The 57,425-nt window shown below is 65.9% G+C and carries 49 protein-coding genes and 1 pseudogene (2 of these 50 running past the window's edge); 18 read left to right on the top strand and 32 right to left on the bottom strand.

Annotation, left to right across the window (positions count from 1 at the left end):
* Positions 1-787: the 5' portion of a carbohydrate porin gene (locus HALO32_RS06160; protein WP_151442890.1), read on the bottom strand. It extends 719 nt beyond the left edge of the window; only the first 787 of its 1,506 coding nucleotides appear in the window; its start codon is at positions 785-787; its stop codon lies beyond the left edge, outside the window.
* A 260-nt stretch (positions 788-1,047) separates the two neighbouring features.
* Here HALO32_RS06160 and HALO32_RS06155 point away from each other — a divergent pair, with 260 nt between their 5' ends.
* From HALO32_RS06155 to HALO32_RS06110, 10 genes are all read left to right on the top strand, one after another.
* On the top strand, positions 1,048-1,908 hold the full coding sequence (locus HALO32_RS06155) for an aldo/keto reductase (RefSeq protein ID WP_225809785.1): 861 nt from the start codon (positions 1,048-1,050) through the stop codon (positions 1,906-1,908).
* 183 nt (positions 1,909-2,091) lie between these two features.
* Positions 2,092-3,360 carry an ABC transporter substrate-binding protein gene (locus tag HALO32_RS06150; RefSeq protein WP_151442889.1) on the top strand — a complete coding sequence of 423 codons (1,269 nt, stop codon included), beginning with the start codon at positions 2,092-2,094 and terminating at the stop codon, positions 3,358-3,360.
* 14 nt (positions 3,361-3,374) lie between these two features.
* Positions 3,375-4,361 carry a carbohydrate ABC transporter permease gene (locus HALO32_RS06145; RefSeq protein WP_151442888.1) on the top strand — a complete coding sequence of 329 codons (987 nt, stop codon included), beginning with the start codon at positions 3,375-3,377 and terminating at the stop codon, positions 4,359-4,361.
* The gene (locus HALO32_RS06140; RefSeq protein ID WP_151442887.1) at positions 4,358-5,200 is read left to right on the top strand and encodes a carbohydrate ABC transporter permease; all 843 of its coding nucleotides are present in this window, start codon (positions 4,358-4,360) and stop codon (positions 5,198-5,200) included. The genes HALO32_RS06145 and HALO32_RS06140 overlap by 4 nt, the downstream gene beginning before the upstream one ends.
* A 20-nt stretch (positions 5,201-5,220) precedes the next feature.
* On the top strand, positions 5,221-6,837 hold the full coding sequence (locus HALO32_RS06135; protein ID WP_151443133.1) for an alpha-glucosidase: 1,617 nt from the start codon (positions 5,221-5,223) through the stop codon (positions 6,835-6,837).
* A 49-nt stretch (positions 6,838-6,886) separates the two neighbouring features.
* On the top strand, positions 6,887-7,993 hold the full coding sequence (locus tag HALO32_RS06130) for an ABC transporter ATP-binding protein (protein ID WP_151442886.1): 1,107 nt from the start codon (positions 6,887-6,889) through the stop codon (positions 7,991-7,993).
* Between the two features lie 35 nt (positions 7,994-8,028).
* Positions 8,029-9,699 (top strand): alpha-glucosidase, encoded by a 1,671-nt coding sequence (locus HALO32_RS06125; RefSeq protein ID WP_151442885.1) that lies wholly within the window; start codon positions 8,029-8,031, stop codon positions 9,697-9,699.
* A 76-nt stretch (positions 9,700-9,775) separates the two neighbouring features.
* The gene (locus HALO32_RS06120) at positions 9,776-11,089 is read left to right on the top strand and encodes an ABC transporter substrate-binding protein (protein WP_151442884.1); all 1,314 of its coding nucleotides are present in this window, start codon (positions 9,776-9,778) and stop codon (positions 11,087-11,089) included.
* Between the two features lie 75 nt (positions 11,090-11,164).
* Entirely contained in the window at positions 11,165-12,814 is a 1,650-nt protein-coding gene (locus HALO32_RS06115) for an alpha-amylase family glycosyl hydrolase (RefSeq protein WP_151442883.1), read from the top strand.
* A 107-nt stretch (positions 12,815-12,921) separates the two neighbouring features.
* Positions 12,922-13,971, top strand: coding sequence for a LacI family DNA-binding transcriptional regulator (locus HALO32_RS06110; RefSeq protein ID WP_192576449.1), 1,050 nt, complete (start codon positions 12,922-12,924; stop codon positions 13,969-13,971).
* A 32-nt stretch (positions 13,972-14,003) separates the two neighbouring features.
* Here HALO32_RS06110 and HALO32_RS06105 read toward each other — a convergent pair whose 3' ends face one another.
* Complete coding sequence (locus HALO32_RS06105; RefSeq protein WP_151442882.1) at positions 14,004-14,423, bottom strand: secondary thiamine-phosphate synthase enzyme YjbQ; 420 nt, start codon at positions 14,421-14,423, stop codon at positions 14,004-14,006.
* 268 nt (positions 14,424-14,691) lie between these two features.
* On the opposite strand from HALO32_RS06105, the gene HALO32_RS06100 reads away from it, so the two are divergent.
* The gene (locus tag HALO32_RS06100) at positions 14,692-15,141 is read left to right on the top strand and encodes an antitoxin Xre/MbcA/ParS toxin-binding domain-containing protein (RefSeq protein WP_225809783.1); all 450 of its coding nucleotides are present in this window, start codon (positions 14,692-14,694) and stop codon (positions 15,139-15,141) included.
* Entirely contained in the window at positions 15,142-15,615 is a 474-nt protein-coding gene (locus HALO32_RS06095; RefSeq protein ID WP_151442881.1) for an RES family NAD+ phosphorylase, read from the top strand.
* Between the two features lie 11 nt (positions 15,616-15,626).
* Here HALO32_RS06095 and HALO32_RS06090 read toward each other — a convergent pair whose 3' ends face one another.
* Complete coding sequence (locus tag HALO32_RS06090) at positions 15,627-16,271, bottom strand: methyltransferase domain-containing protein (protein WP_225809781.1); 645 nt, start codon at positions 16,269-16,271, stop codon at positions 15,627-15,629.
* A 138-nt stretch (positions 16,272-16,409) separates the two neighbouring features.
* Positions 16,410-17,930: an acetaldehyde dehydrogenase ExaC gene (exaC, locus tag HALO32_RS06085; RefSeq protein ID WP_151442880.1), complete on the bottom strand. Its 1,521-nt coding sequence runs from the start codon at positions 17,928-17,930 to the stop codon at positions 16,410-16,412.
* A 137-nt stretch (positions 17,931-18,067) separates the two neighbouring features.
* On the opposite strand from exaC, the gene HALO32_RS06080 reads away from it, so the two are divergent.
* Positions 18,068-18,751: a response regulator gene (locus HALO32_RS06080; protein WP_151442879.1), complete on the top strand. Its 684-nt coding sequence runs from the start codon at positions 18,068-18,070 to the stop codon at positions 18,749-18,751.
* Here HALO32_RS06080 and HALO32_RS06075 read toward each other — a convergent pair.
* The 5 genes from HALO32_RS06075 to ptsP form a co-directional block, all read right to left on the bottom strand.
* On the bottom strand, positions 18,743-20,143 hold the full coding sequence (locus tag HALO32_RS06075) for a hybrid sensor histidine kinase/response regulator (protein ID WP_151442878.1): 1,401 nt from the start codon (positions 20,141-20,143) through the stop codon (positions 18,743-18,745). The two genes, HALO32_RS06080 and HALO32_RS06075, sit on opposite strands and share 9 nt — an antisense overlap.
* Positions 20,073-21,272, bottom strand: a complete 1,200-nt coding sequence (gene nosP, locus HALO32_RS06070; protein WP_151442877.1) for a nitric oxide-sensing protein NosP — start codon at positions 21,270-21,272, stop codon at positions 20,073-20,075. Before nosP ends, HALO32_RS06075 begins: the two co-directional genes overlap by 71 nt.
* Before the next feature lie 189 nt (positions 21,273-21,461).
* Entirely contained in the window at positions 21,462-23,219 is a 1,758-nt protein-coding gene (locus tag HALO32_RS06065) for a PTS fructose-like transporter subunit IIB (RefSeq protein ID WP_151442876.1), read from the bottom strand.
* A complete protein-coding gene (gene pfkB / locus HALO32_RS06060; RefSeq protein WP_151442875.1) occupies positions 23,216-24,196 on the bottom strand; it encodes a 1-phosphofructokinase in 981 nt (326 codons plus the stop codon). Before pfkB ends, HALO32_RS06065 begins: the two co-directional genes overlap by 4 nt.
* Positions 24,196-27,111 (bottom strand): phosphoenolpyruvate--protein phosphotransferase, encoded by a 2,916-nt coding sequence (gene ptsP / locus HALO32_RS06055; protein WP_151442874.1) that lies wholly within the window; start codon positions 27,109-27,111, stop codon positions 24,196-24,198. The genes pfkB and ptsP overlap by 1 nt, the downstream gene beginning before the upstream one ends.
* 215 nt (positions 27,112-27,326) lie before the next feature.
* Between ptsP and cra the strand changes: the two genes are divergently transcribed.
* Positions 27,327-28,337 (top strand): catabolite repressor/activator, encoded by a 1,011-nt coding sequence (gene cra, locus HALO32_RS06050; RefSeq protein WP_151442873.1) that lies wholly within the window; start codon positions 27,327-27,329, stop codon positions 28,335-28,337.
* Positions 28,338-28,341: 4 nt separating this feature from the next.
* On the opposite strand, the gene HALO32_RS06045 is transcribed toward cra, so the two are convergent.
* From HALO32_RS06045 to HALO32_RS06020, 6 genes are all read right to left on the bottom strand, one after another.
* Positions 28,342-30,510: an ATP-binding protein gene (locus HALO32_RS06045; protein WP_151442872.1), complete on the bottom strand. Its 2,169-nt coding sequence runs from the start codon at positions 30,508-30,510 to the stop codon at positions 28,342-28,344.
* A 25-nt stretch (positions 30,511-30,535) separates the two neighbouring features.
* Entirely contained in the window at positions 30,536-31,048 is a 513-nt protein-coding gene (locus HALO32_RS06040) for a molybdopterin-dependent oxidoreductase (RefSeq protein WP_151442871.1), read from the bottom strand.
* Between the two features lie 138 nt (positions 31,049-31,186).
* The gene (locus tag HALO32_RS06035; RefSeq protein WP_151442870.1) at positions 31,187-32,014 is read right to left on the bottom strand and encodes a DUF2189 domain-containing protein; all 828 of its coding nucleotides are present in this window, start codon (positions 32,012-32,014) and stop codon (positions 31,187-31,189) included.
* 319 nt (positions 32,015-32,333) lie between these two features.
* Entirely contained in the window at positions 32,334-32,762 is a 429-nt protein-coding gene (locus tag HALO32_RS06030; RefSeq protein WP_151442869.1) for a universal stress protein, read from the bottom strand.
* 13 nt (positions 32,763-32,775) lie between these two features.
* On the bottom strand, positions 32,776-35,370 hold the full coding sequence (locus tag HALO32_RS06025; protein ID WP_151442868.1) for a TRAP transporter permease: 2,595 nt from the start codon (positions 35,368-35,370) through the stop codon (positions 32,776-32,778).
* Between the two features lie 137 nt (positions 35,371-35,507).
* Complete coding sequence (locus tag HALO32_RS06020; protein ID WP_151442867.1) at positions 35,508-36,488, bottom strand: TAXI family TRAP transporter solute-binding subunit; 981 nt, start codon at positions 36,486-36,488, stop codon at positions 35,508-35,510.
* Positions 36,489-36,775: 287 nt separating this feature from the next.
* On the opposite strand from HALO32_RS06020, the gene HALO32_RS06015 reads away from it, so the two are divergent.
* Both HALO32_RS06015 and HALO32_RS06010 read left to right on the top strand, forming a co-directional pair.
* Entirely contained in the window at positions 36,776-37,600 is an 825-nt protein-coding gene (locus HALO32_RS06015) for a carbon-nitrogen hydrolase family protein (protein WP_151442866.1), read from the top strand.
* Between the two features lie 29 nt (positions 37,601-37,629).
* Entirely contained in the window at positions 37,630-38,154 is a 525-nt protein-coding gene (locus HALO32_RS06010) for a macro domain-containing protein (RefSeq protein ID WP_151442865.1), read from the top strand.
* Positions 38,155-38,160: 6 nt separating this feature from the next.
* Here HALO32_RS06010 and HALO32_RS06005 read toward each other — a convergent pair whose 3' ends face one another.
* The 3 genes from HALO32_RS06005 to HALO32_RS05995 all read right to left on the bottom strand — a co-directional run bounded on the left by HALO32_RS06005 (position 38,161) and on the right by HALO32_RS05995 (position 41,020).
* A complete protein-coding gene (locus HALO32_RS06005) occupies positions 38,161-39,468 on the bottom strand; it encodes a TRAP transporter large permease (protein ID WP_151442864.1) in 1,308 nt (435 codons plus the stop codon).
* Positions 39,458-39,934 carry a TRAP transporter small permease gene (locus HALO32_RS06000; protein WP_151442863.1) on the bottom strand — a complete coding sequence of 159 codons (477 nt, stop codon included), beginning with the start codon at positions 39,932-39,934 and terminating at the stop codon, positions 39,458-39,460. Before HALO32_RS06000 ends, HALO32_RS06005 begins: the two co-directional genes overlap by 11 nt.
* A gap of 75 nt (positions 39,935-40,009) precedes the next feature.
* Positions 40,010-41,020 carry a DctP family TRAP transporter solute-binding subunit gene (locus HALO32_RS05995; protein WP_151442862.1) on the bottom strand — a complete coding sequence of 337 codons (1,011 nt, stop codon included), beginning with the start codon at positions 41,018-41,020 and terminating at the stop codon, positions 40,010-40,012.
* Between the two features lie 225 nt (positions 41,021-41,245).
* Here HALO32_RS05995 and HALO32_RS18095 point away from each other — a divergent pair.
* Positions 41,246-41,350 (top strand): annotated as a pseudogene (locus tag HALO32_RS18095) (DMT family transporter); the annotation flags it as partial.
* Here the strand turns inward: HALO32_RS18095 and HALO32_RS05985 are convergent.
* From HALO32_RS05985 to HALO32_RS05920, 14 genes are all read right to left on the bottom strand, one after another.
* Positions 41,349-41,894: a DUF192 domain-containing protein gene (locus HALO32_RS05985; RefSeq protein ID WP_151442861.1), complete on the bottom strand. Its 546-nt coding sequence runs from the start codon at positions 41,892-41,894 to the stop codon at positions 41,349-41,351. The pseudogene HALO32_RS18095 and the gene HALO32_RS05985 overlap by 2 nt on opposite strands.
* Positions 41,895-41,940: 46 nt before the next feature.
* Positions 41,941-43,044 carry an ABC transporter ATP-binding protein gene (locus HALO32_RS05980; protein ID WP_151443129.1) on the bottom strand — a complete coding sequence of 368 codons (1,104 nt, stop codon included), beginning with the start codon at positions 43,042-43,044 and terminating at the stop codon, positions 41,941-41,943.
* Between the two features lies 1 nt (position 43,045).
* Positions 43,046-43,714 (bottom strand): molybdate ABC transporter permease subunit, encoded by a 669-nt coding sequence (modB, locus tag HALO32_RS05975; RefSeq protein WP_151442860.1) that lies wholly within the window; start codon positions 43,712-43,714, stop codon positions 43,046-43,048.
* Positions 43,714-44,514: a molybdate ABC transporter substrate-binding protein gene (modA, locus tag HALO32_RS05970; RefSeq protein WP_151442859.1), complete on the bottom strand. Its 801-nt coding sequence runs from the start codon at positions 44,512-44,514 to the stop codon at positions 43,714-43,716. The genes modB and modA overlap by 1 nt, the downstream gene beginning before the upstream one ends.
* A 99-nt stretch (positions 44,515-44,613) precedes the next feature.
* Complete coding sequence (locus HALO32_RS05965) at positions 44,614-45,342, bottom strand: GntR family transcriptional regulator (RefSeq protein WP_151442858.1); 729 nt, start codon at positions 45,340-45,342, stop codon at positions 44,614-44,616.
* A 196-nt stretch (positions 45,343-45,538) separates the two neighbouring features.
* A complete protein-coding gene (locus HALO32_RS05960; RefSeq protein ID WP_151442857.1) occupies positions 45,539-46,864 on the bottom strand; it encodes a glycerate kinase type-2 family protein in 1,326 nt (441 codons plus the stop codon).
* A 170-nt stretch (positions 46,865-47,034) separates the two neighbouring features.
* On the bottom strand, positions 47,035-47,922 hold the full coding sequence (locus tag HALO32_RS05955) for a 2-hydroxy-3-oxopropionate reductase (RefSeq protein WP_151442856.1): 888 nt from the start codon (positions 47,920-47,922) through the stop codon (positions 47,035-47,037).
* 38 nt (positions 47,923-47,960) lie between these two features.
* The gene (gene hyi / locus HALO32_RS05950) at positions 47,961-48,737 is read right to left on the bottom strand and encodes a hydroxypyruvate isomerase (RefSeq protein ID WP_151442855.1); all 777 of its coding nucleotides are present in this window, start codon (positions 48,735-48,737) and stop codon (positions 47,961-47,963) included.
* A gap of 91 nt (positions 48,738-48,828) precedes the next feature.
* Positions 48,829-50,604, bottom strand: a complete 1,776-nt coding sequence (gene gcl / locus HALO32_RS05945) for a glyoxylate carboligase (protein ID WP_151442854.1) — start codon at positions 50,602-50,604, stop codon at positions 48,829-48,831.
* Between the two features lie 585 nt (positions 50,605-51,189).
* Entirely contained in the window at positions 51,190-52,674 is a 1,485-nt protein-coding gene (gene hydA, locus HALO32_RS05940; protein WP_225809778.1) for a dihydropyrimidinase, read from the bottom strand.
* On the bottom strand, positions 52,650-53,951 hold the full coding sequence (locus HALO32_RS05935) for a TRAP transporter large permease (protein WP_151442852.1): 1,302 nt from the start codon (positions 53,949-53,951) through the stop codon (positions 52,650-52,652). The genes hydA and HALO32_RS05935 overlap by 25 nt, the downstream gene beginning before the upstream one ends.
* Positions 53,948-54,559 (bottom strand): TRAP transporter small permease subunit, encoded by a 612-nt coding sequence (locus HALO32_RS05930; RefSeq protein WP_151442851.1) that lies wholly within the window; start codon positions 54,557-54,559, stop codon positions 53,948-53,950. The genes HALO32_RS05935 and HALO32_RS05930 overlap by 4 nt, the downstream gene beginning before the upstream one ends.
* Positions 54,560-54,616: 57 nt before the next feature.
* Complete coding sequence (locus HALO32_RS05925) at positions 54,617-55,675, bottom strand: TRAP transporter substrate-binding protein (RefSeq protein ID WP_192576448.1); 1,059 nt, start codon at positions 55,673-55,675, stop codon at positions 54,617-54,619.
* Positions 55,676-55,736: 61 nt separating this feature from the next.
* A complete protein-coding gene (locus HALO32_RS05920) occupies positions 55,737-56,474 on the bottom strand; it encodes a maleate cis-trans isomerase family protein (RefSeq protein WP_151442850.1) in 738 nt (245 codons plus the stop codon).
* 269 nt (positions 56,475-56,743) lie between these two features.
* On the opposite strand from HALO32_RS05920, the gene HALO32_RS05915 reads away from it, so the two are divergent.
* On the top strand, positions 56,744-57,425 hold the 5' portion of the coding sequence (locus tag HALO32_RS05915; RefSeq protein WP_151442849.1) for a TRAP transporter substrate-binding protein. Its footprint extends 317 nt past the window's final position; the window shows 682 of its 999 coding nt (coding positions 1-682); it begins with the start codon at positions 56,744-56,746; its stop codon lies off the right edge, out of view.

The following is a 57,425-nucleotide window of genomic DNA, read 5'->3' as shown; positions in this document are numbered from 1 at the left end:
TCTCATCCCCTGGCGACTCGCGTGTCACGGGGAAGTCGCTGAAGCTACGGCCGTAGAGCGAGAGGTTGGAGGTCCAGCTATCGGCCAATTGCATATCGTAGATCCCCGCCCCGGTGCCGGAGAGGAAAATGAAGTCGGTATCCATCCAGTGGATATCGAAGTTGTCGCGATCGAAGCGCTTGCCGGCCCAGATGGAGGCGTTCTCGAAGGCGCCGGTGAAGCTCGGCAGGTCGCTGAATTCGGCGTAGACCTGGCGCACGTTGAGGTTGGACTCGTCGGCGGTCCAGTCGTTGCTGGTGGTCGTGCCGTCAGCGATCATGGTCCGATAGTGGGCCTTGGCGCCGTTGTCGAAGCGCATCTTGTAGTTGAAGATCGCCTCGGCGTAGGTGTCCGGCTCATTGCCCAGGCGCCCCACGGCCCCGCCCAGCGAACCGGCCGGCGTCACGTAGGGGCCGCCCTCGGCGCTCTTGCCATCCTCGCCGATCAGCAGGCCCGAGCGGGCATAGACGTTGAAGGAGAAGCCTTCCTCTCCGCTCGCCTGGCGCTCGACCCTGGCCAGGCGCTCCTCGACCTCGTCCTGTGACAGGCGACCCTCGGCCTGCTGCTCGGCCAGGTCCGCGCGCTGTTCGGCAGCATCGGCCCGCTGCTCGGCGGCGGCGATGCGCGCCTCCAACTCGGCGAGGCGTTGCTCCAGGGAGTGATTGTCGGCACCCGCCATCCCGGCGAGACCCAGGCTAGCGGACGCGATGGCAATGGCGAGCGGCTTCTTGAACGTGGCAGTCTGCATGGTCGTTCTCGTCCTTTGTTGTTGTCGCGGCTGATGGTGATCACTGAAAAGGGGTGCCCCGAGGCCGGGGAGTCGCACCCTGGCGGAAGACACTCGAGGAACTTAATCGATTCAGACATCGACTACAAAAACAATTTGTTAATATTACTACCAATGTCTAAGGAACAGGCGGGAAGGAAAGATATTTACGGTAATAAAACTACAGAAAGCCCCTTGCCATGGCATATCCTGACCCTCCGACACCATGACGAGGACACACGATGACGCCCGAACAGCCTCCCCACACCCTGATACTGGGCATGATGCGCCTGCACGAGGACCCCGAACTCCAGGCACCCGAGCGGCTGGCCGACTGGATCGAGGCCCGCCTCGACCAGGGACTCGACTGGTTCGACCACGCCGACATCTATGGCGGCAACGGCCACAACGAGCACCTGTTCGGCGAGGCCCTGCGCCGGCGGCCGGGCCTCGCCGCCCGGGTGAAGGTGGTCACCAAGGCCGGCATCCTGATGGCTCCCGGCGACACCAAGCACTACGACAGCTCGCCGGTGTGGCTGGCCGGCGCCATCGACCGGGCCCTGGCGCGACTCGGGGTCGAGCGGCTGGACCTCTTCCTGATCCACCGCCCCGACCCGCTGATGGAGGCCGAGGCCACCGCCCGGGTGCTGGATGATGCCGTCCGAGCCGGCAAGGTGGGCGCCCTGGGGGTCTCCAACTTCCTGCCCGAGCAGTGGCGCCGTCTCAAGGCCGCACTGTCCCACCCGTTGACGCACCACCAGCTACAGCTCTCACTCACCCACTCGGCCCCCCTGCTCAACGGCCACTTCGATGCCCTGCGCCGAGACGGCCTCTCGCCCATGGCCTGGTCGCCCCTGGATGGCGGCGCGCTGTTCGAGGGCGTCGCCGGTCAGGCCCTGAACCGCCTGGCCGTCCACCATGGCGTCAGCCCCGCCGGCCTCGCCCTGGCCTGGCTGCGTTGCCTGCCAGGCTCGCCGGTGCCGGTGATCGGCACCCTCAACCCGGCGCGGATCATGACCCTGCAGGACGAGGCACGGCTGTCCCTGCCGCGTCAGGACTGGTATGCCCTGCTGGAGACGGCCCGCGGCCACGAGGTCGCCTGACCGCCGGAAAGCCTGCGACCAAAGTCGCGGTTGAAATCCAGACTGAGCAACGGCTAACTGTGCGGGCCATGATCTTAATCGTTTAAGTCAGGGGAAATGAACACTCCCGAGACCCGCGGACGATGCATCGCAACCGGTCTTTCCCCTACCACAGCGACAACAACAAACGACGAGGAAGCCAGTATGTACAAGAAAACGCTAATCTCCGCCATCGCCCTGGCCGGCGCTGCTGCCGGCAGCAGCCAGGCCCAGGCCGCGGAATTGACCATCTCCTGTGGCGCCGTCGGCGCCGAGCTCGCGCTGTGCGAGCAGGGCGTCAAGCAGTGGGAAGAGAAGACCGGCCACGAGGTCGATATCGTCTCCACCCCCAACTCCTCCACCGAACGGCTGTCGCTGTATCAGCAGATCCTCTCGGCCCAGTCCAGCGATATCGACGTCATGCAGATCGACGTGGTGTGGCCGGGCCTGCTGGCCAACCACCTCCTCGACCTCGGCGACACCCTGGGCGAGGACGCCGCTGCCGGCCACTTCGACACCATCGTCGCCAACAACACCATCGACGACCGCCTGGTGGCGATGCCCTGGTTCACCGATGCCGGGGTGCTCTACTACCGCAAGGACCTGCTCGAGCAACACGGCTTCGAAGCCCCCGAGACCTGGGAAGAGCTCACCGAGATTGCCACCGAGATCCAGGCCGCCGAGCGCAAGGCCGGCAACGACAGGATGTGGGGCTACGTCTTTCAGGGCCGCGCTTACGAGGGCCTGACCTGCAACGCCCTGGAGTGGATCGCCAGCTACGGTGGCGGCACCATCGTCGATGCCGAGGGCGAGATCACCATCGACAACGCGCAGGCCGCCGAGGCACTGGACCTCGCCGCCAGCTGGATCGGCGAGATCTCCCCCGAGGGCGCCCTCAACTACACCGAGGAGGAGGCTCGCGGCATCTTCCAGAGCGGCAATGCGGTGTTCATGCGCAACTGGCCCTATGCCTGGTCGCTGGCCCAGAGCGAGGAGAGCGACGTGCGCGACAAGGTCGGCGTGGTCAAGCTGCCCAGCGCCGAAGGCCATGAAAGCGCCGCCACCCTGGGTGGATGGAACCTGGCCGTGTCCCGCTATACCGAGAACCCCGAGCTTGCCGCCGACCTGGTGGCCTTCCTGACCGGCGAGGCCGAGCAGAAGCGCCGTGCCATCGAGGGCGCCTACAACCCCACCCTGGCAGCCCTCTACGAGGACGAGCAGGTGCTGGCAGCCGTGCCCTTCTTCGGCACCCTCTACGACACCTTCACCAATGCGGTAGCACGGCCTTCCGCTCCCACCGGCGACAACTATGGCCGGGTCAGCAACAGCTTCTTCAACGCCGTGCACCAGGTGCTCTCCGGTGACCAGAGCGGCGCCGAGGCCATCGCCCAGGTGGATAGCGAACTCTCGCGCATCAAGCGCCGCCGCTGGTAACCCAGGAGGTCTCCATGTCGACTCCCGCAACCGATCCCACGCCGCAGGCGGTCCAATCTACCGTGCGCCCCCCCAAGGGGGGCTATCGCGGCACTAAGGTGCGCCGCCAGCGGGTTCGCGCCGCCTGGCTGTTTCTCCTCCCCATGCTGGTGGCGCTGGCGCTGGTCGCCGGCTGGCCCCTGCTGCGCACCTTCTACTTCAGCTTCACCGATGCCTCGCTGTCGGATACCGCCGGGGCCGCCTTCATCGGCATCGAGAACTACCTGGTCTATGACGACGGCGCTTGGTACGGCCTGCTCACCGACCCCGTGTGGTGGAACTCGGTGTGGAACACGCTCTATTTCAGCGCCGTCTCGGTGTCGCTGGAGGTGGTTTTCGGCATCATCGTCGCCCTGCTGCTCAACGCCGAGTTCAAGGGCCGCATGCTGGTGCGCGCCGCGGTGCTGATCCCCTGGGCGATCCCCACCATCGTCTCGGCCAAAATGTGGGCCTGGATGCTCAATGACCAGTTCGGGATCATCAACCACATGCTGATGGCGATCGGCATCATCGACTCGCCCATCGCCTGGACCGCCAGCGCCAGCTACTCCATGTGGGCGGTGATCATGGTCGATGTCTGGAAGACCATCCCCTTCGTCGCCCTGCTGGTGCTGGCTGCCCTGCAGATGCTGCCCAAGGACTGCTACGAGGCCGCCGAGGTCGACGGCATCCATCCGGTGCGAGTGTTCTTCAGGGTTACCCTGCCGCTGATCACCCCGGCGCTGATGGTGGCGGTGATCTTCCGTCTGCTCGACGCCCTGCGGGTATTCGACGTGATCTATGTGCTGACCTCCAATTCCACCAGCACCATGACCATGTCGATCTACGCCCGCCAGCAGCTGGTCGAGTTCCAGGATGTGGGTTACGGCAGTGCCGCCTCGACGATGCTGTTCCTGATCATCGCCCTGGCCGTGGTGATCTACCTCTATCTCGGCCGCCGTCAATTGGGAGTGGACCAATGAACCAGTATCAGCTGACCAAGCTCGCCAAGCGGGTCGGGTTCTATGCCTTGATTGCTGTGGTGATGGTCTATGCCATCTTTCCCTTCTACTACGCCGTGATCACCTCACTGAAACCCTCCAGCGAGCTGTTCCGGGTCGACTTCTGGCTGTCGACGGTGGATTTCGGCAATTACGTGCAGATCTTCACCCAGAAGAGCTTCGTGCGTGCCATCGCCAACTCCATCATCGTCTCGCTCTCCGTGGTCTTCATTGCCCTGCTGCTCGGCATCACCGCCTCCTACGCGCTGGGCCGAGTCCGCTTCCGTGGGCGTACCACCGTCTTGCTCGTGATCCTCGGCGTATCGATGTTTCCCCAGGTAGCGGTGCTCTCAGGGCTCTTCGAGGTGATCCGGGGACTCGGCCTCTACAACAACCCGGCCGGCCTGATCCTCAGCTACACCATCTTCACCCTGCCCTTCACCGTCTGGGTGCTGACCACCTTCATGAAGCAGCTGCCCATGGAGCTGGAAGAAGCGGCGATCATGGATGGCGCCACCCCCTGGGTGACCATCACCAAGGTATTCCTCCCGCTGATGTGGCCGGCCATGGCGACCACCGGGCTGCTGGCCTTCATCGCCGCCTGGAACGAATTCCTCTTCGCCCTGACCTTCACCCTCACCGACGACCAGCGCACCGTGCCGGTGGCGATCGCCCTGATCTCCGGCGGTAGCCAGCATGAATTGCCCTGGGGGCCGATCATGGCCGCCTCGGTGACCGTCACCGTCCCTCTGGTGATTCTGGTGATGGTCTTCCAGCGCCGCATCGTCTCCGGCCTGACCGCCGGCGCCGTCAAAGGATGAACCAACACATGGATCCCAAGATGCAAGACAACCTGACCTGGTGGCGCGGCGGCGTCATCTACCAGATCTACCCGCGAAGCTTCATGGACGCCAATCAGGATGGGATTGGCGACCTGGCGGGTATTACCGAGAAGCTGGACTACGTCGCCAGCCTGAACGTGGACGGCATCTGGCTGTCGCCCTTCTTCACCTCGCCGATGCTCGACTTCGGCTACGACGTCAGCGACTACCGGGGGATCGATCCGATGTTCGGCACCCTGGACGACTTCAAGGCGCTGCTGACGAAGGCCCACGCGCTGGGCCTGAAGGTGATGATCGATCAGGTCATCAGCCACTCCTCGGACCAGCACCCCTGGTTCAGGGAGAGCCGCGCCGATCGCACCAATGCCAAGGCCGACTGGTACGTCTGGGCCGACCCCAAGCCCGACGGCACGCCGCCCAACAACTGGCTGTCGATCTTTGGCGGCCCGGCCTGGACCTTCGATTCCCGCCGCCGCCAGTACTATCTGCACAACTTCCTGACCAGCCAACCCGACCTCAACTTCCATCACCCCGAGGTCAGGCAGGCGCAACTGGACAACATGCGCTTCTGGCTGGAGCTGGGCGTCGACGGCTTTCGCCTGGACACCGTCAACTTCTATTTCCACGATGTCGAACTGCGCGACAATCCGCCGGTTCCCGCCGGTGAAGCCAAGACCCTGGGCGCGCCAGAGGCCAACCCCTACACCTGGCAGCGCCATGTCCACGACATCAGCCGCCCGGAGAACCTGGACTTCCTGCGCGAGCTGCGTGCGCTGATGGATGAATTACCCGGCACCACCACGGTGGGCGAGATCGGCGACGACAACCCGCTCGAGCGCATGGCCGAATACACCGCCGGCGGCGACAAGCTGCACATGGCTTACACCTTCGACCTGCTCAACGCGCCCCACTCGCCCGCCTACCTCCGCAAAGTGATCGAGCGCTTTCAGCGCCTTGCGGGAGACGCCTGGCCCTGCTGGGCAACCTCCAACCACGACGTGGAGCGAAGCGCCTCCCGCTGGGGGCAGGATGAAGACCCGGTGGCGTATCCCAAGGTGATGCTGGCCATGCTCTTCTCGCTGCGCGGGAGTGTCTGTCTCTATCAGGGCGAGGAACTTGGCCTGCCCGAGGCCGACGTGCCCTTCGAGCGCATCCAGGACCCCTACGGCAAGGTGCTGTGGCCGGAGTTCAAGGGTCGCGATGGCTGCCGCACGCCGATGCCCTGGCGTCAGGACCCGCAGGGCGGGTTTTCGGGCGTGGAGCCCTGGCTACCGGTGGAGGAGCGCCACCTGCCGCTGGCCGTCGAGGTGCAGCAGGCCGATCCCGACTCGCCGCTCAACGCCACCCGCGCACTGCTGGACTTCCGTCGTACGCATCCGGCGCTGTTCGACGGCGACCTCAGCCTGGTCGACGTCGGCGAGGAGCTGCTTGGCTTCATTCGCCAGAGCGATGATGAGCGGCTGCTGTGCGTCTTCAACCTCGGTGCCAAGACCTTGAGCACGGCGCTGCCGCAGTCCGGCTCGCTGCTCCAGGGCCATGGCTTCGTGGCGGCACTCGACGGCGATGTCCTGACGCTCCCGGCCTACCAGGCCGCCTACCTCAAACTCGACCGATAGCACGACATCACAACAAGGGCCGGCCCCGAGGCCGGCAAGGAGTCGCAAGATGGCCAGCGTGACCCTGGAAAAACTCAACAAGACCTTCGGGCACGACCACATCATCAAGAATGTCGACCTGCAGGTCGGCGACGGCGAATTCGTGGTCTTCGTCGGTCCCTCGGGCTGCGGCAAGTCGACCCTGCTGCGCCTGATCGCCGGACTAGAGTCGATCAGCGACGGCGAGCTGAGGATCGGCGACGACGTGGTCAACGACCTGCCGCCTCGCGAGCGCGGTGTCGGCATGGTGTTCCAGTCCTATGCCCTCTACCCGCACATGACGGTCTACGAGAACATGGCGTTCGGCCTGAAGCTGGCCAAGATGGCCAAGGAGACCGTCGATGACCGGGTGATGGCCACGGCCCGCATTCTGCAGCTCGAGGAACTGCTGCATCGCAAGCCCAAGGAGCTCTCCGGCGGCCAGCGTCAGCGCGTGGCCATGGGCCGCGCCATGGCACGGGAGCCGCGCATTCTGCTGTTCGACGAGCCGCTCTCCAACCTGGACGCCTCGCTGCGGGTGCAGATGCGCAACGAGATCGCCCGCCTGCACCATCGCCTGGGCTCCACCATGATCTACGTCACCCACGACCAGGTAGAAGCCATGACCCTGGCCGACAAGATCGTGGTACTGCGCGACGGGCGCATCGAGCAGGTCGGCAGCCCCCAGACGCTCTACCTGCAACCGGCGACCAAGTTCGTCGCGGGCTTTATCGGCTCCCCCACCATGAACTTTATGCCGGCCGAACTGCTTGACGGTACCCAGGAGGGTTGCAGGGTGAGGACCCCTGGCATCGGCGAGCTATCGCTGCCCCAGGATGCGAGCGGAAAGCATGTCGGGGTTGACCTGTCGCTCGGCGTGCGTCCCGAACACCTGCGCCTGGCCGAGGCGGAGGGCGAAAACAGCTTCGAGATCGTCAACGTCGAGTACCTGGGCAACGAGGTCTATGTCTATCTCGAACCCAAGGTCGGCGACACCCTGCTCATTCACCGCAGCGAGGCGCCCAGCCGCTGGAGCCTCGGCCAGCGGGTAGCGCTGGTCCCGGACCTCGAGCATGTGCACCTGTTCGACACCGAGGACCAGGCCCTGGAGATCGCCAAGCGACGCCGGGCGGCCTGACCCTTCCCACCTCACCCAGTGACCGGGAGACCCGGATGCCCTTCTCTCAATCCCCTTACGATGTGCAGCAGGAGTGGTGGCGCGGGGCGGTGATCTACCAGATCTATCCCCGCAGCTTCCAGGACACCCGTGGCGATGGCATAGGCGACCTGCAGGGCGTGATCGACCGGCTCGACTACATCGCCTCGCTGAATGTCGACGCCATCTGGCTGTCGCCTTTCTTCCCCTCGCCGATGAAGGACTTCGGCTATGACGTCAGTGACTATCGCGACGTCGACCCGATGTTCGGCACGCTCGAGGACTTCGACCGACTGGTGGAGGAGGCCCATGCCCGCGGCCTCAGGGTCACCATCGACCAGGTGCTCTCCCATACCTCTGATGCGCACCCCTGGTTCCAGGAGAGCCGTGAAAGCCGCGACAATCCCAAGGCCGACTGGTACGTCTGGGCCGACCCCCGCCCCGATGGCGCCCCGCCCACCAACTGGCAGGCGATCTTCGGCGGCAGCGCCTGGCAGTGGGACACCCGGCGCTGCCAGTACTACCTGCACAACTTCCTGGTCGAGCAGCCGGACCTCAACTTCCGCAACCCGGCAGTGGTCGAGGCGATCCTCGACGAGGTGCGCTTCTGGCTGGAGCGTGGCGTCGACGGCTTTCGCCTGGATGCGGTCAACTTCTGCACCCACGGCGAGCTCAAGGACAACCCGCCCCGGGAGGAGATCGTCGAGGGCTTTATCGGGGTGCGGCCCGACAACCCCTATGGCTACCAGCAGCATATCCACGACAAGACCCAGCCGGAGAACCTGGTCTTCCTGGAGCGGCTGCGTGCGCTGCTTGACGAGTACCCCGGCACCACCAGCGTCGGCGAGGTGGGCGACGACGACTCCTTGGGCGTGATGGCCGAGTACACCCAGGGTAGCAAGCGCCTGCACATGTGCTACTCGTTCAACCTCTTGACCGAGAATGCCGACCCTGGACACCTGCTCGCACCGCTGGAGGAGATGGAGGCCCGCCTCGGCGATGGCTGGCCCTGCTGGGCGCTGGGCAACCACGACGTCACCCGCCTGGCCAGCCGCTGGGGCGCCGAGGGCCACGCCGAAAAGCTGCGTCTCTACCTGGCCTTCCTGCTCACCCAGCGCGGCAGCATCTGCCTCTACCAGGGCGAGGAGCTGGGCCTGAACGAGGCCCAGCTGACCTTCGATCAGCTGGTCGACCCCGCCGGCATTACCTTCTGGCCGGCCTATAAGGGGCGCGATGGCTGCCGCACGCCCATGCCCTGGCAGGCCGATGCCCCGAATGCCGGCTTCTCGGACTCGGCTCCCTGGCTGCCGATCCCCGCGGAACACCGGGGGCTGGCGGTGGACCAGCAGGAGCAAGATCCCGACTCGCTGCTCAACGCCACTCGCGCCTTCCTGGGCTTCCGCCGCACCCAGCCGGCGCTGATCAAGGGCGACATCCGCTATCACCCGCTGCGCAATGACGTCATCTGCCTCGAGCGCCGTCACCGGGGTGAGAGGCTGCTGGTGGCCCTCAATTTCGCCGGCGAGCCTCGCGAGCTGGGCGCTCCCCGGGAGGCCCACGCCCTCGACGATGCACCTTCGATGGTCAACGGCAGCTGGCAGGGCGGCACGCTGCGGCTGCCGGCCTATGGCATCGCCATCGCCCGCTGTCCGGATTGCGACACAAGACAAGCGATCTGGCACCCCTGAGCCCGTGCCTCGGGTCTGCATGGCAGGTGGAGACCCCACCGCCCCCTTACAACGACAACCTCAGGAGTCCACTCCCATGAACCTCAACAATCCCAAGCGATACCACCACGCCTTGATCGGTTCCCTGCTCCTGGGCGGTTCGGCACTAGCCGCCCAAAATACCCTGGCGGCGGAGATCGCCATCGCCTGTGGCCCCGGCGACGCCGCCGACTACTGCCCGGTGCTCGCCGAGCGCTGGGCGGAGGAGACCGGCCACGAGGTCAATGTCGTCTCCACCCCCAACGACGCCACCGAGAAGCTCTCGCTCTACCAGCAGCTGCTCGGCAGCCAGTCCAGGGACATCGACGTGCTGATGATCGACATCGTCTGGCCGGGCCTGCTCGCCGACCATCTGGTGGACCTCTCCGAGTACCTGCCGGCGGATGCCACCGAAGGCATCTTCCCGGCGCTGATCGAGAACAACACCGTCGATGGCAAGTTGATGGCCATCCCCTGGTTCACCGATGCCGGGCTGCTCTACTACCGCAAGGACCTCCTCGAGCAGTACGGCCATGAGGTGCCCGAGACCTGGCGGGAGCTGACCGAGACCGCGCGCGAGGTGCAGGCCGCGGAGCGCGAGGCGGGCAATGACGGCTTCTGGGGCTACACCTTCCAGGGCCGCGCCTACGAGGGCCTGACCACCAATGCCCTGGAATGGGTGGCGAGCCACGGTGGCGGCACCATCGTCGACGATGAGGGCAACGTCACCATCAACAACGCCCGCGCCGCCGAGGCCCTGGACCTGGCCGCCTCCTGGATCGACGACATCTCCCCGGAGGGCACCCTCAACCATACCGAGGAGGAGACCCGCGGCATCTTCCAGTCCGGCAATGCGCTGTTCCTGCGCAACTGGCCCTATGTCTGGTCGCTGGCCAACGGGGAGGGCAGCGAGGTGGCCGGCAAGGTGGGCATGGCCCCGCTGCCACGCGGTCCCGAGGGCCCCGGCGACGCGGCTCCGGGCGGCGAAAGCAGGAGCGTGGCCACCCTCGGGGGCTGGAACTGGGCGGTGTCGCGCTATTCCGAACACCCCGACGTCGCGGCCGACCTGGTCGCCTACCTGACCGCCGAGGCCCAGCAGAAGGAGCATGCCATCGAGATCGGCATGAACCCCACCATCGAGGCGCTCTACGAGGACGAGGAGGTACTGGCCAGCAATCCCTCCATGGGCGAGCTCTACGAGACCCTGACCAATGGCGTACCGCGTCCCGCCACCGTGACCGGCAGCGACTACCCGCGGGTCTCCAATGCCTTCTTCAACCGCGTGCATTCGGTGCTATCCGGCGACCTCGACGGTACCGCCGCCGTGCAGCAGCTCGAGGGCGAGCTGCGCCGCCTCAGCCGCCGCTGGTGATCCCGCCCCTTGTCCACACCGCAGACCATGACTCACGGAGGGCCGCCAGGCCCTCCACGATAATTCGAGGCTTGCATGACCCTTTCCCAACAGCGCCTGCACGACCGACACGACTGGTGGCGCGGCGCCACCCTCTACCAGATCTACCCACGCAGCTTCCTGGATGCCAACGGCGACGGCACCGGGGATCTCAACGGCATCACCGAACGGCTCGATCATGTCGCGAGTCTCGGCGTCGATGCCATCTGGCTCTCGCCCTTCTTCACCTCGCCGATGGACGACTTCGGCTACGACGTGGCCGACTATCGCGACGTCGACCCCATGTTCGGCACCCTGGATGACTTCCGTGCCCTGGTCGAGCGTGCCCATGGCCTGGGCCTGCGGGTGATCATCGACCAGGTGCTCTCCCACAGCTCCGACCAGCATGCCTGGTTTCAGGAGAGCCGCCAGGATCGCACCAATGCCAGGGCCGACTGGTACGTCTGGGCCGATCCCCGGCCGGACGGCAACCCGCCCAACAACTGGATGGCGGCCTTCGGCGGTCGCGCCTGGACCTTCGACGCCCGGCGCCAGCAGTATTACCTGCACAACTTCCTGCCCAGCCAGCCGGACCTCAACTTCCACCACCCCGAGGTGCAGCAGGCGCAGCTCGACAACCTGTGCTTCTGGCTCGACCTCGGCGTCGACGGCTTCCGCTTCGACGTGGTCAACTACTACTTCCACGACCCCGCGCTGACCGACAACCCACCCATGCCCCGCGAACGGGTACAGCCCGGCAACCCCCAGAGCTACCAGTTCCAGAAGCACAACATCGAGCAGCCCGAGAACCTCGCCTACCTGGAGCGGATCCGCGCGCTGCTCGACGAGTACCCGGGGGCCACCACCGTGGGCGAGATCGCCGGCAACGACCAGTTGCCGACCATGGCCGCCTACACACAGGGTGAGTCGCGCCTGCACATGGCCTACACCTTTGACCTGCTGGGTTCAACTGGCGACGCCACCGAGCTTCACGACGTGCTGGCGCGCTACCGGGAGCTCGGCGAGGACACCTGGCCGTGCTGGGCACTCTCCAACCACGACGTCGAGCGCAGCGCGACCAGTTGGGGCGAGGAGCGCGCGCTGCTGGCGCTGACCGTGCTCTGCTCGCTGCGCGGCAGCCTCTGCCTCTACCAGGGCGAGGAGCTCGGCCTGCCCGAGGCCGAGCTGGCCTATGAGGATCTCCAGGACCCCTTCGGCATCAACCTGTGGCCCGAGGTCAAGGGACGCGACGGCTGCCGTACGCCGATGGTCTGGGAGGATGCACCGAACGGCGGCTTCTGCCTCGAGGGCCTCGCCCCCTGGCTGCCGGTGTTCGAGCGGCACCGGCCGCTGGCCGTCGCGCGCCAGGACGCAATGACCGACAGCCTGCTGGCCCGGGTCCGCCGGCTGCTTGCGCTGCGCGGTGGCACCCTGTTGCTGCGCCAGGGTGAACAGACGCTGATCGATCACGCCAATCTCCCTGACGGGGTCTTCGGCGTGCTGCGTCATGACGGCGAACAGCGCCTGCTGTGCCTGGCGCATCTCGGCCAGGCAACGAGTGATCGGGTGAAGATCGATCTCGACGCCTTGATACCCGGCGCCGATGGAGGGTCCAGTCTGGCCCTGCCGGGCATGGCGACGCCGCTCCGGGAAGGCCGACAGCTGATCATGGAGCCCGGCCAGGCGGCCTGGCTGCACATTGTCTGACAGCGTCGCGAACGGACGCCCGGGGCTCGCCTCGGGTGGCTACCCTGTCCCTGCCGGTCCATGCTAGGCTGCTAACTAAATCGTTACAGCCTTATGGAGTCGAACTCGTGCCCCCCTCTCGCCGCATCACATTGAAGGACCTGGCTCGCGAGCTCGACGTCTCCACCGCCACCATCTCCAACGCCTTCAACCGGCCCGATCAGCTCTCCCCGAAACTGCGCGCGCATATCCTCAGCGAGGCGCAGCGCGTGGGCTACAGCGGTCCCGATGCCCGGGCTCGCAGCCTGCGCACGGGCCGCTCCCAGATCATCGCCGTGATCCTCGCCGAGACCCTCACCTACAGCCTCAACGATGCCGTGGCGAGCGAACTGCTCTCGGGCATCGCCGAGGTACTCGACACCCGTGGCCATACCCTGCTGCTGCTGTCGGGGCGCCAGAACGCTGCCAGCGTGCCCGGCGCCTCGAGCATCGCCGACGGCTTCATCATCTATGGCCTGATGCCCAGCCTGAAGCTGTTCTCCGACCTCCCGCCCGAGCGTCCCCTGGTGGCGGTGGACTTCAATATCGACGATCACGCCGCGGTGCACATCGACAACGAGCCGGCGTGCCATGCCATCGCCCGGCATGCCCTCAAGACGCCGACCCGACGCCCCGCGGTGATCAACCTGCGGCTGACCGAGCAGCCCTGCAACGGCCGAATCGGCAGTGACCAGGCGCTGCTTTCGGCCGAACGTACCATCACCCGAGCCCGCCTCGCCGGTTTCCAGAAGGCCTTCGTCGAGGCCGGCCTCGACCCGGCCGAGGTGCCGATGTGGAACATCGAGGAGAACACCTTCGAGGTCTGCACCCCGGTGATCGAGGAGATCCTCGATCTGCCGGATGCCGAGCGACCCGACCTGCTGCTGTGCATGTCCGACCGCATCGCCCTGACCGTGGTAACGCTCGCCGAGCAGCGTGGCCTGCGCATCCCCGAGGACCTGCGCATCACCGGCTTCGACGGCATCGCCGAGGGACAGTATCGCGCCCCTCAGCTGACCACCATCCGCCAGGACAGCACCGAGAAGGGCCGCATCGCCGCACGCATGATCCTGGGGCTGGAACCCGCCGAGTCCCGCGTCATGACCACCGAACTGCTGATCGGCGACACCTGCCCCTGACCCCCGCCCCGCGCATGGGAGCAGGGCGCGGATCAGGCCCCGTTGAGGGTGGCGATCAGCCGTCGCGTCCCGCCATGCTCGCGGTGCTCGCCCAGCCATAGCCCCTGCCAGGTGCCAAGGGCCAGGCGCCCGTCGCGGACTGCCAGGGTCAGCTGGGTACCGAGCAGGCTGGCGCAGACATGGGCCGGCATATCGTCCGGCCCCTCGAGGGTATGACGGAAATAGGGCAGATCGCCGGGGATCCGCTCGCGCAGGAAGGCATCCAGGTCATGGCGCACGTCAGGGTCGGCGTTCTCGTTGAGGGTCAGCGACGCCGAGGTATGCAGCAGTTGAAGGTGCAGCAGCCCGGTGGCCACCTCGCCGAGCCACGGCAGTCCGGACACGACCTCGTCGGTGATCAGATGGAAGCCGCGCGAGCGCGGCGCGAGACGCAGTTCCTGCTGTTGCCACATGGCGACTCCTGAGGTGGGAGGGTAGATGTCGCCATGCTAGCGCGACCCGCCGCCACAACAAAGGACAGGGCCAGGCGCTCAATGTCGACCTCATGAATGAGGCGGGTTGAGGGCATGGAGGGGTTGTCGGGGGCATGGGCAGGGCCAGGAGAGATCGGGTGGATCAGAAGAGATGAGGAGGCCGGGTCACAATGATGTGAATATAACGTCATTTTGACGTATTCTGAGTCTCGCTTGAGATGTACCGAATCGGAAGATGGAGGTAGTAATGGATATCATCGACCAGGATAGCCACAACGACGATACCCGCATGCTGGCTGATATCGGCCTGCCCCGAGAGGTGTACACCAACCAAGTGGCCTTCATCCGGACCGTCAGGGAAGGTCTCTCAGGCCGCATGCTGCAAAAGGCGGTGAATGCCCTGAGTGATGACAGGGATGTCTTTGTGAGGTTGCTGGAGACCGACTCGGGCAATCTGCATCGGCTGTACAAAAAGAAGGCGCTTGGGCGCGCTCAAACTGAGGAAATCCTCGATACGCTGAAGGTCTACGTCGAGGCCGCTAGAGTGTTCGGCGACCAGGAGATCGCTAAAGAATGGCTGCACAGCGAAGTGCGAGCGCTTGGCGGATCCCGGCCCGTGGACCTGTTCGACACATTCGCCGGGCGAGACATGGTGCGAGATGTGCTCGGAAAGATCGAGTTCGGCGAGTTCAGCTGAATGAAGCTATACCGAATCACGAAAGAACGTTATCTACATGACCTGTCCGGTCAGGGTGGCAGCTACCGTGACGGCGGACGCTGGAATCGCGCTGGGCATCCCGTGCTGTACTTCGGTCTGTCAGCATCGGTCGTCATGCTGGAAATGGGGAATTACATCCTGAATCCCCGGCAGGTGCCAAAAGACATGGTGCTCGGGATCTACGAGGTCGACACCAGGGCCATCGACACCGTAGAGCTGTCGGACCTGCCCGAGGGCTGGGATCAGTTCCCCTACCCTTCATCCACACAACACCTGGGTTCCGACTTCCTCGCCGCGAACCAGAACCTCATCCTCCAGGTGCCCAGCTGCGCCGCTGGCGGCCTTGATGACATTGCCGTGGTGAACCCACTGCACCCTGAAGTCCGACATATACGGCTGGTCGAAACCGTCACTCAGATCTACAACCCTCGACTGTTCGAGGGCATGAAGTAACAACTGACTGTCTAGTGTCCCGACTTTTCTGGTCCATCGCAGACGGGCGTGAAGCACGCCACCTGGGTCGGCTGACCAAGATGATCGTCCATGTTGCCGACCCCCGAGAAACGAACTCGATAGCCGTTGCGACGCGCCACGCCCAGAGCCCAGTCGCGGAAGCGAGCCCGATCCCACTCGAACTTGTGGTCGGGGTCGCGGAACTCGCCCGGTGGCATGTCGAAAAGTGGGTTGTATTCGTGGTTGGGGGTGGTCATTACCAGCAGGTGCGGACGCAGCCCGGCGAAGACCGCACGCTCGACCCGGGAGAGCGCCTCGGGCGGGACATGCTCGATGGTCTCGACCATGGCCGCCGCCTCGAAGCCGACCAGCGCCGGGTGGACATCGGCATAGGAGCCGCAGACCAGTTCGAGACGCCCCGCGCGGGCAGCGGGCAGATCCTCCAAGCGCAGCTTGGCCTGGGCCAGCAGTTCCCCGGAAAGTTCCAGGCCCACCACCCGCTCGAACTGCGGGTCACGCAGCAGGTACTGCAGCAGGCCACCCGAGCCACACCCCAGGTCGAGCACCCGTCGCGCCCCGCTGGACCTGACCAGCGACACCACGCGCCGCAGTCGCTCCTGGTGGAGGTCGGGGGCCTCAAGGTCGATCATCGCCATGCTGTCTCCATCTGGGTCGGGCGGAAGATGATGACGCAAAGCGGCCAAGACGTGTAGCGACGAAGACAAAAAAGGCGCGACTCGCGTCGCGCCATATAGCCTGTTCGCTGCTTCCGAGGCGTCGTTCGACGCCGCCGGTCAGAAGAAACCCATCGGGTTGATGTCGTAGCTGACCAGCAGGTTCTTGGTCTGCTGGTAGTGCTCGAGGGCCATCTTGTGGTTCTCACGGCCGATGCCGGACTTCTTGTAGCCGCCGAAGGCGGCATGGGCCGGATACTGGTGGTAGCAGTTGGTCCAGACACGCCCGGCCTGGATGCCACGCCCCATGCGGAAGGCCACGTTCATGTCGCGAGTCCACAGGCCGGCCCCCAGGCCGAACGTGGTGTCATTGGCAATGGCCAGCGCCTCCTCCTGGTCCTTGAAGGTGGTCACGGCGACCACCGGGCCGAATATCTCCTCCTGGAAGACACGCATCTTGTTGTGGCCCTTGAGCAGGGTGGGCTGGATATAGAAGCCTCGACCGAAGTCATCATCCATGGCCTCCTGTCCACCCCCGGTCAGGAACTCGGCGCCCTCCTCACGGGCGATGTCCATGTAGGACATGATCTTGTCGAACTGCTCCTGGGAGGCCTGGGCACCGACCTGGACGTCGGTATCGAGCGGATTGCCGCGCTTGATCGACAGGGTGCGCTCCATGACCTTGGCCATGAAGGCGTCGTACATGCTCTCCTGGATCAGCGCCCGGGACGGGCAGGTGCAGACTTCACCCTGGTTGAAGAAGGCCAGCACCAGGCCTTCGGCTGCCTTGTCGATGAATTCCGGCTCGGCATTCATGATGTCGGCGAAGTAGATGTTCGGCGACTTGCCACCCAGTTCCACGGTGGAAGGGATGATGTTCTCGGCGGCGCACTTGAGCACATGTCCGCCCACCGGGGTCGAGCCGGTGAAGGCGATCTTGGCGATGCGCTGACTGGTCGCCAGCGCCTGGCCGGCCTCGGCGCCATAGCCGTTGACGATGTTGACCACGCCCGGCGGCAGCAGATCGCCGACCAGCTTCATGAGCTCCAGGATCGAGGCCGGGGTCTGCTCGGCGGGCTTGAGCACCACGCAGTTGCCCGCGGCCAGCGCTGGCGCCAGCTTCCAGGTGGCCATGAGGATCGGGAAGTTCCAGGGAATGATCTGGCCGACGACCCCCAGCGGCTCATGGAAGTGGTAGGCCACGGTGTTGTTGTCGATGGCGCTGGAGGTGTCCTCCTGGGCGCGGATGCAGCCGGCGAAATAGCGGAAGTGATCCACGGCCAGCGGCAGGTCGGCATTGATCGTCTCGCGCACCGCCTTGCCGTTGTCCCAGGTCTCGGCCACGGCGAGCATCTCGATGTTCTGCTCGATGCGGTCGGCGATCTTCAGCAGGATATTGGAGCGCTCGGTGGTCGAGGTCGCGCCCCAGGCCGGTGCGGCCTGGTGAGCGGCGTCCAGTGCCTTGTCGATATCTTCGGCGGTGGAGCGGGGAATCTCGCAGAACACCTCACCGTTGACCGGGCTGACGTTGTCGAAATACTGACCCTTGACGGGGTCGACGAACTCGCCACCGATATAGTTGCCGTAGCGCTTCTGGTAGGACACGACGGAACCGGGCTGGCCGGGGTTGGTATAGATCATGGCGTGACTCCTGACTGTTGTCGTTATGGTGATACCCCCTCAGTATTGGTCAGGTGTGTCTTCTGCGACATACTCCGGTGGCAGGAGAGGGTCTCCTCCTTCAGCAGGAGCCAAGACGATGCCGAGAGGTTTTACCCATGTATACCCTGATGGTCGCCGATGACCATCCGCTGTTCCGCGAGGCCATTGCAGCGGTGATCGAGGCGGGCCTGCCGGACAGCCGGCTGCTGGAGGCGGAGAGCCTGGACCAGGCTCTCCACTGTGCCGCGGCCTGTGCGGAGCTGGACCTGGTGCTGCTCGACCTGGGCCTGCCCGATGCCAGCGGGCTCGAGGGCCTGCGGGCGCTGCGGGCGGCCCACCCCTGGCTGCCGGTGGCGATCCTCTCGGCCGATCAGGAGCGGCGTACCATCCTCGCTGCCCTCGACCTGGGCGCGGTCGGCTACATCCCCAAGTCGACGCCGCGCGGTGACCTGCTCGCGGCGCTGGCCCAGCTGCTGGAGGGTCAGGTCTACCTGCCGCCGGAGATCATGCGGCGTCCCGCCGTCCCCCACTGCCCCTCCGACAGGGCCGGCATGCCCTCACCGGCCCCGCGCTTCGCCGAACTGACCGACAAGCAGCTCGAGGTGCTACTGCGCCTGAGCCGCGGCGCCTCCAACAAGGTGATCGCCCGTGAACTGGACATCGCCGAGACCACGGTGAAGACCCATGTCTCGGCGATCCTGCGCAAGCTCGGCGTGCCGGGCCGGGTCCAGGCGATTCTCGCCGCCGGCGAGGCTGACCTCGCGGCCCTGCTGGCCGAGCGCCAGGGCCCGTCACGCTGAGTCTCCGCCCAGCAGGTCGACCAGGGCCATGCGCAGTCGCAGCGGCTTCAGGGGCTTGAGCAGGCAGCCATAGCCGAGCTTGCGGGTCAGGCCCTTGATCGCCGCATCGTGGTTGGCGGTGATCACCAGCACCGGGAGCCCCGGCTGGCGCTCGCGCAGCCGCGCCGCCACCGCCAGGCCATCGGGGGCCTCCTCACCCAGGTGGAAGTCGACGAGCAGCACGTCCGCGCCCGCGCCGGCGGTCTTGTTCTCCAGGTCGGCCGGCGAGGCCGCGGTCACCACCCGGCAACCCCAGCCCTCGAGCAACGCGGCCATCCCGGCGCAGATGCCGGGATCGTTGTCGATGACCCAGACCCGCGCCGCCTCCAGGACACTCCCCTGCCCCGGGCGCGCCGGGGCGGCAGAGGGAAGGTCGATCAGCGGCAGTCGACCATGGGGGACCAATACCGAGAAGAACGAGCCACGGCCCGGCACGCTGGCCAGCCGCAGGGGGTGGCCGAGCATCCCCGCGATGCGGTCGACGATGGCCAGGCCCAGCCCCAGGCCGCGATCCTCGGCATCGTGATTGCCACCCAGGCGCTGGAACTCCTGGAAGATCGCCTCGCGCTGCGCCTCGGGAATGCCCGGCCCGCTGTCCCCCACCAGAATCTCGACCCCCTCGGAGCGGCGCCGGCAGCCCAGCAGGATCTTGCCGCGCCCGGTGTAGCGGATGGCATTGGTCAGGAAGTTGCGCACCACCCGGGCCAGCAGCGCCAGATCGGAGGAAACCACCGCGCCGCTGCCCACGTAGTGCAGTTCGAGCCCCCGGGCCGCGGCCATCTGGCGATACTCCTCGGCCAGCACGTCGAGCAGTTGAGCCACGGGAAAGGGGGCAATATCCGGCTCGAGCACCCCGGCATCGAGCCGCGAGATGTCCACCAGGGTGCCGAGCAACGCCTCCACGTCCTTGAGCGAGCGGCCGATATGGCCTACCAGCCGGGTCGAGGGCTCGGGCAGGGAGTGCTCCTCCAGCGCGCTGGTAAACAGCCGGGCCGCATTCAGCGGCTGCAGCAGGTCGTGGCTCACCGCGGCCAGGAAACGGGTCTTGGAGAGGTTGGCCGCCTCGGCTTCCGCCTTGGCAGCATGCAGTTCGGCGAGGGTATGCTGCAGGGTCTCGGTGCGCTCGCGCACCTGTTCAGCGAGCAGCACCGCATGCTCGAAAGCCGCGTAGGGCGCGGCGCCCGCCACGCCCGCCGACTCCACGCGCTCCATCAGGGCCGTGGCAATCCGTCTCAGCCGCGCGTTCTCCTCCAGCAGTTCCTGCTCCCGCGGGCTGGCGTCGTCAGGCGTCTCCCGTAGCCGGGCGAGATCCAATGGCGACCCCGGTGAAGGTCTGGTTGATGTGCATGCCATGGTGCTGCTCCCCGTAGGTGTTGAAGCCGATCACCCGCGAGCGGCCCAGCAGCCGCGACGCCGGCGCCATCCGTCCCAGGGCCTCCAGTTCGAGTCGGCGCAGGAAGCAGTCGCAGCCGATGATCAGCGCCGGCTCGCCGAGCCGCGCGGTAAGTCCGCTAAACACCGCCTCGAGATCCTCCAGCAGCGGGGCCGGCTGCATGGCGGTGAGCACGATGCCGTTCTCCACCGCGCAATAGAAGCTGAGGCTGCCGTCGTCGTTGACCCGCTGGATGGAGCGCACGAAATGCGCTTCGCCCAGGCGCACCGCCAGCGGATGGCGGGCGAACACCTCGGGCGCCAAGGCCTCGACCGGCAAGCCCACCAGCCGGGCATACTCCTCGGCGGCCGGCAGGGCGTTGAGCTCCAGCACGCGGCGGCGCTCGCGGTCGGCGCGGGTAACCACCAGTTTCTCGTCCCGCGGGCGCAGGTGGTGGGTAGTGAAAACCTCGAAGGGCAGCCGGGTGTTGATCACCACTACCACCGCCGCCTGGCCGTGGAAACGGCCTTCGGCATGCACATGGGTATGGGCCAGGCGATTGTCGTCGCCGGCGGAGCCGCCGAAGCTGGGGATTCGACCCAGGGCGGCATCCAGGGTCGCCAGCACCTGCTCCTCGCAGCTGGAAAGGCCATCGAGCAGGGTCAGGGCGAAGCTATGTTCGGCCACCGGCGCCAGGGCCCGACCGCGACAGTCGTCCAGCAGGCCGTCGACCAGCCGCTGGGCACGGATCAGGTCGAAGCCCGCCAGGTCATCAACCAGCGCACAGGAAACGGCGAAGTGGCGACGATCGAGGCCGATGGCAACGATACAGCCCCGCTCGTAGCCCTCGGGGGTGATCTCCCCGGCGGTGGTGCAACCGGCCACTTGCACCCCATCGAAGGCCTCGTTCAGAGCGGCCGAGAGCGACGCCAGGGGATACTCGGCGCTGCAGAAGAACAGCACGAAGCCGAGGTCGGTATGCCATAGCGCCCCGGCCAGTTCCCGGGCGGCTTCACCAGGGTCCCGGCATCGGCTGACCGCCGTGCGCAGCGGCAAAGACGCATCGAGAGGGTCAAGGGAGACGGACGAAGCGGGAGAGAGATCGAGCATGTCGGCCTGCCTGAGCGATTTCAAGCAGTGTATGCCGCCGAGACAAGCCGCGACAATGCCGGCCCGTGACGGGCAGAGACATCCGTCGGAAACCGCAAGGCGACAGGCATCGCCACCGACGTGACGTGCCTGAAACAGAAGCCGGCAGGCCCGTGAGGGCCTGCCGGCTGACGTTGCAGGTAAGCTGGCTTACGCTTTGGCGTCGACGGCCACTGTCTCGCTGCCGCGCTTGATCGCCGCATAGCCGAGGCCGGTGACCAGCGAGCCGATAATGATGGCGGCAAGATACAAGAGTACCGGCGAGATGGCGTTGGGGATCAGCAGCACGAAGATGCCACCGTGGGGCGCCATCAGCTTGGCACCGACCAGCATGGAGAGCGCGCCGGTGATCGCCCCACCGACCATGCTGATCGGGATGACCCGCAGCGGATCCTTGGCGGCGAAGGGAATGGCCCCCTCGGTGATGAAGCAGAACCCCAGTACGAAGGAGGCCTTGCCCGCCTCGCGCTCCGGCTCGGAGAACTTGCTCTTGGCCACGAAGCTGGCGATACCCATGCCGATGGCCGGCACCATGCCCGCGGCCATGATCGCCGCCATGGGGCCATAGGTCTCGGAGGCCAGCAGTCCCACGCCGAAGGTATAGGCGGCCTTGTTGACCGGCCCGCCCAGATCGAAACACATCATGGCGCCGAGCAGAATACCGAGCAACACGGCATTGGCCGAGCCCATGTTTTCGAGGAAGGTGGTCAGGGCAGAGAGAATAGCCGCCACCGGCTCGCCGATCACGTAGATCATCACCAACCCGGTGATCAGGCTCGCCACCAGCGGGATGATCAGGATCGGCTTGAGGGATTCGACGCTCGACGGCAGCTTGACGTGGCGGGTCACCGCCAGGGCCACATAGCCGGCCAGAAAGCCGGCCAGGATGCCGCCGATGAAGCCGGCGCCGATCTCGGAGGCCAGCATGCCACCGATCATCCCCGGGGCGATGCCTGGCCGGTCGGCGATGGAATAGGCGATGTAGCCGGCCAGCACCGGGATCATCAGGGCGAAGGCCGTGCCGCCGCCGATCTGCATCAAGGCCGCGGGCAGGGTGCCCTCCTCCTGGAAGGCCTCGATGCCGAACACGAAGGAGAGCGCGATCATCAGGCCGCCGGCCACCACCATGGGCAGCATGAAGGAGACCCCGGTGAGCAGGTGCTGATAGACGCCCTTCTCCTTGCTGCCCTTCTTCGCCTCGCCGCCGGCGGAGGCGCCGCCCGCCTGTTCCACTTCGGCCTCCTTGAGTGCCGCCTCGATAGTCGGCTTGGGCTTCTTCAGGGCGTTGCCGGTGGAGGTGCGGTAGACGCGCTTGCCGGCGAAACGGCCCGCATCGACCTCGATGTCACAGGCCAGGATCACCAGATCGGCGGCGGCGATCTCTTCCTCGGTGAGCTGGTCCTGGGCGCCCACCGAGCCCTGGGTTTCCACGCGGATGGCATGGCCCAGCCCCTTGCCCGCCTCGCTTAGCGCTTCGGCGGCCATGAAGGTGTGAGCCACCCCGGTGGGGCAGGCAGTAACGGCGACGATCTTGCGGCCGTTACCGCTACTGTTCCCGGCCTGTTCCGTCAGCGGCGCTTCGTCCTCGGCGGGCGGCACGTACTCGGCCGCCTCGCGGCTGGCGCGTTCGAGGAAGGCCTGCGGGTCGGGCAGGGCCTCGCCGATGGGCGCCTGGAAGAGGCGCTTGCCGGCGAAGCGCGGTGCCCCGGGGACGTGGTCGGCAGCAACGACGATCAGATCGGCGGCGGCGATCGCCTCGGCCGACACCGGGGTCAGCGTTTCAAGCTCGCTGTGCATCTCGACCTGGACGTCCCAGCCGAGGCGTCCGGCGGCCTGTTCGAGACGACGGGCGGCGAGAAAGGTGGTGGCCATGCCGCTGGGGCAGGCGGTAACGAGGATGGCATTCATGCGATGGCTCCCCCCGCGCTGGCATCGACGTCATTGAGGCGCCGTACGCGGGTCTGTTGTTGGAGTTGCGGGAAGTCGGCGGCGCAGGGGTTGCCCACGCCGACATGGCGGATGGATTCGGCGGAGAGCGCCGTGGCCAGACGCAGCGCCTGCTCGGCAGTGTGTCCCGAGAGCACGCCGTGCAGCAGCGCGGCAACCAGGGTGTCGCCGGCGCCCACGGTACTGACGACCTCCAGGCGCGGGGGCAAGGCCTGCCAGGCGCCGCGACGGCTCACCCAGAGCACGCCATCGGGGCCAGCGGAGAGCAGCGCCTCCTCGACACCCTCGGCGTAGAGGCGCAAGGCCGCCTTGAGGCGCGCCTCGGCGCTGGTCAGATCCTGGTGGGCCCAGGCGGCCAGCTCGTGCTCGTTGGGCTTGACCGCAGTAGGTCGGGCGGCGATGGCAGCGGTGAGCGCCTCACCGCTGGTGTCGACCCACACCGGCAGGTCGGCCCCGCGCAGGCGGGTGACCAGGTTGGCAAGGTCCTCCGGCGTCACGCCAGGGGGCAGGCTGCCGGCGATGACCACGGCGTCGGGGCAGCGGTGGGCGTCGGCCAGGCGTGTATCGAGCCCGTCGAGCAGCCGCTGCCAGGCGGCCTCACTGATGGTAGCGCCCGGGCCGTTGATGTCGGTGACCCGGCCGTCGGCCTCGGCAAGCTTGGCGTTGATGCGTGTCTCGCCGGGCACGCGCAGGAAGGCATCCTCCACGCCCATGGCCTCGAAGGCGCGCAGGAAGGGACCGTCGTTGTCGGCGCCGAGAAAGCCCGACACCGTGACGTCGTGGCCCAGCGCCACCAGCACCCGTGCCACGTTGACCCCCTTGCCGGCGGCGGCGAGGTGGGTATTCAGGGTGCGATTGACCTCACCGGGCTCGAGCCGCTCGAGGCCGATCGACAGGTCGAGTGCCGGGTTGAGGGTGAGGGTCAGTATACGGGCCATCAGCGCACCTCCAGGGCGTCGCGGACCGCCTCGCTGGTGGCCTGGGCGAGTGCCAGCCGGGCCTGGGTCTGCGCATCGGCCAGATCGAACTCGGCGAGGCGCGCCTTGACCAGCGGGATCTGTCGGGCACTGACCGAGAGCTCGTCGACGCCGAGGCCCACCAGCACCGGCACGGCAGTAGCATCAGAAGCCAGCTCGCCGCACACGCCGACCCACTTGCCCTGGGCATGGGCGGCGGCCACGGTCATCTCGATCAGCTTGAGTACCGATGGATGCAGGCCGTCGGCCTCGGCAGAGAGCACGGGGTGGTCGCGGTCGATGGCCAGGGTGTACTGGGTGAGGTCGTTGGTGCCTACCGAGAAGAAGTCCACCTCGGCGGCAAGGCTCGGCGCCAGCAAGGCGCATGAGGGCACCTCGACCATCACGCCCAGCTGAAGGTCGCTGGCGCGCTCCTCGGCGGGGATCTCGGCGAGCAGGCGATCGACGATCTCCCGGGCGGCGCGGAACTCCGCGACGTCCTTGATCATGGGCAGCATGATGCGCAGCGGCTTGGGTTTTTGGTTCACACCCGCCGCGGGCGCTTGATCCACCCCCGCCGCGGGCGCTGCCGCCATCAGCAACGCACGCAGTTGGGTCTCGAGCACATCGGGGCGGGTCAGCGTCAGGCGAATGCCACGCAAGCCGAGGAAGGGGTTGGTCTCCTGGGGCACCGGCCAGTAGGGCAGCGGCTTATCGCCGCCCACGTCCAGGGTGCGAGCCACCAGCGGGCGGCCATCCAGGGCGTCGATCGCCTCGCGGTACTCGGCGATCTGGGTCTCGAGATCGGGCAGCTTGGCGTGGGCCATGAACAGGAACTCGGTGCGCAACAGACCCACCCCCTCGGCACCGCGCTCCACGGCATCGGCGGCATGCGCCGTGTTGCCCAGGTTGGCGGCCACCTCGACGCGGTGGCCGTCGCGGGTGCGTGCCTCAGCGAAGCGCGTCGCCCAGGCCTCAGCCTCGCGGCGCTCGCGCTCGACCAGGCGCTGCTCTGCAGCGGAGCGCCGCTCGGCGGTGGGACTCGGGGTGATGCGTCCACGCTCGCCATCGAGGATCAGCTCGGTGCCGTTGGTCAGGGTCATCACTCGCGCCCCGGCACCGACCACGGCGGGAATACCCAGCGCCCGGGCGAGAATCGCGCTGTGGGCGGTGGCGCCGCCGCGGGCGGTGAGCAGGCCGCGCACACGCGCGGTGTCGAGGCGGGCCACGTCGGAGGGGCCGATGTCGTCGGTGACCAGGATGTAGGGGTGATCCGGGGGATCGGGGAGCTTGACGTTGCACAGCACGCCCAGCACCCGGCGCCCCACGTCTCGCAGATCGGCGGCACGCTCGGCGAGCAGCGGGTCGGCGAGCATCGCTTGTGAGCGGGCGGCGGTGTCGATGGCCTCCCACCAGCCGGCTTCGGCGGAGCCGCCTTCCTGAATGCCCTCACGGGCAGCCTGGTAGAGTTCGGGGTCTTCGAGCATCTCCTCGTGCATGGAGAGGATCTGCGCCACTTCACCGCCTTTGGCCTCGCGTACCAGTGCCTTGAGCTGCTCGCCCCCCTCGCGGATTGCCGTCTCCAGGCGGCGCACCTCGGCGGCCGGGTCGTCGGCGTGCTCCGGATAGTCGAAGCGCGGCGTGGTGAGCACGAAGGCCGGGGCGATGGCCAGCCCCGGCGAGGCGGCGATGCCGGGGTGGGGAGCGTCTGCAGGCAGCGGCTCGGGCGGCGGCGTGTCGTCCTCGCGGGGAGCAATGTGCTCGCGGCTCTCGTCGAAGGGCAACACCGCTTCGCCGAGGCCGTCTTCCACGGCCTGACACACCGCGCTGAGCGCCGCCTCGGCGCCCTCGCCCTCGGCGGAGAAAGAAAGCTGCTGGCCGCGCCGAGCACCGAGGTTGATCACCTTGGTCAGGCTGGCCGCCGACACCGTCTGCCCGCCGCCGTCGGCGAGGCGCACGCGGACGGGCACGGCCTGTTCGCGGGCCACCTGCACCAGCTGCTTGGCAGGGCGGGCGTGCAGGCCGTGGGCATTGAGCACCCGGGCCAGGCGAGTGTGCGCCGAGGCCGACTCGCCGGCCAGACGCGCCAATACGGTGGCGGCATCGGCATCGCGCAGACTGGGTCCTTCACCGCTCTCCAGCAGGGCAAGCAGGCGTTCGAGCAGGCCTCGATGGGCTTGGCCATCGGCGGCGAGACTGAACACGCCGGTGACCGTCTCATCCGCCTCGCGAAGTGCCGCCTCGGGGGTGGCCAGGGCGAGTGCCGGCGCTTCGACGCCGCGGTGGCTGGAGGTCAGCCACAGACCCTGGCCCAGGCGCACCGGCGGCTGCTCGGCCAGAGCGGAGACGAAGTCGCTGTCCACGCAGCCGAGTTGGCGCAGGCGCGCGGCGCCGGCCAGCGCCAGCTCGCGGATATCGCGGGCGGGAAAGCCCAGGCAGAGGGTGTCGGCATCCAGGCGCGCCTCGACCACCGAGCGGGAGAGCAAGGTGGCAACCTCCTCCGCCGACTCGGCAGCAGCCAGGCGTTCGGCAACGCTGTCGTCGTCGAGTACATGGGTGAGCTGACGCAGGATGTCCAGGTGCTCGTCGCTCTGGGCGGCGATGCTCACCAGGACGTGAACGCGGTTGCCGTCGTGCCACTCCACCCCGGCAGGAAACTGCAGCACACGGATACCAGTGGCGCGCACGTGCACGCGGCTCTCGGCGGTGCCGTGGGGGATGGCGATACCGCTGCCGAGAAAGGTGGACGACTGCGCCTCGCGGGCGAAGAGACCATCGCGATAGGCGGAAGCCACCAGGCCGGCGGCATGCAGCGACGCCGCGGCCTGTTCCAGGGCGTCGTGCCAGTCGTCGGCCCGACAATCGAGCAGGATATCGTCCTGGCGTAGGGTCAACATGATTTTCTCCTGTTCGCTCGGTGACGGGCGATGATCGCCACTCGCTCAGCCGTCTTGGAGACTCAGAAATTCGCTAGCTGAATCGTGTCACCTCTGATGTCATGTATGCTGAATCGATTCATACTGATTGGCAAGATCGAGACGCTACAACTTTAGGAGGGGTGGCAACCGCCGCCAGAGACGTAGAATCGCCCCAACCATTACCGAGGACGCTCATGACACTCGCTGAAATCGCACGCCTGGCCGGCGTCTCCCGCACCACGGCCAGCTATGTCATCAACGGCAAGGCCCGCGAGCGGCGCATCAGCCAGGAGACCGTCGACCGGGTGATGGCCATGGTTCAGCATCATGATTACCGGGTTGACGCCCAGGCCGCGGCATTGCGTCGTGGGGCGAGTCGTCTTCTGGGGCTGATCATTCCCGACCTGGAGAACGTCAGCTATGCGCGCCTGGCCAAGCGGCTCGAGCGGGGTGTCCGGGAGGCGGGCTACCGGCTGCTGATCGTGGGTTCCGACGACGACCCGGAGAGCGAGCGCGAGTTGGCCCTGGCGCTGCGTGCCCAGCGCTGCGAGGTGCTGATCACCGCCAGCTGCCTGCCCACGGAGGACCCCTTCTATGCCGAACTCATGGCGGCTGGCCTGCCGGTGGTGGCCGTGGACCGGGGCCTCGATCCGCACCATTTCGCCAGCGTGGTCAGCAACGACCGTGAGGCCGCCGAGCGCCTGACCCGCTCGGTTCTCGATGACACGGTGACACGCATCGCCTGGCTGGATGCGGTCCCGGCCCTGTCGATCAGCCGGGAGCGACGCGCCGGCTTTCAGCAGGCACTGGCCGATCATCGGCCGCTGGAGGTGATTTCCTGCGGTGCCCAGCGCTACGACCGTGTCGAGGGGGCCCGGCTGATGCGCGAGCTGCTCGATGGCCACGGCATGCCGGATGCCATGGTCACCGCCTCCTACACGCTGCTCGATGGGGCATTCGATGTGCTGCTGGAAGATGGCGGCTTGCCGACATCACTGCGCCTGGCGACCTTCGGTGACAGCCGCCTGCTGGACTTCCTGCCCCTGCCGGTCAACTCCGCGGTTCAGGACCATGACCGCATTGCCACGCTGACCCTGGCATGCGCCCTCGCCGCCGCGCGTGGCGATTACCGGCCGGGCCTGCAAGTCGTCGCACGTCATCTGCGCTGGCGCCTTCCCGGACGCACTACCCCACAACACGCCTGAAGGCTCATTCGCGAGGCCTACAGGCCTCGAGTGCGGTCAGTGTCAGGTCCAGGCAACGATGAAGGTCGCTCAGGGCGACGGCGGCTTCGTCCAGCCGCGCCTCCCTGCCCAGGCGTTCCAGCCGCGTGGCAAGCCCCGCCACCTTCACCGCCCCCAGGCTCGACGACTCCCCCTTGAGCTGGTGGGCAAGATACTCGACCCGGCGGGGCGCACTCTCCGCCACGGCCTGCTCCAGGCCGGCGAGATGCTCCAGCGCCTGTTCCCGGTACAGGGTGATGAGGGCGGCCAGTTCCTGCTCGCCCAGGCTCTCTCCCAAGGCCGAGAGAATAGCGGGCTCCAGCGTCTGGCCGGCAGAGGCCCTCCCCGCGGTGACGGCAGGCGGAGTTTTGGCATGGCGCAGGTGACGCTGCAACGCCGCCACAAGGGCATCCTGGAATAGCGGCTTGGTGAGGTAGCCATTCATGCCGGCCGCCAGGCAGCGGGCCCGGTCGCCACCCGGGCCACCGGCGGTCATGGCCACTACCGGCACCTCTGCCGACCAGCCTCCGCGTGCCCGCAATCGGCGGGTTGCCTCCAGCCCATCCGTGCCGGGCAGTTGCACATCCATGAAGATCAGGTCGAAGCGTTTCCGAGCCGCCTGATAGAGCGCCTCGTCCGCCGACGCCACTACGCTGACCCGGCAGCCCAGGCGCTCGAGCATGGCACGGGCAACCTGCTGGTTGACCGGGTTGTCCTCGACCACCAGCAGCCGGGCATCGTCCACACGCCGCTCGAGATCGGCTACCACCGTCTCATCCGCACTCTCGTCGGGGTCGGCCGCGGCCAGCGGCAACACGAACCAGAACCGACTCCCGTGGCCCACCTCGCTCTCCAGCCCGATACGCCCCCCCTGGGCCTCCACCAGCCGCTTGCTGATGGCCAGCCCCAGGCCGGTACCGCCGAAGCGTCTGGCGGTGGAGGGATCGCCCTGCTGGAAAGGCTCGAACAGCTGGGCCTGACGGCCGGGGCCGATCCCGCCCCCCGTGTCGATAACCTCGAACCGCACCTGGCTGTCGCCCGCATCACGTACGCACAGGCGAACCTCGCCCTGCTCGGTGAACTTGATGGCATTGGAGAGCAGATTGAGCAGCACCTGGCGCAGTCGGCCGGCATCCCCCACGAGAGATGGCGGCAGCCCGGGGTCCAGCTCGCATGTCAGGCGAACGCCTCGTGCCTCGGCCCGGGGGGCGAAAAGCGAGATCGCGCCATCGACCAGCTCACCAAGGGCGAAGGGGCGCGCCTCAAGCTCCAGGCGTTGCGCCTCGATCTTGGAGAAATCCAGAATGTCGTTGATGAGCTCGAGCAGCAGCCGGGCACTGTCATGAATGGTGTCGGCATAGTGACGCGCCCGTTCGGGAAGCGGCTGATCCTGCAATAGATCACTCATGCCGATGACGCCGTTGAGCGGGGTACGGATCTCGTGGCTGACGGTGGCCAGAAATTCCGACTTGGCATGGCTGGCCGACTCGGCCTGTCGGGCGGTGACCTCCAGCTCGCGGCTCAGCGCCTCCAGGTCCCGTCGCGCGGCGGCATTGTCGCGGGCCTCTCGAAACAGGAAGGCGACCACCAGCGAGGCGGCCAGACTCATGGCCAGGATCAGCAGCAGCAGCACGCCATAGAGCGTCTGCAGCTGCTCCCGTTCCCGGGTGGTAGTCTCGGCCAGGTGGCCATTGATGGCAATGATCAGCCTCTCGGTCACCCCGCCCAGGGCCTCCAGTCGTTGGGACAGGTCGGCCAGGGCGTCATCGCCGAGGCGCTCGAGGCCGCGAATCTGATCATCCAGGGCCTGCAGGTGCCGCTCGATCTGCGGGATCAGCTCCTCGGCCACGCGAATATTGTCGAGCAGCTGGGTGATGTCGCCATCCTGCAGCAGGTTGAGACGGCTATAGAGCAGATCGAAGCGGAGGCGCAGCGTCTTCAGTGGCTCGCTGGATAGATCGGGGCTGGTGAGAAAGCTGCGCAGCTGCACCGTGTCCCGGTCGAGCTTGTAGGCATGCCAGACGGCATCCCCCCCGACACTCTCGGCCAGGCTATCCTGGCGCCAGGCCACCAGGCCGACTACCACCAGGGCAGCGGCGAAGAACACCAGGGCGGCGATGGCACCCAGCTTGAGACGCAGGGGGTAGCGCAGCAATTCAGGCCTCCGCGGTCAAGCGGGATCAGGGCACGAAAATCCGCTCGACATGCCACACCGAACGAAAGCGGATGGCCTCGGTGAGCAGTTCGGGATGGTCGTCGAAGGGATAGAGCACGAACAGTGGGCCGTACTCACGGATAGTCAGCGGCTCACCGTCGCGGGCCATGGCCAGAATCACGTCATGGCGCCGGAAATCCGCTACCGGCACCTGCGCCTCGTAGTGGTTGAGAGAGTGGATGCGCACCTGCTCGCTATCCTTGGCTCCCACCGTCTCGAGCAGGGCGCGCATCAGCGGGCCCTCGTAGCGACCCTTGTCGCGATGCCAGGGTGTATGGGTCGCGATGATCCGTGCCGGCAGGGCCTCGAGCATTTCCCGGTCGAAATGCGCCTCGTCACCGACGTTGGTATGCGCGATGTCGCCGCTCAGGGTCAGAAGCACCCGTTCCGTGGGCACCGGCAACGGCGAGGCCATGGCAAGCGGCGGAAGCGTCGAGAGCAGCACGATAAGCGGACGAAGGGCGATACCGGTCAGCATCGGCAGGTTTCCTGCTAACGGGAAAGATGACCCAAGCGTACGCGATTCGGCGTCGCAGGTCAGGAGAGCGTTCGGCAAAAAACAATGGGGGCGCCACGCGCCCCCTGATATCGACGATACCTGACCCTGCAGTTTACATCAGCTCTGGACCTCCTCCACCGGTTCCATCGGTTCGATGCGGACCAGGTCCTCATAGGCATGCCAGCTGGCATGGCCCAGGACCGGCAGGATCAGCGCCAGGCCGATGTAGAAGGTCATCACTCCGACCAGCACGCAGCCGGTGAGAATGACCGCCCACAGCAGCATCGGACGGAAGTTATTCGCCACCGAGCGGATACTGGCTTCGATGCCTTCCATGAAGGTCAGGTCCTGGTCCATCAGTGTCGGGATAGCCACCACGCTGATGGTGAAGGCGCCGAAGGCCAGGACGGCGCCGATTGCCGTCCCTACCGCCAGCATCATCAAGCCGTCAACGGTGGTCAGCAGCGACGCATAGAGCGTCTCGGGGCTGGGGGCCTCGAAGCCGAAGAAAAGCGCAAACAGCAAGGTGGCCAGGCGAATCCAGGCGAGGAAGAAGATCATCATCATCACGCCCATCATCGCCAGCTGCCCCGCATGGCCCTTCCAGCCGCCGAAGGCGTCACCCAGGTTGGGCACGCGGCCCGCCTCGAGAGCACGGCTGATGCCGTAGGAGCCCACCGCCACCAGGGGGCCGATGAACATGAAGCCGGCGACCAGCGGCAGCAGCCAGTGCCAGAGGCCCAGCGTGAAGGCGCCGGCGGTCACGGCGATACTCAGCCCCACCCAGAACATGCCATAGGCCAGACTGACCGCCATGGCCTGGCGAAAATCCTCGAACCCGGCAGCCAGCCAGGCACGCGGCTTGTCCATACCCACCGACCGGATGCTGATCTTGACATTGGGCGCAGCACCCTTGCCATGCTCTCTTGTTGTTGCTGCATTCATGGTCACACCCCTGATTACCGCTTGTTGAATCCCGGTGCTGCCGGGCCGCTTCAAGACGACACCCCGGCACACGGCCGTCATGCGCCCTACCGCTCTTGATACCTGATTAATGTAGCCAAGGGCAACTCAAATCGCCGAGCGTCTTCCCTCACAGGACTCCCTGCAGAATATTCTGGCGGCGCGGGCTTCACCCCAACGCCTTACCCAGCATCAATAACAGCAGGACGTCGAGCCGCGAGCCTGCGCGACCGCCTCCATCAAAGGGAGGCGGTCGCGGGGTGCTTTTCCCTCAATGTACAACTGAGGACGTTACTACCACTCAGCGCACGATCATCACCGACATCTTGGTGTGGTGCACCACGTGCTCGGCGTTGGGGCCGAGCACATAGTCGGTAAACTTGCGCTTGTTATGGGATGCCATGACGATCAGGTCCACCTCGAGCTTCTTCGCCGCCTTGATGATGGCCTCCCAGGGGGAGCCATCGACGATGACGCTCTGGGCCGTGATGTCCTCGGGCACGTGGTCGCGAATGAACTCGTGCTGGGCGTCCGAGATCGCCTCGTGAGCCTTCTTGGCGAAGTCCTTGGGAAAGTAGGAACCCACCAGCGGCATGCGGTAGTCCGGCAGGACCGTCACCACATGCAGGGAGGCGCCGAAGCTGCGGCACAGTGCCACCGCCGTCGGCAGTGCCTTTTCCCATGACGCCTCCTCATTGAGGTCCACCGGCAACAAGATCTTCTGGTACATGACGCTCTCTCCTTCAGGCTGACGCCGTGGTAGCGCTACGATCACGCCGCCGACGCTGCATCAGTACAATCAGACCGAACACCAGGAAGGCCGGAATCCACATCAGCTCCTTGGTCCAGCGATCCACGGGAGCCAGTACTTCAATGATCTCCTGGTCGAAGTCGAAGCCCATGTTCGCGGCCTGGCTACCGTAGGCCACCATATCGACCACCGCCCGATCGTCCTCGATCAATAGTTCAAGGCCAAGGTTCTCGAGCCGCTCTTCGCCAGTCTCGCCCTCCGGTACCGGCAGCTGCATGTAGGTGGTCATGGGATCGCCATAGGCATCCACACCCGCAATCTGCAAGCGCAGGGTGGCGTCTTCATCGACATCGCCCAGCGCCTCGACGAACTGCGACGGCGGCACGGATTCGTAGGGGTCGTGGATCATGTCCATCCAGAACCCGGGCCGGAACAGCGTGAACGCAATCAGCAGCAACACGACCGACTCGTACCAGCGGTTGCGGGCCAGCATGAAGCCCTGGGTCGCCGCGGCGAAGATCAACATGGCGATGGTCGACACCACGAAGATCACGATGCCCTGGAGGAAAGAGACATCGATCAGCAGCAGGTCGGTGTTGAAGATGAACAGGAACGGCAGTGCCGCGGTGCGCAGGCTGTAGTAGAAGGCCTGGAAGCCGGTACGGATCGGATCGCCACCAGACACCGCCGCCGCCGCGAAGGAGGCCAGCCCCACGGGGGGCGTGACGTCCGCCATGATGCCGAAGTAGAACACGAACAGATGCACCGCGATCAGCGGCACCAGCAGGCCGTTCTCTGCCCCGAGGTTGACGATGACCGGTGCCAGCAGCGCCGAGACCACGATGTAGTTGGCCGTGGTGGGCAAGCCCATGCCGAGGATCAGGCTGAGCACCGCGGTGAGCAGCAGGATCAGCATCAGGTTGCCCATGGCCAGGGTTTCCACCACCTCGGCCAGCACCAGGCCGACGCCGGTCTGGGAGACAGCCCCGACGATGATGCCGGCGGTGGCCGTGGCGATGCCGATGCCGATCATGTTGCGGGCACCGGTAACCAGGCCGTTCCACAGGTCCAGCGCGCCCTCGCGAAGGTCCGCGACCATGTCGCTGCGCTTCCGGAAGATCGAGGTGATGGGCCGCTGGGTGAGAATGATGAAGACCATGAACACCGTGGCCCAGAAGGCGGAGAGCCCCGGCGAGAGGCGCTCCACCATCAGGCACCAGATCAGCACGATCACCGGCAGGATGTACTGCAGGCCGACCAGCACCGTGGGCCGGGTCTCGGGGAGCTTGTAGATGGGGGTGTCCGGATCGTCGAGCTCCAGTTCGGGATAACCTGCTGCCAGCTTGAGCAGGGCGATATAGACCGCCGTCAGTGCGACCGCGACCACCCAGGGAGTGGCGCCGCCGAGCACCGGCTTGAGCCAGCCCAGGCCGTAGTAGACCGCCAGAGCGGTGATCATCATCAGCAGCAGACCGCCGAGGAAGCCGATCACCTTGCGCACCAGGGGCTTGGCCGGATTGCTGCTCTCCAGCCCCTGCAGGTTGGCCTTGAGGGCCTCGAGGTGAACGATGTAGATCAAGGCGATATAGGAGATCAGGGCCGGCAGGAAGGCGTGCTTGATCACCTCCACATAGGAGATCCCTACATACTCGACCATCAGGAAGGCCGCGGCGCCCATTACCGGCGGCATGATCTGACCGTTGACCGAGGACGATACCTCGACGGCCCCGGCCTTCTCGGCGGAGAAGCCGACCCGTTTCATCATCGGTACGGTGAAGGTGCCGGTGGTCACCACGTTGGCGATGGAGGAACCGGAGATCAGACCGGTCATGCCCGAGGCCACCACGGCGGCCTTGGCCGGTCCACCCTTGTAGTGGCCCAGCAGTGAGAAGGCGACCTTGATGAAGTAGTTGCCGGCGCCGGCCTTGTCGAGCAGGGCGCCGAATAGCACGAACAGGAAGACGAAGCTGGTCGAGACCCCCAGTGCGATGCCGAAGACCCCCTGGGTGGTCAGCCACTGGTGGTTGATCAAGCCGTAGAGGCTAACCCCGCCATGCGAGAGGATACCAGGCATCCAGGGGCCGGCCAGGCTGTAGAGAAGGAATACCGACGCCACGATCATAAGCGGCGGGCCAAGGGCTCGTCGGGTGGCCTCGAGCAGCAGCAGGATCCCCGCCACGCCAATGATCACATCCTGCAGGATCGGCGCACCGGGGCGCTGGGACAGCTGCTCGTAGAACATGAACATGTAGGCGCCGCAGAAGGCCGCCGCCGCGGCCAGTATCCAGTCCTGGATAGGGATACGATCACGCGGTGAACGCTTGAGGGCCGGATAGGCCATATAGGCCAGGAAGAGTGCGAAGGCCAGGTGGATGGAACGGGATTCGGTGGCACTGAACACCCCGAAACCCAGCATGAAGGGCACCGGGGAGGCGATCCACAGCTGGAAGAGCGACCATGCAGCCGCAATGCTTACCAGCAGCTTCCCAGGCATGCCCACTGGCTTGCGGGCCCCCGAGTCGGTCGAGGCGACCATATCCTCGAGATCGACCTCCGAGCCCGAGGTCCTCTTGTTATCCTCAGTCATAAGCGTGCCCTGCTCTGAAACGTTTGACCTGGAAGTCCCTGATGGGTGATGCCATGCGGCATCCCAAACAGAATACGCGGCCCCCTCGGGTGACCGCGCATTCTTCACCGAGGTGTGATCACCTCAGACGAGCCGTGTTACTCGATCCAGCCCTGCTCGCGATAGTAGCGGGCCGCGCCCTCGTGCAGCGGGGCGGAAAGCCCTTGGGTCACCATCTCCTCCTGGTCGAGGGTCTCGAAGGCCGGATGCAGGCGCTTGAAGCGATCAAAGTTGTCGAAGATCGCCTTGACGGTCTGGTAGACGATCTCTTCATCGGCCTCGGCGGTGGTCACGAAGGTCGCCGCAACGCCGAAGGTCTCCACATCCTCGTCATTACCCTTGTAGAGGCCCCCAGGAATCACCGACTTGGTGTAGTAGGGATACTCCTCGACGATGCCGTCGATATCCTCGTCATTCATCGGGATCAGGCGCGAATCGACGGTGGTGGTAGCCTCCTGAATGGAACCGTTGGGGTGACCGACCACGTAGACCATGGCATCGACGTTGTTATCGGCCAGGGCCGCGGCCTGCTCGGCGGCATCCAGCTGTGAGGCCAGGGCGAAGGTGTCCTCGGTCCAGCCCTTGGCCTCCATCACCACTTCCATGGTATTGCGCTGGCCGGACCCCGGGTTGCCGATGTTGACACGCTTGCCTTCCAGGTCGTCGAGTTCCTCGATACCCGAGTCGGCGCGGGCCAGCAGCGTCAGCGGCTCGCCATGAACACGGAAGACGGCACGCAGCTCTTCGAAGGCATCTCCCTCGAAGTTGCCGGTGCCATTGTAGGCCTGGTACTGGACGTCGGACTGGGCAACCCCCATGTCCAGCTGGCCGGATTTTATGCCGTTGATGTTGGCTACCGACCCGCCAGTGGAGGGAGCATTGCACTTGATGTTGGCGTCTTCCAGGCGGTTGACCAGGCGACAGACCGATTGGCCCACCACGTAGTAGACGCCGGTCTGGCCACCGGTGCCGATGGTGATGAATTTCTCTTCATCCTGGGCCATGGCCGGCGAAGCGAACATCGCGGCCCCCAGGATCGCGCCGGTGAAGGCAGCGGCAGAGAATGCATGGCGTTTCATGGGCACACCTCTTTATTGTCGACAAACGTGTTGTGCAAACGGGTTCCGATATGGCAGCCCCGTGACGCGACCGCCGGCGGCTTGGCCGCCCTCTCCTACTTTAGCGAAAAAAGCGGTCATATGATGAGGCCTTTTTCCATAAGGTAAGTCTAGACCCCGTAGCACGTTGAGTGTGCGTTAATTTTCGCCACCAATTCTCACGCAGGATACATCCTCTGGCGCTATGGCACCCTTCAAGACGTCTGTGTGTCTGATGACAGAGAATGTGACACTTTTCAGGAGCCCGCATGCAGCTACTCGCCGGCCAGATCACCATCCCACGCACCCGCAGTCGCGAGGAGCAGCTCGGCCACCTGGACCGTGTTGCCGAGCGGATACGGGGCGCCTGCGCACGGGAAACCCCCGACCTGATCGTGCTGCCGGAACTGGCCGCCCAGGAGTATGGCGATGACGCCTTCGCCTGCCTGGATGCGCTTGACGACGACCTTGCCGGGCCGGTCGTCACGGCCTTCGCCGACCTGGCACGGGAACTCGGCACCACCATCGCCTTCGGCGTGGCGCGGTATGCCGATGGCCGGCGCCATATCAGCCAGGTGCTGGTCGGCCCCGACGGTCGCCTGGCCGGCGTCTACGACAAGCTTCACTGTGCCCAGTTCGGGGCCTCCGGTGAGGCCGCCCACTTCTCACCGGGCGAGCGGCTGCTGGTCACCGAGGTTGCCGGCTGGCGGGTCGGGGTGATGATCTGCTATGACCTGCGCTTCCCGGAACTGGCCAGGCGTCTGGCCAGGGAAGGCGTCGAGCTGATCCTGCATCCGGTAGCCTTCACCCGGGACTTCAGCTTCGCCAGCTGGCACGCCTTCGTCACCACGCGCGCCATGGAGAACCAGCTCTACTGGCTGAGCCTCAACCGTGCCGGTGACAACTGGGGCCAGTCGCTGTTCTGCCCGCCGCTGGTGGACGACGACCATCCTCCCCTCGCCTTCGGTAGCGACGAGCAGTGGCACTGGCTGACCCTGGACAAGGAAACGGTTAGAAGAGCCCGCCAGCGTCTCCCGCTGGCCCGGGATCGGCGCGATGATCTTGAAGTCCTTCCGCTCTGGCGACCAGACTGAGACATATCAGCCGACAGGAGGGAAGCGAGATGGCCACCATCGAATGCGTTCAGGGTGATATCGCCCAACAGTCCGACATCGAGGCCGTGGTCAACGCCGCTAATGCTGAGCTGCGTATTGGCGGTGGCGTAGCCGGCGCCCTGCATCGCGCTGCAGGCCCAGGGCTCGCCGAGGAGTGCCGCCCGCTGGCACCGATTCGGCCTGGCCAAGCGGTGATCTCTGGCGCCCATGAGCTACCCAATGACTATGTCATCCACTGCCTGGGGCCGGTCTACGGCATCGACGAGCCTGCGGACGAGCTGCTGGCCGCCTGCTATCGCCACGCCCTGGAGCTGGCCGAGCGCGAGGGCATCCGCTCCATTGCCTTCCCGGCGATATCATCCGGGGCCTTCGGCTACCCACCCACCGAGGCCGCACGCGTAGCGCTCGCCACGGTGCTGAAGACACTGCCCGACTGCCCGAATATCGAGCTTGTCCGCTTCGTGCTCTTCGATGCCGACAGCACCGGGCTCCACCAGCGCACCCTGGAGTCTCTGGAGAGCGGCCAAGGGTAAGGATCACTACCCGAGGTTGTAACCCAGCACTCGCGGCAACCAGAGGGCGATCTCGGGGAACACGGCGACCAGCAGCAGGGCGCTCGCCATGGCCGCCACGAACAGCAGCGCCCACCCGACGGTCTGCTCCAGGCGGACCTTCGCCACTTCCGTGGTCACCATCAGGTTCACCGCGACCGGCGGTGTGAACTGGCCGATGGCGATGTTCATCGCCAGCAGGATGCCGAACCACACCGGGTTCCAGCCGAAGTGCTGCATGACCGGGATCAGGATCGGCATCATGATCAGGTAGATGGAGATGGCATCCAGCAGCATGCCGGCCACCAGCACTGCCAGCATGATCAGCACCAGCAGCAGTGGGCCACTGTCGGAGAGCCCGATGACCCACTCCGCCAGGTGACGGAAGGTACCGAGCATGGTGCCGGCCCAGGCGAAGATGCCGGCCAGGGCGATGATCAGCATCACCACACCCGAGATCACCGCCGCCTCGCCGAGCAGATCCCAGAGGTCTCGCCAGCTCATTTCCCGGGTCAGGAAGAGGCCCACCAGAGCGCCATAGGCGACCGCCACCACGGCCGCCTCGGTGGGCGTGAAGAGCCCACTGCGCAGCCCGCCAAGGATCAGCACCGGGGCGAACAGCGCCGGCAGCGCCTGCCGGAAGCTCTCGCCCACCCGCGGAAGCTCTGCCCCCTCTGTCGGCGTGCTCCCTTCCCAACCATAGTGACGGGAAACCAGCAACGCCGGCCCCAGCAGCGCCAGCCCGGCAAGGATGCCAGGGAACAGCCCCGCGGCGAACAGCGCGCGAAGATCGACCCCAGGGACCACGATGGAGTAGAGGATCAGCGCCACCGACGGCGGGATCAGGATCGCCGTGGAGGCCGAGGCGGCGATCAGCGTCGCCGAGAAGGGCCTGGGGTAGCCGGCCTTCGTCATGCTCGGCAGCATCACCATGGCCACCGCGGCGGCATCCGCGGGGCCCGAGCCGCTCATCCCGCCCATGATCATGCAGACCAGCACCGCCACCAGGGCCAGGCCGCCGTGGCGCGGCCCGATCAGTGCCTGGGCGAAACGCACCAGCCGTGCCGCCACGCCGGCTCGCTCGAAGATCAGGCCGGTGAGAATGAACAGCGGGATGGCGATCAGCGGATACTTGGCGATGCTGTTGTAGGTGTTGGTGCCGAGGGTCGCCAGCATGGTCGGCGACAGGCCGGCCAGAATCCCCGCGGCCCCAGCCAGGCCCAGCGAGAAGGCCACCGGCACCCCGGCGATCAGCAGCCCGGCGAAGGCCAGCAGCATCCACAGATCAGGACTCATCCTCGAGCCTCCCGCGCAGGCGGTCGCGGGTCTGCTGCAGCTGGCGCAGCAGCATCAGTGCCGAGAGCAGCGGCAGCCAGCCGAGATACCACCACTGCGGCAGCCCCAGCCCCGGGGAGAGCGAGCCCCACTGGAATTCCTGCCAGGTCATCCTGGCGCCGAACCAGGTGATCAGCCCCAGCACCACGAGCCCGCAGCCCCCCTGGAGAAGGATCAGCACCTTGCGCGCGGTTCCAGGCAGGGCGCGCTCCAACAGCGCGATACGGATATGGCCGTTGCGGCGCAGCGCTACGGAGGCACCGGCAAAGGTCAGCACCACCAGCAGAAATACCGAGAACTCCTCGGTGAAGGCGAAGGAGGCATCGGTGATATAACGCACCAGCACGTTGGCCAGGCTGATCAGGCCGATGATCAGGATCGCCAGGGTCGCCATCAGGCGCTCGAGTCTTGCGTCGGGACGTTTCATGGGTGTCGCGGCGTCATGGGGTGGGAAACGCCATCGGCCCCGCTAAGGGGCCGATGGCATGCTCGCTTGGGTAGCTCACTCGCCCTGCATATCGGCGCGGGCCGCCTCGACGATCTCGCTGCCGATGCGCGGCATCCACTCGTCGTGGACGCTCTCGGTGGCCGCGACGAAGGCCTGGTGCTGGGTTTCGTCAAGCTCGGTGACCGTGACGCCGCGCTCCTTGATCGCCGCCAGGCGCTCGGGCTCCTCCTCGCGGGTCATCTCGATCTCCCAGGCGCCGGCTTCCTCGGCGGCGTCACGCAGCAGGGTACGCTCCTCCTCGGAGAGGGAGTCCCAGACCTGCTGGTTCACCGCGAACACCAGAGGGTCGTTCATGTAGTTCCACAGGGTCAGGTATTCCTGTCCCACCTGGTCGATGCGCGCCACGTCGAAGACCGAGAGCGGGTTCTCCTGGCCGTCCACCGCACCGGTGGTCAGTGCCGGCTTGGCGTCGGCCCAGCTCATCTGAGTGGGATTGGCACCCAGGGCCGTGAAGGTATCCTGGAACAGCGGCGAGCCCACCACGCGAATCTTGAGGCCGTCGAGGTCCGCCGGCTCGTCGATAGGCCCACTGGAGTTGGAGAGCTGTCGGAAGCCGTTCTCGCCCCAGGCCAGGGGCACCACACCGCGGGACTCGATGGCATCGAAGACCATCTCGCCGGCCGCGCCGCCGGTCACCGCATCCACCGCGTCCAGGTCGGCCATGAAGAAGGGCAGTGAGAAGAGGTTCAGCTCCGGCACTTGAGGCGACCAGTTGATGGTCGAGCCCACGGCGGCATCGATCAGTCCCGAGCGCATGGCCGAGAATTCCCGGGTCTGGTCACCGTTGACCAGTTGGGAATTGGGGTAGACCCGCAGGGTCAGCTCGCCGTCGGAGCGTTCGGCGACCAATTCGGCCCACTTCTCGGCGGCCTGACCCCAGGGAAAGGCGTCGGAGAGTACGGTGGAGACGGATAGCTCGCGGGCCTGCGCGGACAGCGAGAGGGAGACAACGGCGACGCCGGCCAGAGCGGCAGCCAGCCGGGTCAGGTGACGAGATGAGTTCATGGCGTGTCCTTGCAATGTCGGGCTTGGGCAGGTCTGCTGCGGCCTGACCGTTAGCGTTGTTGAGGCGTCCATCGACGCCGCGAACCTCAAGATGCCCTGTCATCCCATGTTCATGCAAGACGGCACATCGTCCTGCCCTGTCCTCGGGTTCAACGCAATTGCTATGCTGTGTCGCTTTTTCCTTCCGCCCCGAGGAGACGCCGTGCCGCTTCGTGACCTGGCCCTGGCCCCACCCTGCCCTCGCCACTGCCGACCATCCTGCTGTTGACCAGCGCCCTGGGCTGGGCGGTCTCGCAGCTGCTGATCAAGCGCGGCCCCGCAGGTTGGCTCACGAAGCCGGCGCTCCGGCGCAGAGACCGCCGTCGCCCGGCCAGCTGACGCAGTCGCCCGCGGCCACCCCCATCGCCTCGAAGGCGCCGGCATTGACCTCCAGGGCCGCACGATAAGGCACCGAAGGGCGCGTCACCGGGCACTCCCCCGCCTGGGCAGCCTTGCAGGGGGTCATGCGGTGAATTTCGGCGATGTGCCCCGCCTCGTCGATGAAGGCAATGTCCAGCGGGATCCGCGTGCGATACATCCAGAAACCATTGCGTGAGGACTGGGGGCGATCATAGAGGAACAGCATGCCGGACTGCTCGGCCAGGTGGTCACGCTCCATCAGGCCTCGACTTCGCTCGGCAATGGTGCGGGCCACCTCTACCTCGAGACGTTGGGGGCCCTGATCACCGTGGATCACCAGGGGAACGGTCTCGAGGGTCTGTGGCTCAAGATCCGGCCCCGAATCGGGCCCGGCGGCCGGCAGGACGCGCGGCAGCAGGGTGGCGGCGGGCAGCAGGGCCAGGCCCAGCAGCAGATGGCGTCGAGTGGTGTTCATGGCGGTTTCCTCAGCGATTGGACAATTCGGAATAGGGAATACGGACTCAAGGCATCAGATGGATTCCGGCAGCCAGCAGCGAGACCCCCACGGCCTCGCCGTGAGCCAGGCCGTTGCGGCGCGCGGCATGGGTGGGAAGCTCGAATCGCAGGGTATCGTCGCAGTGGTCGAAGGCCAGCGCCACGGAGGTGATGCCGCCCAGCACCGCCATCTCCACCACCCGACCCTCGACCGGGTTCTCGCGCTCCCCCCGAGAAGGGCGGCCGCGACGATGGAGAACCACGTCCGAGGGTGGCAGGTACCAGCTGACGCGCTGGCCGGGCCTCATTGCCCCCAGCCCCTCCGCCACCTCCAGGCGCCAGGGGCCCCATTGCAGGCGGCGCCCCTCCTCCTCGGCTACCACCGTGCCGGTGAATACATTGTGACGATCGAGCAGCCGTGCCACCTCGGGGCTGGCCGGCCGGCGGAAGAGCTGCTCGGCCGGGGCCTGCTGCAGGCTACGGCCAGCGTGCAGTACGCAGAGTCGGTCAGCCAGGGCGGCGGCCTCGTCCAGGTCGTGAGTGACCAGCACGATGGGGATTCGGATCTCCTCGCGCAACAGGGCGAGCTCGCGCTGCAGGCGCCGGCGGGTCACCTGGTCCACGGCCGAGAAGGGCTCGTCCAGCAGCAGCACCCGCGGGCTCCTGGCCAGCGCTCGGGCCAGGGCGACTCGCTGACGCTGGCCGCCGGAGAGCTCGGACGGCATACGGTCGGCAAGGCCCTCGAGGCGCACTCGCACCAGCCACTGCTCGGCGGCCTGCCCGCGCTCGGCGGCGGGTAGATGCTCCAAGGCCATCATGACATTGGCGCGCGCATCCAGGTGCGGGAAGAGCGCATAGTCCTGGAACACCAGGCCTACGCGACGCTGCTGGGGACGCAGCGAGCGCCTTGCCTCGGCATCGAACCAGGTCTCGCCGGCACAGCGGATCACGCCGCCCGCCGGTCGATAGAGCCCGGCGATGGCACGCAGCAGGGTGGTCTTGCCGCTCCCCGAGGGACCCACCAGGGCCAGCAGCTCGCCGGCGTCGCAGTGGAAGTCGGCGTCCAGCGGGATCGGTCCGGCCTGCTGCAGCTGCACCGTCAGGCGGGCCTGGCTCAAGGGCAGATCCATCTCAGCCACGGCGCCACCTTCGACGTCCTGCCAGGCCGTAGACCACTCCGATGGTCAGGAAGGAGATCAGCAGCAGCATGGCCGACATGATGGCGGCTCCGGACTCATCGAAAGCCTGGACTCGGTCGTAGATGGCGATGGCCAGGGTACGCGTCTCCCCGTCGATCGCCCCGCCGACCATCAGGATCACACCGAACTCGCCGAGGGTATGGGCGAAGGTCAGCGCCAGGGCCGAGATCAGACCCGGCCACACCAGCGGCAGCTCGATACGCCACAGCGTACGGGCGGGGGAGAGGCCGCTGCACCAGGCGGCCTCGCGCAGATTGGGCGGAATCGTCTCGAAGGCGCGCTGGATCGGCTGCACGGCGAAGGGCAGGTTGGCCACCAGCGAGGCGATCAGGATACCGGTGAAGGTGAAATTGAGCCCGCTGCCGGTCAGCGACTGCCAGAAAGCGCCGAAGGGCGCCTCCACGCCGAAGGCCTGCATCAGGTAGAAGCCCAGCACCGTCGGCGGCATCACCAGCGGTAGCGCCACCAGCGCCTCGCACAGCGGCTTGCCGCGAAAGCGCGAGAGCGCCAGGGTGCGCCCCAGCCAGAGCCCCAGCGGCAGCAGCAGCAGGCAGGTCAGTCCCGCCAGGCGCAGCGAGACCGAGAGCGCCGTCCAGTCCATCAGCGAGGGTTGTCCTGGTCAGGCAAGCGGAAACCGTACGCCGCCAGGATCTGCCGGGCCGCCGGCTGCTGGAGCCAGGCGTGGAAAGCCCGAGCGGTCTCGCCGGCCCCCTCGATCAGCGCCATGCGCTGGACCAGCGGGGCATGCCACGCCTCGGGGATCAGCACGTGCTCACTACGCTCGCCCAGTGTCGGCGCAAGTGCCAGCGACCAGGCCACCAACCCGCCGCGAGCCTCGTCTGCCAGGGCGAACTGTGCGGCCTGGGAGACATTTTCGCCGAGAATGCGCAGCGGGGCCGCCCCTCCCCAGAGTCCGGCATGCTCAAGGGCCTGGCGAGCCGCCACGCCGTAGGGGGCATGCTCGGGATTGGCCAGGGCGATGCGCGGCCTGCCCTGCCCGGCCCGATGGGCATCGATGGCCTCGCGCACGCCGGCCATCGGGTCTGCTGTATCCGGCAGTTCGCCGCTGCCCGGACGCTGCAGCCACGCCAGCCGACCCACGGCATAGACCACCCCCTCGTCCTCGGTCCACCCCGCCTCGTGGAGGGCCAGCACATACGCCTCGTCCGCGGACAGGTAGAGCTCGAAGGGGGCGCCCTGTCGGATCTGGCGCATGAAGTTGCCGGAGGAGCCGAAATTCAGGCGCAACTCCCGCCCGGTCTCGTCGGTGAAGCGCTCGGCGGCCTCGGTGAGGGCGAACTGAAGGTCCGAAGCCGCCGCCACGGTGGGTACATCAGCCAGGGCCACAGGCGTCGACAGAACGAGCCAGGCGACGAGGGCCCAGCGCAGGGAAGAAAACATGCAGGATTCCCGATAAGCGATAGGATCGCTGCATTGTCGACCAGGCGCGCCCCGGGGGACAAGGCGAGGCCGTGGAACTCGCCCCGGCCTTGATGCGGATCAGGCTTGCTCCCGGGAGCGCCCGAGGATCGCCTTCAGATCGATGCTCGCCTCGCGGGGGCTCAGATCCAGCAGCGCCTCGAGGCTCTCCAGATGGTGCCGGATGCCCTCCCGGGCCGCCTGCCTGTCGCCCTGCTCAAGCGCCGCCAGCAGCGTCGTGTGATCGCCCTCCAGGAAGCAGGAGGCCAGGTTCGACCGCTTGTAGAGGGCAATGACAATGGAGGTACGCAGGATCAGGTCGGTCAGCATGGCCCCCAGCACGCGGTTGGGCGAGAGCTCCGCCAGCCGGTGATGGATGGCCAGGGAATGCTCGATACGGGCCGGCTCGTCTCCCCGCCCGTGGGCCTCGATCTCGCCCCGCGTCTCCGCCGCCAGCCGATCCCGCGAGGCTGCATCGAGGCGGCCCGCCAGCAGCGAGGCCACTTCCCCTTCGACTAGCCGCCGGGCCGCGAAGGTCTCGCGGGTCTCCTCGATGCTGGGCGCGCGGACTCGCGCCACCTGGTTGGGACGCTGGTCCACCACGTGCTCGGAGGCCAGCCGGGTCAGGGCCTTGCGTACCACCGAGCGACTCACCCCGAAGACCTCGCCGAGGGTCACTTCCGGCAGTCGGGTGCCGGGCGGCAGGCGCTGCATCAGCACCGCCCGGCGCACCTTGTCGACGATATCCCGGTCGCTGATGCGACTCCCGGCCCTGACCTCGGCCAGCACCTCCTCCTGCCATTCGTGCATGAGCTGTCCCCTGCCTGTTTCTGCGCCAGCGTCTCATCCCGCGAACGGAATGACCACATCAAACAGGTTCATTGTATACAGGATCCATGCCTCAGGCACGGCGATGTACCGGAGTCACGTCGAGGATCGCTTCCAGGATCTCTTCACGGTCGCCGGCTGGCCCAGGGTGGCGACTCTCCTGGTGCGACGCTGGCAATCATGGGGTCCTCGGCAGTACCAGGATGGCACGGAAATCATTGACGTTGGTCCGTGTCGGCCCGGTGACGATCAAATCGTCCAGAGCCTGAAAAAACGTATAGGCGTCATTGCGTGACAGATAGTCGACGGGGTCGAGGCCCCGAGTCCGGGCATGGGCCCAGTCCTCGGGCGAGAACAACGCCCCGGCATTGTCCTCGGAGCCGTCGATGCCGTCGGTGTCGAGGGCCAGCGCATGGATATCCTCGGCTCCGCGCAGGGTCTCGAAGAGCCCCAGCAGGTACTCCACATTGCGCCCGCCCCGGCCGTCCCCCTGCATGGTGACGCTGGTCTCGCCACCCGAGAGCAGCAGCAGCGGGACTCGGCCCTCCTCTCGGGCGCTCAGGGCCAGCTTCCCCTGGGCGCGTCCCAGCTCCCGTGCCTCGCCTTCCAGGTCATCGCCAAGCAGGCGCACCTCGATACCCGCGGCCTCGGCGACAATCCGGGCCACCTCGAGAGCATCCCGGGCCCGGGCGAGGACCTCGCTCTCGTCGCGGGCGAAGGCCGGCTCCCCGGGATGCGGGGCCGAGGTATCGGCTAGCAGATGGCGGCGCACCCCCTCAGACATCGCAATGCCGCGGTGTTCGAGGATCGCCAGAGCATCCTCGGGCGTCGTGGCATCCGGCAGGGTCGGCCCCGAGGCCACCAGCGAAGCTTCGTCACCGGGCACATCCGAGATCAGCCAGGTCAGCACCCGGGCAGGATGAGCGGCCGCGGCCAGGCGCCCGCCCTTGATGGACGACAGGTGCCGGCGGACGGTATTGATCTCGCGGATCGGCGCGCCACTTCTCAGCAGCGCCTTGTTGATGGCCTGCTTCTCGCCCAGCGTCACGCCGGGCGCCGGCAGGGTCATCAGCGCCGAGCCGCCGCCGGAGATCAGGGCGATGACCAGATCGTCCTCGCCCAGGTCCTCGACGGCCTCGAGCATGCGGTGGGCGGCCCTCTCGCTCAGGTCGTCAGGCATGGGATGGGCGGCCTCGAGAACCTCGACATGACGACACTCGGCGTCCAGCCCTTGGGGACCATGCCCGTAGCGGGTCACTACCAGACCGGACAGCCGCGCTTCGGGTTGGTGTTCCTGCCAGGCACGTTCCAGGGCGGCTGCCATGGCGGCTGCCGCCTTGCCGGCCCCCACCACCACGGTACGACCAGGCGGCGGTTCCGGGAGCCTGTCGGGCAGAAGCGTATCGGGATGGACAGCGGCGATCGCGGTGTCCGCCAAGTGCCGGAGCCAGGCACGCGGTGTCTCCAACGGGCCATCAGTGACCAACGGACTGGGTGTCTTCATGGGAAGTCTCCTTCACGGAAAAGGCCCGGTGACGGGAGGGTACTTCAGGGGGAACCCACCACCGGGCAAGGATCGCCAGCGGCGATCAGGCAGGCGACGACCCGACGCCTGCCGTCAGGGAGCAGTCACCTCCCTGTCGCTCGCCGGCTCACAAGAGCCGGCGGGCAGACTCACGACTGGCCTACCTCATGGTTGGCCAGTGCCTCCAGGGCCCGCAGGATGCCGGCATGATCCCAGTCGGCGCCGCCGTGGGCGGCACAGGCCTGGAACAGCTGCTGGGCATTGGCGGTACCGGGCAGTGCAAGGTTGAGGCTACGCGCGCCCTCCAGTGCCAGGTTGAGATCCTTCTGATGCAGGCGGATCTTGAAGCCCGGATCGAAGGTTCGGTTGATCATGCGCTCGCCATGCACGTCGAGGATCTTCGACTGCGCCAGGCCGCCGAGCAAGGACTCGCGGACCTTGGCCACGTCGGCCCCCGCGCGGGAAGCGAAGAGCAGGCCCTCGGAAACGGCCTCGATGGTCAAGGCCACGACGATCTGGTTGGCGACCTTGCAGGTCTGACCGGCGCCCTGGTCACCGATATGGGTGATGGTCTTGCCCATGATCTCGAGCAGCGGCTGGGCGCGCTCGAAGCCTTCCGGGGTGGCGCCGACCATGATGGTCAGGGCGGCATTGATGGCACCGCCCTCGCCGCCGGAAACCGGGGCGTCGACGTACTCACCGCCGGCGCCCTGAATGCGCTTGGCGAACTCCTGGGTGGCCAGCGGGGCGATGGAACTCATGTCGATCACCAGGGTGCCGGGCTTCAGGCCCTCGATGACACCGCCTTCGCCGAACAGCACCTGCTCGACATCCGGGGTGTCCGGCACCATGGTGATGATCACCTCGGCGTCCTCGGCGACCGCCTTGGGATCGGCGAGCTCCTGCATGCCCCTGGAGGCCAGGGTCTCATCCAGAGTGCCGCGTTTGACCGTCACCAGCTCATGGCCGGCGTCCAGCAGGTGACCCGCCATGGGACGGCCCATGATGCCCAGTCCGATAAAGCCGATCTTGCTCATGATGTCTCTCCTTCTCGTCTCTCGTCGAAAAACCGCACTTAGCGCACGCTATCCAGCCAGCCCAGTCCCTCTCGGGTGCCCGCCCTGGGCTTGTACTCGCAGCCGATCCAACCCTGATAGCCCAGGCGATCGAGGTGCGCGAACAGAAAGGGATAGTGGATCTCGCCGGTGCCTGGCTCATGGCGGCCCGGGTTGTCGGCCAGCTGGACGTGGGCGATGCGATCCAGGTGTTTCTCGATGGTCGGGGCCAGATCCCCTTCCATGATCTGCATGTGATAGATATCGTACTGCAGCTTCAGGTTTCGGCTTCCCACCTCGTCGAACAGCGCCAGGGCCTGCCCGGTGCGGTTGAGGAAGAAGCCCGGGATGTCGCGGGTATTGATCGGCTCGGCAATCAACAGAATGTCGGCGGCCTCGAGTTTCTCGGCGGCGAAACGCAGGTTCTCGACCAGGGTCTTGCGCGCCTCGACGTCGCTGACGCCCTCCGGCTGGATGCCGGCCAGGCAGTTGACCTGAGTGTTGCCCAGGCCCCGGGCGTACTCGATGGCGCGATCGACGCCGGCGCGGAACTCCTCGACGCGGTCCGGGTGGCAGGCGATGCCGCGCTCGCCAGCACCCCAGTCGCCGGCCGGCAGGTTGAACAGCACCTGGACCAGGCCATTGTCGTCGAGGCGCTGCCTGATCTCGGCGGCTTCGAAATCGTACGGGAAGAGGTACTCCACACCCTTGAAGCCGGCCTCGGCGGCGGCCTGGAAGCGGTCGAGGAAGTCGACCTCGGTAAACAGCATACTGAGATTGGCGGCAAACTTGGCCATGTGAATCTCCCGGTGTCTTCTGGTGTATATCAACGTACGTTTCGTACCGCCCGGGCGCCGGTCCGACCAGCTGCCCGGGAAGCGGCCGCCCTCAGCGCAGGGCAGCGATGGAGCTGGGCGCGTCGGCGACGTTCTCGGCCAGTTCCTCGAACTCATTGATGCCGGCCAGGTCGGTGCCCATGGAGATGTTGGTCACTCGCTCGAGGATCACCTCGACGACCACCGGCACGCGGTGCTGCTGCATCAGCTCTCGGGCCTGCTCAAAGGCCGGGCCGATCTGGTCGGGCTCGGTGACACGGATCGCCTTGCAGCCCAGGCCCTCGACCACGGAGACATGGTCCACGCCGTAGCCGTTGATCTCCGGGCAGTTGATGTTCTCGAAGGACAACTGCACCTGGTAGTCCATGTCGAAGCCGCGCTGGGCCTGGCGGATCAGCCCCAGGTAGGAGTTGTTCACCAGCACGTGAATGTAAGGCAGGTTGAACTGCGCGCCCACGGCCAGTTCCTCGACCATGAACTGGAAATCATAGTCGCCGGAGAGCGCGACGATCTCGGTGTCCGGGTCGGCACGGCGCACCCCGAGGGCTGCGGGGATGGTCCAGCCCAGCGGGCCCGCCTGGCCGCAGTTGATCCAGTGTCGCGGCTTGTAGACATGCAGGAACTGGGCACCGGCGATCTGCGACAGGCCGATGGTGCTGACGTAGCGGGTATTCTTGCCGAACGCCTTGTTCATCTCCTCGTAGACGCGCTGCGGCTTGACCGGCACGTTATCGAAGTGGGTCTTGCGCAGCAGGGTGCGCTTGCGCTCCTGACACTCCTCGGCCCAGTCGCGGCGATCCTTCAGCCGGCCCTCGGCTTGCCACTCCTTGGCCACCTCGACGAACTGCTCGAGGGCCGCCCTGGCGTCGGAGACGATGCCGTAGTCCGGGCCGAAGATGCGCCCGATCTGGGTCGGCTCGATGTCCACATGGACGAACTTGCGCCCCTTGGTGTAGGTATCCAGCGCCCCGGTGTGGCGGTTGGCCCAGCGGTTGCCGATCCCCATCACGAAGTCGGACTCGAGCAGGGTCGCATTGCCGTAACGGTGCGCAGTCTGCAGGCCGACCATGCCCGCCATCAGCTCGTGGTCGTCGGGGATGGTGCCCCAGCCCATCAGGGTCGGGATGACCGGCACGCCGGTGATCTCGGCAAATTCGGTGAGCAGCTCACTGGCGTCGGCGTTGATGATGCCGCCCCCGGCCACCAGCAGCGGCTTGTCGGCCTCGTTGAGCATGGTCATCGCCTTCTCGATCTGGGCGCGGCTGGCGGAAGGCCGGTAGGCCGGTAGCGGCTCGTAGGTGTCCGGATCGAACTCGATCTCGGTCATCTGCACATCGATAGGCAGGTCGATCAGCACCGGACCAGGGCGCGAGCTACGCATGACCTGGAAGGCCTGCTGGAAGGCGCGCGGCACCTGAGCCGGCTCCAGTACGGTGATGGCCCACTTGGTGACCGCACCGGCGATGGCCTTGATGTCCACCGCCTGGAAGTCCTCCTTGTGCAGCTTGCCGGTCGGTGCCTGGCCGGTAATGCACAGGATCGGGATGGAGTCGGCGATGGCCGAGTACAGCCCAGTGATCATATCGGTACCGGCCGGCCCGGAGGTGCCGATGCACACCCCGAGGTTGCCCGGCTGAGCGCGGGTGAAGCCCTCGGCCATGTGCGAGGCCCCTTCGACATGACGCGCCAGGACATGGTCGATACCCCCGAGCTTGCGCATCGCGGCATAGAAGGGATTGATGGCGGCACCCGGCACCCCGAAGGCGACATCGATGCCTTCCTTGCGGAGCACGTGAACGGCGGCTTCAGCGGCAGTCATGCGCGTCATGACGATTCCTCCTGTGAGGGGATTATTGTTTTTGAAAAATATTTCTGTATACAGAGGCTAGGCATCCCGCCGCGCGTCGTCAACAATTCATGGAAAATATTTCCACTTAATTTGGAATAATAAAATACCCAAGCCATTTCATTGGCTTGGGTTACTGAAAAACATACAGAAATCCAGTTTCTCACGTCAGGCCGAGCGCCGACCTCAGTAGTCCCCAGAGGCGAATCAGGGACGCTTTCGTATCCAATGCCCAAGCACCGAGCCACAGCAGCGCTTCGCCGATCCCACACCCGCTGGCACGCACGTGTGCGTTGATCATCTCCACCGGGAGTCTTGCCGGGTCAGCCCCGGGGCAGGCGACAGCTGTCCACGTTGCGCGAACAGCTAAGACTTTCTCCCACCTAGATGCCGCCGGACTTCCGGCCATCGGGGGTCTCGGAGCCGCCGAGACGCATGCCTGAAGAGCATAGGCTTGCGTTTCATCCGCAGGGCCGGGGCTTCGGTGACCGGAGATCATGGCCCCGGGGGATAGGCTGCCAGCAGGCGTTGGGCGGCTATATCGGTCAGGGTTTAAGGCTGCATACCTCAGAACCCCTTGGCCCGACCGCGGGGTCGGGCCGGCTGGGGCTTGTCGCACTTGAGGAACTGGCCATAGCCCGGCTCGCCGCTGGGCCGACCATCCCTCGAGACCACCTGTCCCCGGCAAAGCGTCAGCACTGGCTTGCCGGTGAGTTCCACGCCCTCGTAGGGGGTGTAGTCGACGGCGTGGTGCAGGTCGGCATTGCGGATGGTGGTGCACGCAGCGGGGTCCCACAGCGTCAGGTCGGCGTCGCTGCCGATGGCGACGGTGCCCTTCTGCGGATAGAGGCCGTAGATCTTGGCCGGGTTGGTCGCAGTCAGGGCCACGAAGCGCGTCGGGTCGATGCGCTCCTTAACCACGCCCTCGGAGAACAGGATCGAGAGCCGCGTCTCGAGACCCGGGATACCGTTGGGTATGTGCTCGAAGCTGGCCGACTCGCCGTGCAGCTTCTTGCCCTGAGGATCGTCGAAGCGAAATGGCGCGTGATCGGATGAGAAGACCTGGAATACCCCGCTCTCCAGTGCCTGCCAGACCGCCTCCTGAGCCGCCTTGTCACGGGGTGGCGGGCTGCACACGCACTTGGCCCCCTCGAAACCTTCCTGGTCAAGGTCAGAGGCCGTCAGTATCAGGTACTGGGGGCAGGTCTCGCCATAGACGCGCAGACCGCGCCCCTGAGCCCAGCGGATCTGCTCGATGGCCTCGGGTCCGGACACGTGCACGATCAGCAACGGGACGTCGATAAGCTCCGCCAGCGAAATGGCCCGGTGAGTCGCCTCACGCTCGGCGATCGCCGAATGCGCCACGCCATGGTAGAACGGCGACGTCTGTCCCTGGGATTCGAGCAACTCGGTCAAGTAGGCGATGCAGTCGGCGTTCTCGGCATGCACCATCACCATGCCGCCCTCGCGCCGCGCCATGGCCAGCACGTTGAGCACCTCGCGATCGTTGAGCTTGAGGTCGTCGTAGGTCAGGTAGATCTTGAAGGAGCTGTAACCCTCGTTGATCAGCGCCGGTAGCTCCTCCTTGAGTACCGTCTCGGTGGGATCGGTGACGATCATGTGGAAGGCGTAGTCGATGAAGGCCTTGCCGTCGCTGCGCCGGTGGTAGTCCTCCACGGCGGCGCGCAGGCTCTGGCCCTTCTGCTGGGCGGCGAAGGGGATCACCGTGGTGGTACCTCCCGCCGCCGCCGAGCGGGTGCCGGTCAGGAAGCCGTCGGCCATCACCGCCCCATCCCCGAGCGGCTGGTCCAGATGGCAGTGGGCATCGATGCCGCCCGGCATCACCCACCGCCCCCGGGCGTCGATGATCTCGTCGGCCTCCCCCAAGGCCTGGCCCAGGGCGACGATGCGCCCATCCTTGATGCCGATATCGGCATCGTAACTGTCAGCCGCAGTGATGATGCGGCCATTGGTGATCAGGATATCAAAACGCGTCATGTCCATTACCTTGTCGTTGTTGCCGGAAGCTAGCCCATGGCCTCGGGCAGCCACATCACCAGGCCGGGCCAGAGAATGATCAGCAGCACGAACAGCAACATGATGGCCAGGAAAGGCAGACTGCCGACCATCACGTCGGTGATGGAGCCACGGCCGCGCACGCCCTGGACCACATAGAGGTTCATGCCGATCGGCGGGGTGATCAGCGAAATCTCCATCATGATCACCAGGAAGATGCCGAACCACACCGGGTCGAAGCCGAACTGCACCACCATCGGCACCACGATGGGTACAGTGGCGATCATCATCGACAGCGTCTCGAGGAAGCAGCCCAGCACCAAGTAGAAGATCACCAGTGCCAGGATCAGCCCCAGCGGCGAGAGCCCCAGGTCGGCGACCCACTGGGTCAGGGTGTGAGGAATGCCGAGGATGCCGACGATATAGTTGAGGAAGAAGGCCGCCACGATGATCAGCATGATCATCGCCGTTGTGCGTGCCATCGACAGGAAGCACTCGTGCAGCATCTTCCATGTCAACTTGCGGTTCCAGGCGGCCAGCCCCAGGGCCGCGATGACGCCCAGGGCGGCCGCCTCGGTGGGTGTCGCCCAGCCGCTGTAGATGCTGCCGATAACGATGGCGAACACGAAGGCCGGGGGCAGCAGATCCACCAGCGAGGCGAGCCGCTCACGAAAGGTCGAGCGCTCGGAAGCCTGGCCCACTAGCCCCGGTCGCAGCAAGCTGAACGCCATGATGGTCAGCATGAAGGCCCCCGCCAGTGCCACACCCGGGAGTATTCCCGCGATGAACAGCTTGCCGATGGAGGTGTTGGTGATGGCACCGTAGATGATCATGTTGATGCTGGGTGGAATCAGGATGCCCAGGGTCGCACCAGCCGCCAGGGTGCCGAGCGCCAGCCGCTCGCTGTAGCCACGCTCGGCGAAGGCCGGCAGCGCCACGGTGCCGATGGTGGCCGCTGTGGCCACCGAAGAGCCCGACATGGCAGCGAAGACCGAGGATGCCCCGATATTGGTATGCAGCAGCCCGCCCGGCATGCGGTCGAGCCACACCGACAGTGCACTGTACATGCGCTCGGTAATCCCGCTGCGAAGGAGCAATTCTCCGAGCAGGATGAAAAGTGGAATCGCCGTCAGGATAAAGTCGTTGAGGGTCCCCCAAAGGGTATCGCCGAAGGAGTAGAGGAGCGGCGTACCCAAATACATCAGGGTACCCAGGGTGGCGATGGTGAAGATCGCCACGGCCACGTGGATACCGACCGCCATCATCCCCAGCATGATGAAGAAACCGACCATGACCTCGAAGGCACCGATCATGACTCTGCCCTCCCCGGCTCGGCGGTGATGCCGCTGCCATAGTCCTTGCGAGCCTCGTCCAATTCATCATCGGCAGAGCGCGGACCATACTCCCGGTCCAGCATCGCCAACTGGCCGGTGGCCAGTAGTTTCAACGCTCTACCGGCCAGCAACACCGTCAATACGGTGAAGACGCCAAGCCCGATCACCCACAGGCCCTGTGGGATCCACAATGGCGTCTGCAGCGGTGTACTGGCCAGGCTACCGAACTCCAGAGTCTCCTTGAGTGTCTCGACGGCGCGCCACAGCATGAAGACCGAGAAGGCCGCCAGCATCAGAATGGCCAGGGTGTTGAGCGGAGCCTGCAGCCACCTGGGCAGGTGTGTCAGCAGTACGTCGACTCGAGTATGGGCGCGATGCAATAGCGCATAGGCAAAGCTGAAGGAGACGCCGATAGCCAACACGTAGCCTCCGATCTCATCGACGCCTTGCAGCGAGAAGTTGAACAACTTGCGGGCCACCACCTCGAAGGTGATCAGCAGCGAGAGACCGAGTGACGCATAGCCGGCGGATATAGCGGCGCCGTGCGCCAGCCGCCTGGCGAACAGATAGGGGGACGGTGAAGACATCGTGATTCTCCCAAGGCGCTCCGGCCGATCCGTGCCGTCCGGAGCGCGCTAGCAGCATTACTCGGAAATGGTCATGCCGGCGGCTTCACCCACCGTCTCGTTCCAGACTTCGACGCAACCCTCGTACTGCTGGCTGCAGGTCTCGGCCCACACGGGGAGGACCTCTTCCTGGGTGATTGTCTCCACCAATTCACGAGAGGCCGGGTCGATCTCCACCATCGCCATGTCGTAGGCCTCATGACGGGAGCAGCTGTCCTGCCCGGTATTGCAGGCGATAGCATCGTCATTGACACCATAGGCCAGCTCCCACATCTGCTCCTCGAGCCGGGCAAAGGCCTCGGTCAGCGCCTGCTGCTGCGACTCGTCGAAGCGGTTCCAGGTATCCAGATTCATGAAGTGGCCCTGGACCGAGTAGGAGAGTGGCAGAGGCACGAAGGTATCGGTCACCTCGGGCCACTTGCCGTTGTTGCCGGCTGAGGGGGCGGTGACGCCGCAATCGGCCACGCCACGCTGCAGCGCCAGATAGACTTCGCTGAACTGCAGGGTCACCGGGGTCGCACCGAGCCCTTCTACCAGGCGGGACATGGAAGGAGTGAAGACACGCACCTTCTTGCCGGAGAGGTCACCGACGTCATCGATGTCGCCGTTACAGAACATCATCTGCGGACCGAAGGGCCACAGTGTCATCAGCTTGGCGTTGAAACGCTCCTTCAGGCGTGCATCGAAGGCATCACGCACGGCATCGATAGCCTCACGCTGGGTATCCAGATCCGGCGACACCCCGGCCAGGTCGATGCCCTCGAAAAAAGGCTCGTCACGGGAGGCCATGCCGATCTGCACCGACATGACGTCGAAGGCACCGGAACGGATGTTGCGAAGGGCATCGGCGGCTTCCACGCCGATGGCATCCATGGTGTTGTAGACCACTGTCAGGTCGTCACGAGCATTCAGCTCCTGGAAGAAGGGACGTTCGACCTCATCCACGTGCAGCTTGTTGCCCGAGAAGTTGCCAACCACACGCAGCGTGGTCTCCGCCTGGGCCAAGCCCCCGGCCGCAATGCCGCCCGCGAGCGAAACGCTGAGTGCCAGGGCCTTGAAGGGTGTCTTGATGGACATGGTGTCACCTCGTCTTAGACTTTGTTGTGGGTGTTACATCGGTAATCGAGCGTCCGTGTCGTCAGGCGCCGAGGCGCGGGTCCTGAAAAAGCTGCCCCCAGCCCTTGACTCGAGCGGGGTCGACTCCAGTCAACGCAAGCGTTTTCCATACCGTGACGCTGACCGAGTCATATATCGGAATGCCAAGCTCCCGCTCCAGGGCCGGCACGATTCCAGCCCCGCGCAGGTTAGTGCAGAGAAGGGTGATCGCCTGGGGGGCATCACGGGCGACTTCGCGAACCATCTCCGCGAGGGTCTGCTCGTCATAGTCGGAGAACGAGAAGTTGCCCTTGTCGTTGAGGTGCCGCTCGCTCACCACCTCGACCCCCTCCGAGGCATAGTTGGCCACAATGGCCGACTGGATATCGTCAAGATAGGGAGTCACCAGCCCCAGGCGAGTCACCCCGGTGCGCTCAAGCACCTCGTTGAGTGCCAGCACGCTGGTAGTGGCCTGAACGCCGGTGGCTTCTGTAATGGCGGCGCACAATCGGCGATCAGCCGAGAACCCCATCCAACTGGCGGAGGTGCCGTTCCAGGCAATGACATCCATGCGGGCATCGTTGAGCAGCCCGGCGGCCTCTAGTAGCGGCGCCGGGTCAAACTGAGCCAGTGCCTCGTCACGCAGGGAGATCTCACGGACAGTGAAGCGTTGAAAATGGGCAGTGACCTCGGGAAAAAGGTCACTCAACAGCGCCGCGGTAAAGGGCTCCAGCACGGTATTCGAGGACGGTGTCAGCATGCCGATCAGGGTGCGTTCCATGGGCGCTCCAGGATTGTTCTTGATATTCTGTATACTGTATCCAATCTACGGATATAGCCTTGCACAGGATGGCAACTTTGCAACCCCATCCGGGCATACCACCGCATATTTATGCAAAATTTAACAATCAACTTGCTGATTTTAAAAGAATAAAAAAAATTCGGTATTTTGTATTTTGTATTTCTATTGATCCTGTTCTAGGGTTAAGACAGTCGCCCTGCTCCGGCAGGCGGCCTTCCAGCCACTCGTGGAACCAAGAGGATTTCTGCATGACAACAACAACAGTACTTGCCCGACGCACCGCCGCAGCACTGCTGGCCCTGGGTCTAGGGACTCCGCTGATGGCCAGCGCAGAGAATCTGCGCTTCGGTGGCAACTTCACCGACGATCACTCCAGCAGTCGCGCCATGGAGATGTTCCAGGAAGCCCTGGCCGAACGCACTGACGGTGATCTGACCGCCCAGCTGTTCCCCAACATGCAGCTCGGTGGCGCTGGCGAGAATGTCGATCAGGTCAGCACGGGTGCCATCGCCGGTACCTGGATCGGAATCTCATATCTGTCGCGCACGGTGCCTGAGCTAGAGGCCTTGAGCCTGCCCTTCGCCTTCGATAGCCGCGAGGAAGCCTTCGAGCTTATAGACGGCGAAGTGGGTGAGATGCTCGACGAGAAGCTAGCCGAGAAGGGCTTTACTGCCCTGGGCTACATGGAGCTGGGCTTCCGTCACGTAACCAATAACGAACGTCCCATCGAGTCCATCGAGGACTTCGAGGGCCTGAAGATCCGCCTGCAACCCAACGAGACCCACCTGGACACCTTCCGCGCAATCGGTGCGAACCCGGTATCAATGGACATCAATGAGGTATACGGGGCACTGCAGCAGGGCGTCCTGGATGGCCAGGAGAACCCCTACAGCATCATCAGCACCAAACGGCTGGACGAGGTGCAGCAGT

This window comes from Halomonas lysinitropha (assembly GCF_902500215.1).
GTDB classification, from domain to species: Bacteria; Pseudomonadota; Gammaproteobacteria; order Pseudomonadales; family Halomonadaceae; genus Halomonas; species Halomonas lysinitropha.
The sequence above is the reverse complement of the archived record's forward strand: the minus strand, read 5'-3'. Positions and strand labels throughout refer to the sequence as shown.

What these genes read in the sequence shown, in the direction of transcription:
- HALO32_RS06025 (WP_151442868.1), bottom strand. Translation starts at nt 35,370, where the DNA reads ATGACTGAGGATAACAAGAGGACCTCGGGCTCGGAGGTCGATCTCGAG.
- modB (WP_151442860.1), bottom strand. Translation starts at nt 43,714, where the DNA reads ATGGACTGGACGGCGCTCTCGGTCTCGCTGCGCCTGGCGGGACTGACC.
- HALO32_RS05980 (WP_151443129.1), bottom strand. Translation starts at nt 43,044, where the DNA reads ATGGATCTGCCCTTGAGCCAGGCCCGCCTGACGGTGCAGCTGCAGCAG.
- HALO32_RS06040 (WP_151442871.1), bottom strand. Translation starts at nt 31,048, where the DNA reads ATGCTGACCGGTATCGCCCTTCGTCCGCTTATCGTGCTGCTCTCGACG.
- HALO32_RS06105 (WP_151442882.1), bottom strand. Translation starts at nt 14,423, where the DNA reads ATGTGGCAACAGCAGGAACTGCGTCTCGCGCCGCGCTCGCGCGGCTTC.
- HALO32_RS06005 (WP_151442864.1), bottom strand. Translation starts at nt 39,468, where the DNA reads ATGAGTCCTGATCTGTGGATGCTGCTGGCCTTCGCCGGGCTGCTGATC.
- HALO32_RS06145 (WP_151442888.1), top strand. Translation starts at nt 3,375, where the DNA reads ATGTCGACTCCCGCAACCGATCCCACGCCGCAGGCGGTCCAATCTACC.
- HALO32_RS06125 (WP_151442885.1), top strand. Translation starts at nt 8,029, where the DNA reads ATGCCCTTCTCTCAATCCCCTTACGATGTGCAGCAGGAGTGGTGGCGC.
- HALO32_RS06010 (WP_151442865.1), top strand. Translation starts at nt 37,630, where the DNA reads ATGGCCACCATCGAATGCGTTCAGGGTGATATCGCCCAACAGTCCGAC.
- HALO32_RS06135 (WP_151443133.1), top strand. Translation starts at nt 5,221, where the DNA reads ATGCAAGACAACCTGACCTGGTGGCGCGGCGGCGTCATCTACCAGATC.
- HALO32_RS05995 (WP_151442862.1), bottom strand. Translation starts at nt 41,020, where the DNA reads ATGAACTCATCTCGTCACCTGACCCGGCTGGCTGCCGCTCTGGCCGGC.
- HALO32_RS05955 (WP_151442856.1), bottom strand. Translation starts at nt 47,922, where the DNA reads ATGAGCAAGATCGGCTTTATCGGACTGGGCATCATGGGCCGTCCCATG.
- HALO32_RS06150 (WP_151442889.1), top strand. Translation starts at nt 2,092, where the DNA reads ATGTACAAGAAAACGCTAATCTCCGCCATCGCCCTGGCCGGCGCTGCT.
- HALO32_RS06155 (WP_225809785.1), top strand. Translation starts at nt 1,048, where the DNA reads ATGACGCCCGAACAGCCTCCCCACACCCTGATACTGGGCATGATGCGC.
- HALO32_RS05935 (WP_151442852.1), bottom strand. Translation starts at nt 53,951, where the DNA reads ATGATCGGTGCCTTCGAGGTCATGGTCGGTTTCTTCATCATGCTGGGG.
- gcl (WP_151442854.1), bottom strand. Translation starts at nt 50,604, where the DNA reads ATGACGCGCATGACTGCCGCTGAAGCCGCCGTTCACGTGCTCCGCAAG.
- HALO32_RS06000 (WP_151442863.1), bottom strand. Translation starts at nt 39,934, where the DNA reads ATGAAACGTCCCGACGCAAGACTCGAGCGCCTGATGGCGACCCTGGCG.
- pfkB (WP_151442875.1), bottom strand. Translation starts at nt 24,196, where the DNA reads ATGGCCCGTATACTGACCCTCACCCTCAACCCGGCACTCGACCTGTCG.
- HALO32_RS06100 (WP_225809783.1), top strand. Translation starts at nt 14,692, where the DNA reads ATGGATATCATCGACCAGGATAGCCACAACGACGATACCCGCATGCTG.
- HALO32_RS05920 (WP_151442850.1), bottom strand. Translation starts at nt 56,474, where the DNA reads ATGGAACGCACCCTGATCGGCATGCTGACACCGTCCTCGAATACCGTG.
- HALO32_RS05960 (WP_151442857.1), bottom strand. Translation starts at nt 46,864, where the DNA reads ATGAAGACACCCAGTCCGTTGGTCACTGATGGCCCGTTGGAGACACCG.
- HALO32_RS06130 (WP_151442886.1), top strand. Translation starts at nt 6,887, where the DNA reads ATGGCCAGCGTGACCCTGGAAAAACTCAACAAGACCTTCGGGCACGAC.
- HALO32_RS06095 (WP_151442881.1), top strand. Translation starts at nt 15,142, where the DNA reads ATGAAGCTATACCGAATCACGAAAGAACGTTATCTACATGACCTGTCC.
- HALO32_RS06090 (WP_225809781.1), bottom strand. Translation starts at nt 16,271, where the DNA reads ATGGCGATGATCGACCTTGAGGCCCCCGACCTCCACCAGGAGCGACTG.
- HALO32_RS06120 (WP_151442884.1), top strand. Translation starts at nt 9,776, where the DNA reads ATGAACCTCAACAATCCCAAGCGATACCACCACGCCTTGATCGGTTCC.
- HALO32_RS05930 (WP_151442851.1), bottom strand. Translation starts at nt 54,559, where the DNA reads ATGTCTTCACCGTCCCCCTATCTGTTCGCCAGGCGGCTGGCGCACGGC.
- HALO32_RS05925 (WP_192576448.1), bottom strand. Translation starts at nt 55,675, where the DNA reads ATGTCCATCAAGACACCCTTCAAGGCCCTGGCACTCAGCGTTTCGCTC.
- HALO32_RS05985 (WP_151442861.1), bottom strand. Translation starts at nt 41,894, where the DNA reads ATGAACACCACTCGACGCCATCTGCTGCTGGGCCTGGCCCTGCTGCCC.
- modA (WP_151442859.1), bottom strand. Translation starts at nt 44,514, where the DNA reads ATGTTTTCTTCCCTGCGCTGGGCCCTCGTCGCCTGGCTCGTTCTGTCG.
- HALO32_RS06115 (WP_151442883.1), top strand. Translation starts at nt 11,165, where the DNA reads ATGACCCTTTCCCAACAGCGCCTGCACGACCGACACGACTGGTGGCGC.
- HALO32_RS06035 (WP_151442870.1), bottom strand. Translation starts at nt 32,014, where the DNA reads ATGAATGCAGCAACAACAAGAGAGCATGGCAAGGGTGCTGCGCCCAAT.
- ptsP (WP_151442874.1), bottom strand. Translation starts at nt 27,111, where the DNA reads ATGTTGACCCTACGCCAGGACGATATCCTGCTCGATTGTCGGGCCGAC.
- HALO32_RS06030 (WP_151442869.1), bottom strand. Translation starts at nt 32,762, where the DNA reads ATGTACCAGAAGATCTTGTTGCCGGTGGACCTCAATGAGGAGGCGTCA.
- exaC (WP_151442880.1), bottom strand. Translation starts at nt 17,930, where the DNA reads ATGATCTATACCAACCCCGGCCAGCCCGGTTCCGTCGTGTCCTACCAG.
- hyi (WP_151442855.1), bottom strand. Translation starts at nt 48,737, where the DNA reads ATGGCCAAGTTTGCCGCCAATCTCAGTATGCTGTTTACCGAGGTCGAC.
- nosP (WP_151442877.1), bottom strand. Translation starts at nt 21,272, where the DNA reads ATGCTCGATCTCTCTCCCGCTTCGTCCGTCTCCCTTGACCCTCTCGAT.
- HALO32_RS06140 (WP_151442887.1), top strand. Translation starts at nt 4,358, where the DNA reads ATGAACCAGTATCAGCTGACCAAGCTCGCCAAGCGGGTCGGGTTCTAT.
- HALO32_RS06020 (WP_151442867.1), bottom strand. Translation starts at nt 36,488, where the DNA reads ATGAAACGCCATGCATTCTCTGCCGCTGCCTTCACCGGCGCGATCCTG.
- HALO32_RS06080 (WP_151442879.1), top strand. Translation starts at nt 18,068, where the DNA reads ATGTATACCCTGATGGTCGCCGATGACCATCCGCTGTTCCGCGAGGCC.
- HALO32_RS05965 (WP_151442858.1), bottom strand. Translation starts at nt 45,342, where the DNA reads ATGCACGAATGGCAGGAGGAGGTGCTGGCCGAGGTCAGGGCCGGGAGT.
- HALO32_RS06015 (WP_151442866.1), top strand. Translation starts at nt 36,776, where the DNA reads ATGCAGCTACTCGCCGGCCAGATCACCATCCCACGCACCCGCAGTCGC.
- cra (WP_151442873.1), top strand. Translation starts at nt 27,327, where the DNA reads ATGACACTCGCTGAAATCGCACGCCTGGCCGGCGTCTCCCGCACCACG.
- HALO32_RS06065 (WP_151442876.1), bottom strand. Translation starts at nt 23,219, where the DNA reads ATGAATGCCATCCTCGTTACCGCCTGCCCCAGCGGCATGGCCACCACC.
- HALO32_RS06075 (WP_151442878.1), bottom strand. Translation starts at nt 20,143, where the DNA reads ATGGCATGCACATCAACCAGACCTTCACCGGGGTCGCCATTGGATCTC.